Origin of the sequence: Leptotrichia sp. oral taxon 417 (assembly GCF_013394865.1) — a bacterium.
Lineage (GTDB): Bacteria > Fusobacteriota > Fusobacteriia > Fusobacteriales > Leptotrichiaceae > Leptotrichia > Leptotrichia wadei_A.
The window spans coordinates 1,326,445-1,384,115 of record NZ_JABXYV010000001.1 but is presented as its reverse complement, the minus strand read 5'-3'; the positions used below and the strand labels follow the sequence as shown (position 1 = coordinate 1,384,115).

At 30.5% G+C, this 57,671-nt stretch carries 51 protein-coding genes and 2 riboswitches (2 of these 53 only partly in view); of the genes, 46 read left to right on the top strand and 5 right to left on the bottom strand.

The genetic code is table 11. The annotated features are described in order from the left end of the window. The 16 genes from HW276_RS06475 to HW276_RS06400 all read left to right on the top strand — a co-directional run. Nucleotides 1-879, top strand: partial view of a thymidine kinase gene (locus HW276_RS06475; RefSeq protein WP_178937861.1) — the 3' portion only. It extends 201 nt beyond the left edge of the window; 879 of the gene's 1,080 nt are visible here — the last part of the coding sequence; its start codon lies off the left edge, out of view; it ends in the stop codon at nt 877-879. A gap of 170 nt (nt 880-1,049) precedes the next feature. Then, nucleotides 1,050-2,147 carry an RNA-guided endonuclease TnpB family protein gene (locus HW276_RS06470; protein WP_178937860.1) on the top strand — a complete coding sequence of 366 codons (1,098 nt, stop codon included), beginning with the start codon at nt 1,050-1,052 and terminating at the stop codon, nt 2,145-2,147. 161 nt (nt 2,148-2,308) lie between these two features. Further along, nucleotides 2,309-3,109, top strand: a complete 801-nt coding sequence (locus HW276_RS11625; RefSeq protein ID WP_218975055.1) for a hypothetical protein — start codon at nt 2,309-2,311, stop codon at nt 3,107-3,109. A 56-nt stretch (nt 3,110-3,165) separates the two neighbouring features. Next, nucleotides 3,166-5,364, top strand: coding sequence for an ATP-dependent helicase (locus HW276_RS06460; protein WP_178937859.1), 2,199 nt, complete (start codon nt 3,166-3,168; stop codon nt 5,362-5,364). A 170-nt stretch (nt 5,365-5,534) separates the two neighbouring features. After that, entirely contained in the window at nt 5,535-6,965 is a 1,431-nt protein-coding gene (locus tag HW276_RS06455; protein WP_178937858.1) for a nicotinate phosphoribosyltransferase, read from the top strand. 76 nt (nt 6,966-7,041) lie between these two features. Then, nucleotides 7,042-7,683 (top strand): thiol peroxidase, encoded by a 642-nt coding sequence (gene tpx / locus HW276_RS06450; RefSeq protein WP_178937857.1) that lies wholly within the window; start codon nt 7,042-7,044, stop codon nt 7,681-7,683. Between the two features lie 60 nt (nt 7,684-7,743). Beyond that, nucleotides 7,744-8,379, top strand: a complete 636-nt coding sequence (locus tag HW276_RS06445; RefSeq protein WP_178937856.1) for an EexN family lipoprotein — start codon at nt 7,744-7,746, stop codon at nt 8,377-8,379. A gap of 15 nt (nt 8,380-8,394) precedes the next feature. Then, nucleotides 8,395-8,487: riboswitch (TPP riboswitch) on the top strand. Between the two features lie 145 nt (nt 8,488-8,632). Then, a complete protein-coding gene (locus tag HW276_RS06440; protein ID WP_178937855.1) occupies nt 8,633-8,944 on the top strand; it encodes a thiamine-binding protein in 312 nt (103 codons plus the stop codon). Beyond that, nucleotides 8,916-9,671: an ABC transporter permease gene (locus tag HW276_RS06435; RefSeq protein ID WP_178937854.1), complete on the top strand. Its 756-nt coding sequence runs from the start codon at nt 8,916-8,918 to the stop codon at nt 9,669-9,671. The genes HW276_RS06440 and HW276_RS06435 overlap by 29 nt, the downstream gene beginning before the upstream one ends. A 94-nt stretch (nt 9,672-9,765) precedes the next feature. Further along, a complete protein-coding gene (locus HW276_RS06430) occupies nt 9,766-10,740 on the top strand; it encodes an ABC transporter substrate-binding protein (protein ID WP_178937853.1) in 975 nt (324 codons plus the stop codon). A gap of 138 nt (nt 10,741-10,878) precedes the next feature. After that, nucleotides 10,879-11,637 carry an ABC transporter ATP-binding protein gene (locus tag HW276_RS06425; RefSeq protein WP_178937852.1) on the top strand — a complete coding sequence of 253 codons (759 nt, stop codon included), beginning with the start codon at nt 10,879-10,881 and terminating at the stop codon, nt 11,635-11,637. Between the two features lie 70 nt (nt 11,638-11,707). Further along, on the top strand, nt 11,708-11,977 hold the full coding sequence (locus HW276_RS06420; protein ID WP_147003684.1) for a GNAT family N-acetyltransferase: 270 nt from the start codon (nt 11,708-11,710) through the stop codon (nt 11,975-11,977). Between the two features lie 109 nt (nt 11,978-12,086). Then, nucleotides 12,087-13,067: a Gfo/Idh/MocA family protein gene (locus tag HW276_RS06415; protein ID WP_178937851.1), complete on the top strand. Its 981-nt coding sequence runs from the start codon at nt 12,087-12,089 to the stop codon at nt 13,065-13,067. A gap of 24 nt (nt 13,068-13,091) precedes the next feature. Next, entirely contained in the window at nt 13,092-13,841 is a 750-nt protein-coding gene (locus tag HW276_RS06410; protein WP_178937850.1) for a glycosyltransferase family 2 protein, read from the top strand. A 27-nt stretch (nt 13,842-13,868) separates the two neighbouring features. Then, nucleotides 13,869-14,591, top strand: coding sequence for a Fic family protein (locus tag HW276_RS06405; RefSeq protein WP_178937849.1), 723 nt, complete (start codon nt 13,869-13,871; stop codon nt 14,589-14,591). Between the two features lie 208 nt (nt 14,592-14,799). Beyond that, nucleotides 14,800-14,895: riboswitch (glycine riboswitch) on the top strand. 198 nt (nt 14,896-15,093) lie between these two features. Next, nucleotides 15,094-16,437 (top strand): sodium:alanine symporter family protein, encoded by a 1,344-nt coding sequence (locus HW276_RS06400; protein ID WP_178937848.1) that lies wholly within the window; start codon nt 15,094-15,096, stop codon nt 16,435-16,437. Between the two features lie 73 nt (nt 16,438-16,510). Here the strand turns inward: HW276_RS06400 and HW276_RS06395 are convergent, their stop codons facing one another. From HW276_RS06395 to HW276_RS06385, 3 genes are read right to left on the bottom strand one after another with little or no spacing between them, the layout of a single operon-like run. Beyond that, nucleotides 16,511-18,250, bottom strand: coding sequence for an ABC transporter ATP-binding protein (locus HW276_RS06395; protein WP_178937847.1), 1,740 nt, complete (start codon nt 18,248-18,250; stop codon nt 16,511-16,513). 12 nt (nt 18,251-18,262) lie between these two features. Next, a complete protein-coding gene (locus HW276_RS06390; RefSeq protein WP_178937846.1) occupies nt 18,263-19,999 on the bottom strand; it encodes an ABC transporter ATP-binding protein in 1,737 nt (578 codons plus the stop codon). A gap of 49 nt (nt 20,000-20,048) precedes the next feature. Then, on the bottom strand, nt 20,049-20,843 hold the full coding sequence (locus tag HW276_RS06385; protein WP_178937845.1) for a class I SAM-dependent methyltransferase: 795 nt from the start codon (nt 20,841-20,843) through the stop codon (nt 20,049-20,051). Nucleotides 20,844-21,112: 269 nt separating this feature from the next. Between HW276_RS06385 and HW276_RS06380 the strand changes: the two genes are divergently transcribed. The 28 genes from HW276_RS06380 to HW276_RS06245 all read left to right on the top strand — a co-directional run bounded on the left by HW276_RS06380 (nt 21,113) and on the right by HW276_RS06245 (nt 55,341). Further along, complete coding sequence (locus HW276_RS06380; RefSeq protein ID WP_178937844.1) at nt 21,113-22,228, top strand: acyltransferase; 1,116 nt, start codon at nt 21,113-21,115, stop codon at nt 22,226-22,228. 220 nt (nt 22,229-22,448) lie between these two features. Beyond that, on the top strand, nt 22,449-23,732 hold the full coding sequence (locus HW276_RS06375; protein WP_178937843.1) for an exopolysaccharide biosynthesis polyprenyl glycosylphosphotransferase: 1,284 nt from the start codon (nt 22,449-22,451) through the stop codon (nt 23,730-23,732). Nucleotides 23,733-23,760: 28 nt separating this feature from the next. After that, the gene (locus tag HW276_RS06370; RefSeq protein WP_178937842.1) at nt 23,761-24,630 is read left to right on the top strand and encodes a hypothetical protein; all 870 of its coding nucleotides are present in this window, start codon (nt 23,761-23,763) and stop codon (nt 24,628-24,630) included. Then, nucleotides 24,623-25,873: a DUF4280 domain-containing protein gene (locus HW276_RS06365; RefSeq protein ID WP_178937841.1), complete on the top strand. Its 1,251-nt coding sequence runs from the start codon at nt 24,623-24,625 to the stop codon at nt 25,871-25,873. Before HW276_RS06370 ends, HW276_RS06365 begins: the two co-directional genes overlap by 8 nt. Nucleotides 25,874-25,884: 11 nt before the next feature. After that, on the top strand, nt 25,885-26,529 hold the full coding sequence (locus HW276_RS06360) for a hypothetical protein (RefSeq protein ID WP_178937840.1): 645 nt from the start codon (nt 25,885-25,887) through the stop codon (nt 26,527-26,529). Between the two features lie 22 nt (nt 26,530-26,551). Beyond that, the gene (locus HW276_RS06355; protein ID WP_147003672.1) at nt 26,552-27,196 is read left to right on the top strand and encodes a hypothetical protein; all 645 of its coding nucleotides are present in this window, start codon (nt 26,552-26,554) and stop codon (nt 27,194-27,196) included. A gap of 66 nt (nt 27,197-27,262) precedes the next feature. Continuing rightward, on the top strand, nt 27,263-27,496 hold the full coding sequence (locus HW276_RS06350) for a hypothetical protein (RefSeq protein ID WP_147003671.1): 234 nt from the start codon (nt 27,263-27,265) through the stop codon (nt 27,494-27,496). Nucleotides 27,497-27,530: 34 nt separating this feature from the next. After that, the gene (locus HW276_RS06345) at nt 27,531-31,160 is read left to right on the top strand and encodes an AAA family ATPase (RefSeq protein ID WP_178937839.1); all 3,630 of its coding nucleotides are present in this window, start codon (nt 27,531-27,533) and stop codon (nt 31,158-31,160) included. Nucleotides 31,161-31,285: 125 nt separating this feature from the next. Continuing rightward, complete coding sequence (locus HW276_RS06340; protein WP_178937838.1) at nt 31,286-32,587, top strand: alpha/beta hydrolase; 1,302 nt, start codon at nt 31,286-31,288, stop codon at nt 32,585-32,587. Nucleotides 32,588-32,590: 3 nt separating this feature from the next. Next, the gene (locus tag HW276_RS06335) at nt 32,591-33,571 is read left to right on the top strand and encodes a VacJ family lipoprotein (RefSeq protein WP_178937837.1); all 981 of its coding nucleotides are present in this window, start codon (nt 32,591-32,593) and stop codon (nt 33,569-33,571) included. Nucleotides 33,572-33,651: 80 nt separating this feature from the next. After that, nucleotides 33,652-34,896 carry a serine hydroxymethyltransferase gene (gene glyA, locus HW276_RS06330; protein ID WP_178937836.1) on the top strand — a complete coding sequence of 415 codons (1,245 nt, stop codon included), beginning with the start codon at nt 33,652-33,654 and terminating at the stop codon, nt 34,894-34,896. Between the two features lie 156 nt (nt 34,897-35,052). Further along, nucleotides 35,053-35,748 carry a ribonuclease PH gene (rph, locus tag HW276_RS06325; protein ID WP_146964377.1) on the top strand — a complete coding sequence of 232 codons (696 nt, stop codon included), beginning with the start codon at nt 35,053-35,055 and terminating at the stop codon, nt 35,746-35,748. 255 nt (nt 35,749-36,003) lie between these two features. Further along, nucleotides 36,004-37,029 carry a site-specific tyrosine recombinase/integron integrase gene (gene xerA, locus HW276_RS06320; protein WP_178937835.1) on the top strand — a complete coding sequence of 342 codons (1,026 nt, stop codon included), beginning with the start codon at nt 36,004-36,006 and terminating at the stop codon, nt 37,027-37,029. Nucleotides 37,030-37,172: 143 nt separating this feature from the next. Then, on the top strand, nt 37,173-38,294 hold the full coding sequence (yqeH, locus tag HW276_RS06315) for a ribosome biogenesis GTPase YqeH (RefSeq protein ID WP_178937834.1): 1,122 nt from the start codon (nt 37,173-37,175) through the stop codon (nt 38,292-38,294). Nucleotides 38,295-38,444: 150 nt separating this feature from the next. Beyond that, nucleotides 38,445-38,885 (top strand): competence protein ComE, encoded by a 441-nt coding sequence (locus tag HW276_RS06310; protein ID WP_178937833.1) that lies wholly within the window; start codon nt 38,445-38,447, stop codon nt 38,883-38,885. A gap of 78 nt (nt 38,886-38,963) precedes the next feature. Continuing rightward, the gene (locus HW276_RS06305; protein WP_178937832.1) at nt 38,964-39,737 is read left to right on the top strand and encodes an MBL fold metallo-hydrolase; all 774 of its coding nucleotides are present in this window, start codon (nt 38,964-38,966) and stop codon (nt 39,735-39,737) included. A gap of 3 nt (nt 39,738-39,740) precedes the next feature. After that, nucleotides 39,741-40,292: a uracil-DNA glycosylase family protein gene (locus tag HW276_RS06300; RefSeq protein WP_255460373.1), complete on the top strand. Its 552-nt coding sequence runs from the start codon at nt 39,741-39,743 to the stop codon at nt 40,290-40,292. A gap of 111 nt (nt 40,293-40,403) precedes the next feature. After that, a complete protein-coding gene (gene ychF / locus HW276_RS06295) occupies nt 40,404-41,507 on the top strand; it encodes a redox-regulated ATPase YchF (RefSeq protein ID WP_178937831.1) in 1,104 nt (367 codons plus the stop codon). Next, nucleotides 41,500-42,252, top strand: a complete 753-nt coding sequence (locus HW276_RS06290; RefSeq protein ID WP_255460372.1) for a hypothetical protein — start codon at nt 41,500-41,502, stop codon at nt 42,250-42,252. The genes ychF and HW276_RS06290 overlap by 8 nt, the downstream gene beginning before the upstream one ends. A 336-nt stretch (nt 42,253-42,588) precedes the next feature. Beyond that, a complete protein-coding gene (locus tag HW276_RS06285) occupies nt 42,589-43,995 on the top strand; it encodes an SWIM zinc finger domain-containing protein (RefSeq protein ID WP_178938532.1) in 1,407 nt (468 codons plus the stop codon). A 24-nt stretch (nt 43,996-44,019) separates the two neighbouring features. Then, a complete protein-coding gene (locus HW276_RS06280; RefSeq protein WP_178937829.1) occupies nt 44,020-45,936 on the top strand; it encodes a hypothetical protein in 1,917 nt (638 codons plus the stop codon). 3 nt (nt 45,937-45,939) lie between these two features. Next, nucleotides 45,940-47,040: an AAA family ATPase gene (locus HW276_RS06275; protein ID WP_015769594.1), complete on the top strand. Its 1,101-nt coding sequence runs from the start codon at nt 45,940-45,942 to the stop codon at nt 47,038-47,040. Nucleotides 47,041-47,054: 14 nt separating this feature from the next. Continuing rightward, entirely contained in the window at nt 47,055-49,334 is a 2,280-nt protein-coding gene (locus HW276_RS06270; RefSeq protein ID WP_178937828.1) for a DUF5682 family protein, read from the top strand. A 276-nt stretch (nt 49,335-49,610) separates the two neighbouring features. Continuing rightward, nucleotides 49,611-50,792: a VWA domain-containing protein gene (locus HW276_RS06265; RefSeq protein WP_178937827.1), complete on the top strand. Its 1,182-nt coding sequence runs from the start codon at nt 49,611-49,613 to the stop codon at nt 50,790-50,792. Nucleotides 50,793-51,031: 239 nt separating this feature from the next. Next, entirely contained in the window at nt 51,032-51,847 is an 816-nt protein-coding gene (locus HW276_RS06260; RefSeq protein WP_178937826.1) for a ThiF family adenylyltransferase, read from the top strand. A 49-nt stretch (nt 51,848-51,896) separates the two neighbouring features. Further along, nucleotides 51,897-52,853, top strand: a complete 957-nt coding sequence (locus HW276_RS06255; protein ID WP_147003654.1) for a hypothetical protein — start codon at nt 51,897-51,899, stop codon at nt 52,851-52,853. Nucleotides 52,854-53,139: 286 nt separating this feature from the next. Then, a complete protein-coding gene (locus tag HW276_RS06250) occupies nt 53,140-54,237 on the top strand; it encodes an RNA-guided endonuclease TnpB family protein (RefSeq protein WP_178937825.1) in 1,098 nt (365 codons plus the stop codon). Between the two features lie 135 nt (nt 54,238-54,372). Further along, nucleotides 54,373-55,341: a cell division protein FtsZ gene (locus HW276_RS06245; protein WP_255460370.1), complete on the top strand. Its 969-nt coding sequence runs from the start codon at nt 54,373-54,375 to the stop codon at nt 55,339-55,341. A 113-nt stretch (nt 55,342-55,454) separates the two neighbouring features. Here HW276_RS06245 and HW276_RS06240 read toward each other — a convergent pair whose 3' ends face one another. Further along, a complete protein-coding gene (locus tag HW276_RS06240) occupies nt 55,455-55,964 on the bottom strand; it encodes a DUF5362 family protein (RefSeq protein WP_178937824.1) in 510 nt (169 codons plus the stop codon). Nucleotides 55,965-56,080: 116 nt separating this feature from the next. Beyond that, the gene (gene mscL, locus HW276_RS06235) at nt 56,081-56,476 is read right to left on the bottom strand and encodes a large-conductance mechanosensitive channel protein MscL (protein ID WP_147003651.1); all 396 of its coding nucleotides are present in this window, start codon (nt 56,474-56,476) and stop codon (nt 56,081-56,083) included. Nucleotides 56,477-56,678: 202 nt separating this feature from the next. Here mscL and HW276_RS06230 point away from each other — a divergent pair, with 202 nt between their 5' ends. Then, nucleotides 56,679-57,188, top strand: coding sequence for a PH domain-containing protein (locus HW276_RS06230; protein ID WP_178937823.1), 510 nt, complete (start codon nt 56,679-56,681; stop codon nt 57,186-57,188). Nucleotides 57,189-57,320: 132 nt separating this feature from the next. Beyond that, nucleotides 57,321-57,671 carry the 5' portion of a hypothetical protein gene (locus HW276_RS06225; protein ID WP_147003649.1) on the top strand. Its footprint extends 192 nt past the window's final position, so only the first 351 of its 543 coding nucleotides appear in the window; it begins with the start codon at nt 57,321-57,323; its stop codon lies off the right edge, out of view.

Sequence of the window (57,671 nt, the reverse complement as noted above, 5' to 3'; positions counted from 1 at the left end):
GTGAGCGATGTTTCCCAGATGGAAGAAATTATGGAAAAAAATGTTGATGCTGAAGTGATTGGCATTGATGAAGTACAGTTTTTTGGGGAAAAGATTGTTGATTTTTGCAAGAAGTATGTGGAATATGGGAAAAGAGTGATTGTCGCAGGTCTTGATATGAGCTTCAGGGCAGAGCCTTATGAGCCTGTACCGAAACTGATGAGCATTGCCGATCAGGTGGATAAGCTTCATGCAATTTGCATGGTTTGCGGAAAACCTGCTTATGCGAGCCAGCGTCTTATCAATGGAGAGCCTGCATATTATGACGATCCGCTGGTTATGGTTGGGGCAAGTGAAAATTATGAGGCAAGATGTCGCAGACACCATATTGTAAGGTATAGAGATGATAAAAAAGGAAAAATATATTTTATTGTTGGAACGGAAATTAACGTTGGCAAGAAATTTGTTGAAAAAATGTATGAGGAGCAATTTGTTGATGATAAAAAAATAAAAACGATTGTTGTAAATGGGCAAATGAGTGGAAATGAAAAAACTGATTTGAAAAATTTACGTGAAAAAATAAACTTGGCATTAATTGAAAATGACTATATTTTTGTCAGAATTACTGGAGGGCTTTTGTTAAAACTGGAAGGAAGCTACAGTATTCTGGACTTTATGTGTGAATTTAGAAAAAATTCGGAAGTTATTATTGTTTCAAAAAATAAAAAAGGTGTGCTTAATCAGATTTTATTGACAGTTGATTTATTAAAAAAATCAGACTTAAATTTAAAAGAAATTGTCTATAAAAATGGGAATAGTCATGCTGGGGAAGAAAAGGAAGAAAATGGTGTTATTGAGAAAATATCGAAGATAACGGAAGTTAAGTATCGGGAGTTGTAGGATTTTAACAAAAGATAGCAAGAAGTCTCCGACTTCTATAAGTGGGAGATGAATTGCTTTTTTTGTAAAAAAAATTGAAAAAAGGATATGCCTATGATACAATTTTTGTATAAAATATCGAAGAGAAATAATTAAAAATAATATTCAAAATCAAAAGGAGGTGTAATTTCATGAAATATAATTTAGCATTCAAATATAGAATTTATCCAAATAAAGATCAAGAATTGTTGATAAACAAGACTTTTGGATGTGTTCGTTTTGTCTACAATACGATTTTGTATACTGCGAATAAAATTTATGAAGAAACTGGAAAAAATAAAATAATTACACCTGCCAGTTTGAAAAGTGAAAATCAATTTTTAAAAGAAGTAGATAGTCTGGCACTTTCAAATGCTCAATTAAATGTAAGACGATCATTTACGAATTTTTTTCAGAAAAGAGCGAAGTTTCCAAAGTTCAAATCTAAAAAGAATAATGTTAAAAGTTACACGACAAATTGTGTGAACAATTCGATACGAATTGAGGAAAAAAAATATTTAGTTTTGCCAAAATTGAAAAGAATAAAATTGAAATATCATAGAGAAATACCAAAGAATTATAGAATAAAGTCGGTAACATTGACAAACAGTAATGGAAATTACTATGTTTCTGTTTTGACGGAATTTGAAAAAGAAATTCAAAAAATGCCAAGTAATGATAAAGTGATTGGACTTGATTTTTCAATGTCTGAGTTATTTGTCAGTTCTGAAAACCAAAGAGCTGATTATCCAAGATATTTTAGGATGTTGGAGAAAAAATTGAAAAAATTACAGAAATCATTGTCCAGAAAAGTGAAATTTTCTAAAAATTGGTATAAGCAAAAAGGGAAAATATCAAAATTGCATGAGTATATCAAGAATTGTCGAAGAGATTTTCTACATAAATTGTCGAAAAAATTGTCTGAAACATATAATGCTGTGGTTGTTGAGGATTTGAATATGAAAGGGATGAGCCAGTCATTAAATTTTGGTAAAAGTGTAGGAGATAATGGATGGGGAATGTTTTTGAAAATGCTTGAGTATAAGTTGATGTTTTCAGGAAAACAATTTTTGAAGATAGATAAGTGGTTTCCATCGTCGAAAACTTGCAGTAAATGTGGAAACGTTAAAGAGGAACTGAAATTATCAGAAAGAAGTTATAAATGTGAGTGCTGTGGAATTGAGATTGATAGGGATTACAATGCGGCATTGAATATAAAAAACATTGGAAAAGCGATGTTGGAATATTAGGAAAATAAAAAAAGACAGGGTAGGAACTACCCGAAGAGCTTGGTAAACATATTTGGCTAACAAAAGCAGATACTTCCCAAGAAGCTCCCGCTTCTAAAAGCGGGAGTAGTTCACTTTGAGAATGTGAATTAATAGTAAAATTTAAAGGAGAAAATTTGAGGATGAAAAAATTATTGATTGTTATTTTGTTTTGTTTTTGTGTAATTGCTTGTGGGAAGAAAAGCCAGGGAACTGGAAATATAAATAAAAAAAATCGTATTCCCGATGTCCAATTAGAAACTAAAACAACGGAAGATGAAATTAAGGAAATGGTAAATATTTGGAATAAAGCTTCTAGTAATGGGGATTTTGATACTTTAGAAAAAATATTGGCAGATAAAATTGAATATTATCAGACAACAGTATCAAAGGATTATTATATTAGGGATCAAAAGAAATTTTTTGAGAAAAATCCAGTTTATGGACAGGTTTTAAAGGGCAATATTGAAGTGGAAAAAATATCAGATAGACAAGTAAAAGCAGAGTTTGTGAAGGAAGTTACGACAAAGGAAGGAATAAAAGATTATCCATCATATTTAGTATTTGAAAAAATTAATGGTGAATGGAAAATTGTTTTAGAAAGTGATTTAGTTTCTGATGGAAATATAAGAAAACAAAAAAATGCAAAAATTAAGTTAATAGGTAATTCAGCGGAAGCATATCAATTAGTGAAAAAATCAATAATTAAACATAATTTAGCTAATGTTAATTGTATAATGGCTTCAGATGGACAAGATGAAAATTATTATTATTTTGATATTCGCAGTGATAATGAAAAATGTGGTGGAGATCCAAGTGTGGCGCCACGATTATTCAGTTATCAAGTAAATAAGAAAACAGGTGAATTAAAAACAGATTCAATGGATTGGGCTGAAAAAGTTGGTAAAGATCCTGGAGCGATGGAATATAATAGAATTGATTAAAATAAAAGATATATAAAAAAGTTGAACAGAAAGTGATAATGAAAAAAAGGAGAAATATGAGTATTTTAGATGAACTAAATAAGGAGCAGAGAAAAGCTGCAGAAAAAATAGAAGGGCCTGTATTGATACTGGCTGGAGCGGGAAGCGGGAAAACACGGACAGTTACCTATAGAATTGCACATATGGTAAAAGAGATAGGAATTTCGCCACTTAATATTCTGGCACTTACTTTTACGAATAAGGCGGCAAGGGAGATGAAGGAAAGGGCTACGGCTCTTATTGGGCATGAGGCGAATAATCTTGTTGTTTCTACGTTTCACTCGTTTTCGGTGAGATTGCTTAAAACTTATTCTGAGAGAATTGGGTATGGACGGAATTTTAATATTTATGATGTAGATGACCAGAAGTCGATTATTACAAAAATAAAAAAAGAAATGGGAATTAAGGATAGTGATGGCATTCAGCCAGGAAAACTTGCAAATAAGATTAGTAAATTGAAGGAGCAGGGTATAGGGATTAAGGAGCTGGAGCGGGAAATTGATATGAGAATTCCTGCAAATAGGCTTTTTGGCGAGATTTATCAGAAATATAATGAAGTTTTGAAGGCAAATAATGCGATGGATTTTTCAGATTTGCTTTTAAATGCGAGAAAGCTGCTGGATGATGCTTTTGTGCTGGAAAAAATACAGGAAAGATATAGATATATTGTGGTGGATGAGTATCAGGATACTAATGATATCCAGTATGAAATGATAAATTTAATTGCGGCCAAGTATAGAAATATTTGTGTTGTGGGAGATGAAGACCAGAGTATTTATGCATTTCGTGGGGCAAATATCAATAATATACTAAATTTTGAGAGGGATTACAAGGAAGCATTTACAGTAAAACTTGAAAGAAATTATCGTTCTACTAAGAAGATACTGGATACAGCTAATGAACTTATTAAAAATAACAAAAGTTCAAAGGGGAAAACTCTTTGGACAGATGGCTCGGATGGTGAAAAAATTAAGATTTATAATGCAGCGACTGTTTTTGATGAGGCGGATTTTATTATAACGGAAATGAAAAAAAAGAAAAAAGATGGCGCTGAGTATAAGGATATGACGATTTTGTATAGAACGAATGCACAGTCGAGAGTGCTGGAGGAAAAACTTCTGGCTGCAAATATTCCGTATAAAATTTATGGAGGGATGCAATTCTTTCAACGTAAGGAAATAAAGGATATTTTAGCATATTTAAGCCTTTTGAATAATAAAAATGACAACCATAATTTTTATCGTGTAGTTAATGTTCCAAAACGTTCTGTGGGGGAAAAGACGCTGGAAAAAATACAGGAAGTCGCAAATGAAAGAAATATTTCCATGCTGGAAGCGCTTCGCTACATTGATGAAATTCCAGTAAGAACTGCTACAAAATTGGCATTACGAGAATTTTACAATATGATGCAGAATATTTATTCAAATCTTGATGAGATGTCAATTAAGGAAATATTTGATGAAATATTGATTAAAACACATTATATTGATTCAATTGAAGACAATAAGGAAGACAGGGTTAGAAACATTGAAGAATTGTTAAACAGTATTACAGAACTTGAAAAGCAGAAGCCAAATATGACTTTAAATGAGTATCTTGATATGATTTCATTAAGTTCGGCAACTGATGAAATGGAAGAAGATGAAAATTATGTAAAACTTATGACAATTCACAGTTCAAAAGGATTGGAATTTGATTATGTCTTTTTAGCTGGAATGGAGGACGGACTGTTCCCATCAATTTCCTTTGATACACCAGAAGAAGAACTGGAAGAAGAACGTAGACTTTGCTATGTGGCGATAACCCGTGCAAAAAAGGAATTATTTATTTCATATTCATCTTCTAGAAAAATCTGGGGAAAAGATGATAACGCACGCCGGCCATCAAGATTTATCTATGAAATGAAACAGGAAAATCTGGAATATGTTGGAAGAAAATATGGAAGTAAATCGCAAACTTCGAGAAGTTTTACACCTAAAGTAGAGAATTTCAATCCATTTTCTAAAAATAAAATTGGAACATTTGGTAAAAAATCAAGCAGTTCTCAAGCTGCTTTAAGTGCCAATTCTAAATATAAAGTTGGAGATGTGGTTAAGCATAAAAAATTTGGACGTGGGAAAATAAAAAAAGTGGATATGAAAAGTATGATTGTGGAATTTATGGTGGGGGAAAAGAAGATAGCATTAGTGCTGGCAGATAAAATTTTAGAAAAATAAATAATGATTTTATTGCAGTAAAAGCCTTTTTGTTTTATTCAAAGAGGTTTTACTGTATTTTTAGTATATTTTCAAAGGATAAAGGATTATAATTGAATATACAAACAAAAAAAGTATAGGGAAGGAGAGTATGATTTTTACATAATTTGTAATTATCATACAAAATAAAAATGAAAAATTTAATATTATCGACAGATTCATATAAAATTACTCATCCATTTCAATATCCAGAAAATATGACATATATGCACGATTATATCGAGAGTCGTGGTGGCTTATACGGATATGTGAAATTTTTTGGACTGCAATATTACTTAATGGAGTATTTGACAAAAAGAATTACAAATGAAATGATAGATGAAGCCAAGGAAATTTGTGAATTACATGGATTGCCATTTTTTGAAGAAGGATGGAGATATATCGTAGAAAAGTTGGATGGGAAGTTGCCACTTAGAATTAGAGCTGTGCCAGAAGGAAGTATTGTGAAAAATCATAATGTGCTGGTTACAGTTGAATCAACTGACAAAAATGTGCCTTGGATTGTGGGCTGGGCGGAAACATTACTGTTAAAAGTATGGTATCCAATTACAGTTGCTACATTTTCATACAAGGCAAAACAAATTATAAAACACTTTTTGGAAGAAACAGGTGACAATGTGGAAGCAGAATTGAAGTTTAAATTTCATGATTTTGGTTATCGTGGCGTTTCTAGCGAGGAAAGTGCTGGAATTGGCGGAATGGCCCATCTTACAAATTTTTATGGAACAGATACCTTAAATGCACTTGTCTTTGCCCGTAAATATTATAATGAAAAAATAGCCGCTTATAGCGTGCCTGCTTCAGAACATAGCACAATGACTTCATGGACTCAAAAATATGAAAAAGAGGCATACGAAAACATGCTTGATAAATTTCCTAAAGGAATTGTTTCAATTGTGCTTGACAGCTATAACTTTTTTAATGCGGTAGAAAATATTATCGGAAAAGATTTGCGTAAAAAAATACTTGCAAGAGATGGAATGGTTACAATACGTCCAGATAGCGGAGATGCAATTACGAATATTTTATTTGCACTTGAAAGTCTGGAAAAGAATTTTGGCTATACTATAAACTCCAAAGGATATAAAGTGATTAACAAAGTTCGTATTTTACAAGGTGATGGAATTAATGAAGATACAATCTGGGATATTTATAAATCTTTAAAAGATAATAAATATTCTGCTGAAAATGTTACTTTGGGCTGTGGAGGATCACTTTTGCAAGGAAATGAAAAATCTAGCATTAACAGGGATACCCATAAATTTGCTATGAAATGCAGCTGTATAAAAATCGGTGATGAAGTTAGGGATGTTTACAAAAATCCTATTACCGATAAAGGAAAAGTGAGTAAAAAAGGACGGCTTGACTTGATAAAAAATAAAAATGGAGAATTTGAAACAGTAAATATTTCAGATTTACCTGAAAATCAATATCATAAAGATTCTGTGATGGAATGTGTTTTTGAAAATGGGAAAATTTTGAAAACATATACTTTTGAAAAAGTAAGAGGAAATGAAGATTTATTATATAAGCCAACTTTGATAAGAGAAGTATCAAAGTAAAAGTAAATAATAAAAAATAATGATTAATCTGCTATTCAAATGGGAAATAATATAGGATTACGAAAGAAGGAAATAAATGAAAAAAATATTATTATTAGGAGCGGTTGCAATATTGGCAGTCGCTTGTGGAAACAAAGTAAAAACAGAAAATAAAACTGGACAAAATGCAGAATATACGCAATATTTAGACAGCTTGAAAGCTGATAACAATTTAAAAATCACAATGGGAAAAGTTCCAGTAACAATTGTCGGAAAAGAATTAAAAGTTGGAGATAAAATAAAGGAAGTGCCTTTGGTTGTAAATTCAAAACTGGATGAAAAAAATATATTTGAAGATAAAAATATAAAAGTGATTTACACAGCGCCGTCGCTTGATACAAAGGTTTGTTCGTTGCAAACTAAACAGCTGAATGAAGCTGCAAAAAAATATCCAAATGTAAAATTTTACTCGGTAACAGTTGATACTCCGTTTGCTCAGGAAAGATTTTGTACAGCTAATGAAATTAATGGGCTAAAAGCAGTTTCTGATTTTAAATATCATCAATTTGGTATACAAAATGGATTTTTTGTAAAGGAAAAAGGTCTTTTGACAAGAGCGCTCACAATTCTTGATGAAAATAATACTGTAAAATATATTGAATATGTTTCTGAAGAAGGAAAAGAAGCTGATGTTGAGAAAGCATTGAAGTTCTTGGAAAATAATTTGATAAAAAAATAAAATTTTGAAAATCTGAAAAAATAGGGTATAATTAATTATAATAAACTTTCTGGAGGGAAAATGAAAAAAATAAAATTATTACTTCTAATTTCAGTTTCAGCAATGATTTTTACATCTTGTGGAAATAAATACAGCATTGGAAATTTGAAAAAGAATGACAAATTACTAAAAGAAACAGCTATAAAATGTAAACAGAAGAAAGATGAAAAGATTTGCAGAAATGTGGAGCAGGCACAAAATGAACTGGCGCAAGAATGGTGGAAAAAAGTAAAGCCTGAAGTTTCTAAAAAGGTTGACAAAATTTCAAAGGATGCACTGGCTGGAGATGCAAGCTCTAGTATGGAAAGCGCGCCTGAAAAACTTTGGGAATGGGAAGCGAAACATCTTTCTACAACACCGCAAAAGGCTAAGGAAATGACCTTTCAGCTGTTAAAGGATGCTGCGCAAAAAATAAAATTTGAAAAATTTGAATATGATTTGGAAAATGTAAAGACAGGGCAGACAAGCGCTGGAAGAAATTATGCTATTATACCTGCAAAAAGTATAATTTCAGCTCAAGGTCAAAAAATGGAATTAGATCAAAAAACTTTGGTATTTGAAGATAAAAATAAATGGTATTTAGTAAATATCGATGACAAAACAAAAATTATCCTAAAAGAATTGTATTCGGATCTTGCAGATGTAAAAACAGAATAATAAAAAAATAGGGAATAAAAAATACTGGGGAGCAAAATTTTGCTGAGAATTAAACCCATATAACCTGATACAGGTAATGCTGTCGGAGGGAGTATTTTATATAAAATAGAAAATAATTTTAAAGTTATTTTTATTTATCTTTTTAAATTATTTTAGAAAATTTATAGAAATATAGAATCTCCTTACAATAAGGGGATTTTTTGTTTGAAAAAATTTTAATTAAAAATTCAATTAAGGAAAGGAATGGTAAATCATGGGAAAAAAAGAAATTAATGCAAGTGTTGCAATTCAAGTGCTACCTAATGTTGTGGGAAATGAAGAAATTGTAAGAGTTGTCGATGAAGTTATTGCATTTATTAAAAGCAAAGGGTTAAAAATGAATGTTGCTCCATTTGAAACAACGATAGAGGGAGATTTTGACGAACTTATGGAAATTGTGAAGGAATGTCAGATTGTGGCTGTGAAGGCAGGAGCAGAAGGCGTAATGTCTTATGTAAAAATAAATTATAAACCGAAGGGAGATATTTTAAAGATTGATGAAAAAATTTCAAAATATAACAGATAAAATTGCACCAAGTATTATTATTGTAATATTGCTAATAATTTGGCAAACTTTATCAATGGTTAATATTATTCCAAAATTTATGCTGCCATCACCGATTGAAGTTGTAAGAGCGTTTATTTCAGATTTTCCACTGCTTATGGAGCATACAGAAATTACTCTTATTGAGGCATTTTTAGGACTTGGATTGGGAATAATTCTGGGATTTGCTGTGGCGGTTATTATGGATAGGTTTGAATACGCCTATAAAATGATTTATCCTGTTCTGGTTATAACGCAGACGATACCGACAGTTGCGATTGCACCGCTTTTGGTGCTCTGGATGGGATATGGAATATTGCCTAAAATTATGCTTATTTTACTGACTTCATTCTTTCCGATTACGATTGGGCTGCTGGATGGATTTCGTTCGGTTGACAAGGATATGTTGAATTTGCTAAAAACAATGGGGGCGACATCATTTCAGAATTTTATTCACTTGAAGCTGCCGAGTTCGCTTGGATATTTTTTTGCAGGTCTTAGAATCTCGGTTTCATATTCGATAATTGGGGCAGTTGTGGCTGAATGGCTGGGCGGTTATGACGGACTTGGAGTTTATATGACAAGAGTTAGAAAATCATATTCCTTTGACAAGATGTTTGCTGTGATTTTTTTGATTTCCGGGATAAGTTTGCTGCTTATGTATTTTGTAAAAAAAATTCAGAGATGGTGTATGATTTGGGAAAAATAACTATAAAAATAAAAAAAGTATTAATTAAATTTGTAAATTTTATAATAATTTAGAAAAATATAAAAAAGTTATAAAAATTGAAAAGAGGTAAAAAATGAGAAAAGTATCAAAAATCTTAATTTTATGTTTAATCTTAATTCTTATTGTTTCGTGCGGAAAATCTAAAGATAATAAAAAAATAAGAATTGTGCTAGATTGGGTGCCAAATACTAATCATACAGGACTTTATGTGGCAAAAGACCTGGGATATTTTAAAGAGGAAGGAGTGGATGTGGAAATTGTGCAGCCGCCTGAAGGAAGTACGACAGCGCTTATCGGAGCTGGTGGGGCAGAATTTGGGATAAGTTTTCAGGATACGCTGGCAAAATCATTTGCAAAGGAAAATCCTGTGCCAGTAACGGCTGTTGCGGCAATTCTTCAGCATAATACATCTGGAATTATCTCATTGAAGGAAAAAGGGATAGATTCTCCAAAAAAACTGGAAGGTAAAAGATATGCCACTTGGGAAGATGATATTGAGCAGGCTATTTTGAAGAAATTAGTAACTGATAATGGCGGGGATTTTTCCAAAGTAAAATTAATTCCCTATACAGTAACAAACGTTGTTGCCAGTTTAAAGACAGATATTGATGCCATCTGGGTTTATTATGCCTGGGACGGAATTGCAACAGAAAGGGCAGGACTAAAGACAAACTTTTTAAAATTACGTGACTATGGAAAGGAACTTGATTATTATAGCCCAGTAATTATTGCAAATAACGATTACTTAAAAGCGAATCCTGAAATTGCGAAAAAAGTTTTGAGGGCAATAAAAAAGGGGTATGAATATGCGGCCAAAAACCCTGAAGAATCAGCAAAAATCTTGGTAAAAAATTCTCCGGAACTGGATATAAATTTAGTAACAGCTAGTCAGAAATGGATTTCTAAAGAATATCAGGCAGATGCCAAGGAATGGGGAATAATTGATGGAAACCGATGGAATGGATTTTATGAATGGCTTTACAAAAATAAGGCTGTGGAACGTGAAATACCAAAGGATTTTGGGTATAGTAACGAATATCTGAAATAGAAAAATATCAAGGGAATCAAGACCTCTTGTCAGATAGTGGAGAAAAATAATAAAGCTGAAAATTTAAAAATGTTGTGCTTATTGGAATTTTTAGGTTTTTACGAATAACTAAAATATGTTATATTAAGGAGATATTAAGTGAAGAAAGACAAAAAGCTGGAAATAAAAGATATTTCCATTTCTTTTGAAAATAAAAAAGTTTTAGAAAATGTTTCAATTGATTTGTATGAAAATGAGCTGGTTTGTATTTTGGGAGTGAGCGGAGCTGGAAAAACTACATTATTTAATATTGTTGCAGGACTTTTAGAGCCTAATGGCGGAAACGTGGAAATGGATGGAGAGAATATAAATGGAAAATGCGGGAAAGTAAGTTATATGCTGCAAAAGGATTTGCTTCTGCCGCATAAGAGAATTATTGACAATGTAGCGCTTCCGCTTGTTATAAAAGGTGAAAATAAAAAAAAGGCACGAGAAATTGCAAAGCCATATTTTAAGGATTTTGGTCTGGAGGGTACGGAAAATTTGTATCCAAGCAAGCTGTCGGGGGGGATGAGACAAAGGGCGGCTTTACTTAGAACGTATCTGTCTTCCGGAAAAGTTGCTCTTCTTGATGAGCCTTTCAGTGCATTGGATGCAATAACGAAGAATAAAATTCACGGCTGGTATTTAAATATAATGAACAAAATTAAGATGTCAACTTTGTTTATTACCCATGATATTGATGAGGCGATACTGCTTTCCGATAGAATTTATATTTTGGCAGGAAGTCCAGGTAAAATTGTTGCACAAATAAATGTTGACTTGAAAAATAGTCAGAACAAAGGCTATAATAATGAAGAAGTTATAATGTCTGAAAAATTTATTAAATATAAGCGTGAGATATTGAAATATTTGTAAATTTTTTAAATTTGATTTTGAAACGATTTTACTATATAATAGAATAAAATATTGAAAGGAAGTTTGAAAAATGGAAATAAGACATGTAGTAAATGAAGGATTTTTCATCTTTGGAGAAAATGGAGATGAACTTGCAAAATTAACTTACAGAAAAGAAGGAGAAAAATTATTTTTTGAGTCAACTGTAGTTTCACCTGAATTAAGAGGACAAGGAATCGCAGGGAAATTATTTGAAGCAGGTGTAAAATATGCAAGAGAGAATAATTATAAAATTGTGCCAGTTTGCAGTTATATTGTGAAAAAATTTGAAAGCGGGAAGTACGATGATTTAAAGGCATAATTTAGGGATTATGCAGATTTGGAATTGAAAAAAATATTTTAAAATAAATTTATTTATTAGAATAAAAGAATAAGTTTCAAGTAAAATATGAAGAAAGAAGGGATTTTTTATGAAACTGGGAATTGTTGGATCAGGGATGATTGTTCAGGAGTTCTTGCCTAGCCTTGTGAAGCTGGAAGGGCTGGAAATTATGGGTATGCAAGGGACAAAGGCAAGTATTGGCAAAGTTGAGGAAATTTGCATAAAATATGGGATTCCAAACTTTACAGATGATTTTGATGAACTTTGTGAATTTGGAATTGATACTGTTTATATTGCTGTTCCAAATTTCCTGCATTTTGAATTTTGTAAAAAAGCGCTTGAAAAAGGGCTGAATGTTATTGTTGAAAAGCCGATGACAACTAATTATAAGGAAGCTGAAAAATTATCAGGTTTGGCAAAAGAGAAAAAACTGTTTTTATTTGAAGCAATAACGACACTTTATTTTGAAAATTATAAAAAAATAAAAGGCTGGATTGGGAAAATTGGAGATGTGAAACTTGTTCAAAGCCAGTATAGCCAGTATTCCAGCAGATATGACGCTTTTAAGAGAGGAGAAATTCTGCCTGTATTTGATCCGAAAAAAGCTGGTGGAGCATTGATGGATTTAGGACTTTATAATTTACATTATGTTTTAGGACTTTTTGGAAAGCCTGAAAATGTGAAATATTATGCAAATCTTGAGAGAAAGATTGATACAAGCGGAGTTCTTATGATGGAGTATGAAAACTTTAATGCTATGTGTGTATGTGCAAAAGATAGTGAAGGTGAGAGAATAGGCGTAATTCAGGGAAGCAAAGGAAAAATTATAAGTGAAGAAGCTCCAGGACTTGTTGGAAAAGTTACGTTAAAACTGTATGATGGAACGACAGAAAGCTTTGATGACGGATTTTCAAAGGACAGAGCTGTACCTGAATTTAAGGCGTTTATTCGTGCAGTAAATGAAAATGACTTGGAATTTTGCTATAAACAGTTGGAAAAAAGTCTGCTGGTAAGTGAAGTGCAGACAAAGGCTAGAATTGAGGCTGGGATTAAGTTTCCACAGGACTAGAAAATCTTAAAATTAGGAGAGAAAATGGAAAAAGAAAAAGTTTCAATAATTGTGCCAATGTATAATGCAGAAAAATTTATTGGAAAAACAATAGAATCGGTACTTTCACAGACTTATGAAAATTGGGAAATGCTTATTATGAACGATGTTTCAACAGATAACAGTCTTGCAGTTGTAAGTGAATTTGTGAAAAAGGATAAAAGAATAAAAATTGTAAATACTGAAAAAAATGTGGGAGTAGTAAAGGGAAGAAATTTTCTGATTGAATTGGCTAGCGGAAAATATATTGCATTTTTAGATTCTGATGATTATTGGCATAGTGAAAAGTTGGAAAAGCAGATAAAATTTATGAAGGAAAAAAATGCAAGCATCAGTTGTACGGAATATACGAGGGTTAGGGAAAATGGTGAAAAAATAAATGAAGTTATTATAAAACCTGAAATTTCCTATACGGATATGTTAAAGAATAACTATTTGGGATGCCTGACAGTTATGTATGATGTGGAAAAAATTGGGAAGCGGTATTTTAAAGAACTTGAAAAAAATGAAGATTATGTACTTTGGCTGGAAATTGTGAAGGATGTGAAAACAATTTATGGATTAAGGGAAAATTTGGCATATTATCGAGTGCTTGATAATTCACGTTCAAGCAATAAAGTTAAAACAGCGAAAGTGCGTTGGGAAATTTACCGAAAAATTGAAAAATTACCGCTTTTAAAATCAATCTATTATTTTATGCACTATGCAGTTAGAGCGGTATTGAAAAGTAAATAAATTTATAAATGAAAAAAGGGAATATAAATGAAAAATTATATACTGGAAACTTTGCTTGAAGAAAAAAATAATAATTTAAAAGGAATGTTGTATCATAATCTTCAAATTAAATTTGCTTATAATAGTAATCATATTGAAGGAAGTACATTGACAGAAGATCAGACAAGACATATTTTTGAAACAAATAGTTTTTTTGCGGAAAATGAAACAGTGAAAGTTAAAGATGTGATTGAAACTTTAAATCATTTTAAATGTTTTGACTTTATTATTGAACATGCAAATGAAAAACTTTCTGAAAAATATATAAAAAAACTTCATTTTCTGCTTAAAAGTAATACGAGTGATTCACAAATTGAATGGTTTAAGGTTGGCGAGTATAAGCAAAAGCCAAACACGGTTGGTGGAAATAGGACTGCGAATCCAAAACAAGTTGAGGCAAAGATGAAAAAGCTTTTGGAAAATTATAATAGCCAAACTGAAATAACTGTTGAAAAAATTATAGATTTCCACTATAAATTTGAAAAAATTCATCCATTTCAAGATGGAAATGGGAGAGTTGGAAGGCTTATAATGTTTAAGGAATGTCTAAAAAATGATATTGTGCCTTTTATATTGGAAGATAAGTATAAAATGTTTTATTATCGTGGGTTAAAAAATTATGAGAGTGAAAAGGGATGGCTTTATGATACTTGTCTTATGGCACAAGATGAAATGAAAAAAATGCTTGATTATTTTGAAGTGAAATATTAAGATTTGAGTTTATTAACAATATAAAAATTATTAAATAAAAAAACATCAAAAAATATTTTTTGACATACTAAAAAAAATATGATAATATGTAAAAAAGTGAATAAATTGGATGAAGGTATGAGGAGAGATTTTAATTATATTAGAAAAATATTAAAAATGTAATTGAAACACCGAAGAAGTGACTCTTTCAGGTAAAAGGACTCATAGTGGACGAACCTCTGGAGAGACGGTCTTAAATGGCTGCACCGAAGGAGCAAAGGAATATTTTCCCTAAACTCTCAGGTAAAAGAACAGAGACTAATACATATAAAATTATAATTTTATATTTCTTTTTTAGTATGAAAAGAGTTTTTAGAGGTTGTCTTTGCTTTATTTTAAAGTAGAAGATGACTTTTTTATTTAAATAAATTTGAATTATAATGTTATTTGTTTGAAATACACAGCCTAGATTCTGCATTCATTTAAAATTCAAAATATAGAAAATAGAAGGAGAGAAAATTAAATGTTGGAAATTATTAAGGATTTTAATGGATTTTTTTGGGGAGTTATTTTAATTATATTGTTGGTTGGAACGGGAATATTTTATACTTTTAGATTGAAGTTTATTCAAATTAGGGAATTTAAAACTGGACTGAAACAGCTGACAGGTGGATTTGACCTTAGTGGAGAAAAGGCAGATAGTAACGGAATGTCATCATTTCAGGCATTAGCAACAGCGATTGCCGCACAGGTTGGAACAGGAAATCTTGCAGGAGCTGCAACAGCGATTGTATCTGGAGGGCCTGGAGCAATATTCTGGATGTGGCTAAGTGCATTTTTTGGAATGGCTACTATTTATTCAGAAGCAGTATTAAGCCAAATTTTTAAACAGAAAAAAGATGGAGAAATGACAGGAGGCCCTGCCTATTATATTCAAACTTTATTTAACGGTGGAAAAGCAGCTAAATTTTTAGCAGGATTCTTTGCAGTTTCATGTATTTTAGCTTTAGGATTTATGGGAAATGCAGTTCAAGCAAACTCAGTAGGAGACGCTTTTCATAATGCTTTTCATATTCCGACAGTTGTGACAGGATTATTTTTAGCAGTTTTATCTGGGTTTATATTTTTTGGCGGAGTAAAAAGAATTGCTTCAGTTACTGAAAAAATTGTGCCAATTATGGCAATTTTATATGTTGTAACATGTGTTAGCATTATTTTGCTAAACATTGGAAATACAGGTATGGCATTTAAGGCAATTTTTGTTAATGCTTTTTCTACAAAAGCAGTTTTAGGTGGATTTGCAGGAGCTGGAATGAGAAAAGCAATAAGATTTGGAGTGGCAAGAGGATTATTCTCAAATGAAGCTGGAATGGGATCAACACCGCATGCACATGCAATTGCGAAAGTAAAAAATCCTGAAGATCAAGGGCACGTTGCAATCGTTACAGTTTTCATTGATACATTTGTAATTTTAACATTATCAGCATTAGTAATATTAATCGCAGACGGAAGAGCGAGCGGAACTGGAATTTCATTGACACAGCAAGCATTTCAAGCAGTATTGGGGCATTTTGGAGTAATATTTGTTGCAATTGCATTATTCTTTTTTGCATTTTCCACAATAATTGGATGGTATTTCTTTGGGGAAGCTAATGTAAAATATCTGTTTGGTAAAAAAGCGCTTAATATTTACAGAGCCTTGGTAATGGTTTGCATAGTGGCAGGTTCATTACAAAAAGTTGATTTAGTATGGGAACTTGCGGATATGTTTAATGGACTTATGGTAATTCCAAATTTGATAGCGTTGATTGGGCTACATAAATTGGTAGTTGAAGTTACGAAGAAGGATCCATTGTTAAAAGATTAGTAATTAGAGATATAAAAAATAAAAATATACCCAAATTTTTGATCGAAAAATTCAAGATTGGGTATATTTTATATTAAATTAATTCAAATTCTGACTGTGCCTTTTCCATTTCAGTATACATTTTGTAATATCGTCCTTTATTTTCCATAAGCTGCTTATGATTTCCAATTTCTTCGATTATCCCGTCGGACATAACTATGATTTTGTCATAATCTTTTATTGTGTTGAGTTTGTGGGCGATTGTAATTACAGTTTTATTTTTTGTAAGAATATTGAGAGATTTTCTTATTTCGTATTCATTATCAGCATCAAGTGAGGCTGTGGCTTCATCAACTAAAATAATTGGCGTATCCTTTAATAATGCTCTTGCAATTGAAATTCTCTGTTTTTCTCCACCAGACAAAGTAGAGCCGCCTTCTCCGATTATAGTGTCGTATCCATTTTCGCTTTCCATTATAAAATCATGACAATTGGCATTTTTAGCCGCATTTATTACTTCTTCCCTTGCAGCCTTAGGTTTTCCCAGCCTTATATTATTTTCAAAAGTGTCATTTACCAAGTAGACATCTTGAAAAATCATACTTATATTTGTAAGCAGTTCTTCAGGATATATTTTTTGGATATTTATTCCACCAATGGTAATTTCACCAGACTGGCAGTCCCAGAATCTTGCAATAAGGCTGGTAACAGTTGTTTTTCCAGAGCCTGACGATCCGACTAGGGCAGTTTTTGTCCCCTGTTTTGCTTCAAAAGTGATGTTTTTTAGAACAGGAGTATCTTTTTCATAAGAAAAACTTACATTCTGGAATTTTATATTATAATTTGGTAAAGTAACTTTTTCAAGTTCATAGGAAATTTCCTTTTTATTATGCACATTTATCAGTTTATCTGTGGCAAGTTTCAAGTATTGGATAAAAGTATATTGTGTAGAAAAGGCTTTTAGCACGTTTGAAAGTGAAAGTCCAATAATTATGTATGAAAAAAATTCAACTTTATTAATGGAAGAAGCCATAAAAAGCTGTGTAGATACAAGCAGAAGCAAGGCAAAGGAAATATCTGTAATAAGCTGAAAAATCATAACATAGGGGGCAAGAGCAATTTCAGTATTTATACTTTCCCTTTTCAAATCATTAAAGCTGTCCTTTAGTCTTTTAAATTTTTCCCCAGTCAGATTATATGCCTTAAAAAGTTCCATTCCGGCGATATATTCCACCATCCGTGAAACAACATTATCCATAGTATGCTTCTTTTTCAATGCTATTTTTGCACCTTTTTTCGTTCCCAGAATGACAAATATTAATCCAGTCAGCGAGATTATTAGTTGTAGTATGGCAAGCAGGGGAGAAATTGCAAATATAATTAACAGAAGATAAGTTGTCAGTATGGATAACTTTATAATTTCTGATGTGCTGTGAGTTATAACCTGCTCAAAATCCTGTAAATCATTTGTCATAATATTAATAATATTCCCAATATTGTGACTGTTAAAGTATCCCAGATTCAAGTTTCTCAAATGATCCCCCATCCTGATTCTCAAATCCTGAATAATTTTAGCCCCTTCACTTTGAATCCCAGTATATCCGATACGATTTAATATAAATCTGCAAATAATTGCAAAAATCATAATAAAAGTATAGATTATCAACTTTTTCATCGTAAAATTATTATTCATCAAATCAATAATTGTAAAATAAAACATTGCATAGTTCATCATATAAAATATAGCATCTATTGTTAGAAAAAATATTGGCTTTTTAAGATTTTTATATTTATTTCCAGCAAGAGTCTTTATATTTCTAATATCATTAATCATCGTCTGCACCCCCTAGATTTCCTTATTTTTCATCAAATCATTATCGTTATATAAATTCCATAAATGCCAGTATTCAGACTTATTTTGCAGAAGTTCCTTATGAGTACCTTGCTCGGTAATACGTCCTTTATTCATTACAACGATATTATCGGCATTTTTTATTGTGTAAAGCCTGTGAGCAATGATAATGGCAGTTTTTCCTTTTAATAAAGTACGCAAAGCCTCCTGAATTTTGGCTTCGTTTTCAATGTCGGAGTAGGAAGTAACTTCATCCAGCACGATAATTGGAGCATTTTTTAAAATGGCACGAGCTATTGAAATTCTCTGTTTTTCGCCACCGCTTAACTTAATTCCGCCTTCACCAATTACAGTTTCGTATTTTTGAGGCAAAGACATTATAAAGTTATGAATTTGTGCCTTTTTTGCAGCATTTTCCACTTCTTCCAGCGAATAATCCTTTCCCATTCTTATATTCTCAAAAATAGTATCATGAAGCATAAACGTATCCTGAAATACGAATGAAACATTATCAGCCAATCCTGTGTAAGTAAAATCCTTAATATCAGTTCCATCAATAGTTATTTTTCCGCTATTTATATCCCAGAATCTTCCAAGCAGAAGTCCTATCGTTGTTTTTCCTGAGCCAGAAGGCCCTACAAGTGCGGTTGAGGTTCCAGTCTTTATTTCCAAGGAAAAGTCATTTATAACATTTTTATTTTTATATGCAAAATTTACGTTTTCATATTTTATAAAACCTGAAAAATTAGAAGGGAAATTTGTGTTTCCAGATTTTTGCTCCTGTTCCCCATTGATTTCCATAATCTTTCCTAGCCCTTTAGTTAATGCAGAAAGATGGTGTGCCAAGTCAAATAATGCCTTTAATGAGCTTAAAAAAATTGTACTCATTAAAATAAATAAAATATACACAGATACTGAAATTTGATTATAAAACAGCATAAGTCCGCCAACAGGAATAATGAAAAGCAGCCCCGAATCAGTCAGACAGAGAAAAATTGAATAAAATGGTACACTTAGTTCTGTAAGCTCAATCCAGTAATCCGCATATTCCTGGGTAATATCCCGATAATCCTTGAAGGATTTAGCAGTAAGGTTGAATGCTTTCATAACGTTCATTGCATTTATGTATTCCATAATAGTAGCGTTTAAGTTTGCAAGAAGAGTATAATAATGTTCAACACGACTCCCATAACTTTGAAACATTTTTCCCTGCGCCATTATGCTTAGAATAATTGGAATAAATAAAACAAGTGTCAATTTCCAGTTAAAGTAAATCATAATCCCTAAAAATATTATCGGAGTTACAAGTGCTGATGACAAATCTGGAATCTGATGTGCAATAAAGATTTCCAATTTTTCAATATCCTCATTAATAATCTTTTTCAGTTTTCCAATCATATTTTTCTTAAAAAACCCCATATTCAGCTTTGACAAATGCTCAATCAAATCAATTCGAATTTTGTACAAAATCGAAAAAGCTGCAATATGTGAAAATACCCCTGATAAAATTTGCATAATTATTTTTACAATTATAAAAAATATCGCAATAAAAACACAGAATTTTATTCTTGAATAATCAATATTTGCCTTAAAAAGCTCCAGAACAATCTGATACACAAGAAGATAAGGCACAGCAGACAATGTCGTACCAATTATACTGAATATTGCTGAAAAAATCAGCTTTATTCTATGTTTACCAGATAAACTTAGCAAATATTTCAATTCTTTCATAATAATCCCTCCGTTCATTTTAGAAAAGGAAATAAATTAAAAAATAAATTTATTTTTCATAAGTATAAATTCCAAGTCTGTTATTAAAAATGTAAAAGAATGGAATAAACAATTTTTTCCATCCGGGAAGATGATGTTTCATTTCGTCAGTAAAATTAATAAGTCCAGTCTGTTTTAATTTTGGATTCAATTTTACAACTTCACTTCCATCCTTTACTCCCCAACTAAATTTTGCTTCCATATTTTTTAAGGTATCGTGTTTTTTACTCATTTTAACTGTTCCTTTGTAAAGCAAGTCAAATTGAGCTTCAAAAGAATCAAAATTATCAGTCAGTATTTCCAAAAATTGTTTAATTTGCTGTTCTTCAAAGAACATTAATACACCTTCGGAAATAATAAGCAATTTTTTCCCTTCCAGTTTAATATCTTTTGTCCATGCTGAATCAAATGCAGATTTTGCAATATCTGTAACTCGTTCATTAGGTTCAAAAAATAATTTTCTTTCTTCAATTACTTCAGGCAAATCAATGTCATACCATCGTATTTTTCCATTGTCAACTCTTAAAAATCGTGTATCAAGTCCGCTTCCAATAGATACAATTACACAATCTGGATATTTTTGAATAAATTTCTTTGTCTCATTATCCATCACTTTCGCACGTGAAAGAATCCCATAGTACGAAGCCCACGCCTTCTCAAATTTTGAAAAATCATAATCCAGCTGTGAAAGAATCTCGGAAGATTTTTTATCATTTAAAATTGGATTTTTACTTTCAGCATCTTTCGCACGTGCATGCAAAGTAATAAGCATAGTTTCTGAAATATTATTAAGTTTTATTTTCATAGTATATTCCTCCTTATAAAAATTTTGATTATCAAATTATTCAATAGAATTATACCCATATTTATTTAAAATGCAAATTTTTAATATAAAAATTTTTATCACATTATTAAAATTAAATAAATTTATAATTTGAATAGAATAATTAGTGCTTCTAAATTCATTTATATATAAAATGTATAAAGATAAAAACGATTGAAAATTAACTTGAACTGTGGTAAAATTAGTTATATTTTTATTGGAGAAAATTAGTAAATTTGGAGAACTATAAAATGATAAAAAATAAGGACAGATTTTTTAATTTTGATATTTTAAAATGTATTGCGATTATTATGGTTATTTTTATACATATTGTTGCAAGTGAGCTGTATAGTTATGGTGAAATATCTGGAAATAGATGGATGACGGCAAATATTATAGATTCTTTTAGTAGAATGTGCGTACCCATATTTGTTATGGTTAGTGGATTTTTTTTGTTGAGAAAAGATGAAGATGTAAGGATATTTTTTAAAAAGAGATTTATAAAAATTATTCCAAAATTTTTTATATGCTCTGTTATTTTTTTTATATTTACAATAATTTTTAAAGATGTGAAAGATAATGAATTATTCTCAGTTTTTTTTAGAAAATCAACTTATAAGACTATAATTTCAATTTTTTTCCAGAAAGAAAGTTACTATAATTTCTTTTCAAGTTTTTTTCAAGGTAAAGTTTACTATCATTTGTGGTACATTTATATGATATTGTCACTTTATCTGATAACGCCATTTTTACGAAAAGTTATGGTAAAAATTGAGAGAAAAAGTATTAATTATCTAGTTTTTATATGGATAATATTTATGGTTTTAGTACCATTTCTAAATGTGATTTTTAAGAAAAATATAAAAGTATATTCTCCAGTTGGGCAATACTTTGGCTACTTTTTGATTGGCTATCTGCTCACAGAAAAACCTTTGAATATGAAAAAATGGCAAAAATACACGATTTTTTTAATAACAGTTGTATTAACTGTCTTTTTAACGTATATATTTACAAAATTAAGCGGAAAGTTTTTTGACTATTTTTATGATTATCATTCAATTAGTGTATTTATATCCGCAGTTTTGCTTTATGATTTTTTTGTAAATATTTTTGATGGAGAAAAAGTTTTTCTAAAAGTAAAAAGTATTGTAAAATCTATATCAGCGAAAACTTATGATATTTATTTAATTCATCCAATTTTTTTATTTTTTTGTGAAAGAATATTAAAATCCAGAATGAATTATTTTTTATATATAATTACTGCATTTGTAATAGTATTCGCATTGTCTTTTTTTGCAAGCAAAGCATTAAAAGAACTGTCTAACTTTGTAACTGGGATAAATAGGCAATTTTACAAAAAGGTTTAATACTTATGGCAACTAGGAACATGCAGTAAAAAAGTTTAGGGAAATTGAAAATATTGCGTTAATTGAATTTTATAGATTTTTATAATCATTAGGAATCTTGATCTCTTACTAAGAAAAAGGAGAAAAATTATAATTTGGAAATTTTGTTTGTTTAATGGAACAGTTTTATTAGATAAATTTATTATTAAAGAAAAAATAAAAAAAGGAAGTGTAATTTAAGATGGCGGTACGTGGAATGAAAAAAAATTATTCTTATTTATTTGGGATATTGACGATTGTGATGTATTTAATGGGATTGCTGCTTATAAATCGTGGACTTGGATTTACGAATGTAGTTGTAATTGCTTGTTCTATGGTAATTTATTATGTGGCAAATGTTTATAATATGGCAGGAAGATATAAGTTAAGGGATATTGCGATTATAATTGCAATTAATTTTATTCTTGTGATGGTTACAAAATTTTTAAAAATATTTCTTTTGAATGAAGCTATAATTTTGTTTGGGTTAATTACAATGTTTCAAATTATATATCGCTATATTGTAATGATTGGACTGGCTGAAAAGAAAAAAATCGTATTTGTTGGGGAAAATGGATATACAAATGATCTGCTTGAGAGCATAAAAAAAGATAGCCAGTATAAATTATCGGACTTTTTGAAGGGGGAAAAAGATTTAAAAATTTTAACAAAAAAAATATTAGAACTTTGTGAAAATAAAAAAGTTGATATAATTGTGGATTTTACAAGCAATCTTTTATACGATACAAAACTCGTTGATAAGCTGCTGCAATACAAACTTAACGGGATGCAATACTATAACTACCTGGAATTTTATGAAATGTATGAAAATAAATTGCCTGTTTCAAATTTAAGTCCAAAATGGTTTTTGGAAAATACAGGTTTTGAAATTTATTATAACAGTTTCAATTTAAAGGCAAAAAGGATTCTTGACATAATTTTTGCACTTTTAATCGGAGTTTGCGTAATTCCAATCATGATTATCGCTGCGATTATAATAAAACTTGAGTCAAAAGGGCCGGTATTTTTTATTCAGGAAAGAATTGGTGAAGGGAATAAGCCGTTTAAAATAGTGAAGTTTCGTTCGATGACAACTGATGCAGAAAAAGACGGACCAAAATGGGCTACAAAAAATGACAATCGTGTTACAAAATTTGGTAAATTTATGCGGCTTACAAGAATTGATGAATTACCGCAACTGTGGAATGTGCTACGTGGAGAAATGAGCTTTGTGGGACCACGTCCAGAAAGGGAATTTTTTATAAAGCAGCTGGAAAAGGAAATTATGTACTATAATTTAAGACATACTGTAAAGCCAGGACTTACTGGATGGGCGCAAGTAATGTATCCGTATGGGGCAAGTGTTGAGGATGCCTACAGAAAGCTGCAGTATGATTTGTATTATATAAAAAATCATGACATTATTTTTGATATGAAAATATTGCTAAAAACTGTTACGATTGTTATTTTTGGAAAAGGAAGATAATAAATTTTGAATTTTTAGGAGAATAGTCGTGAATAGAGAAGTAATCTTGGAATTTAAACCTATTTTGAATAGAAGATATGAATATGTTGTTAGTATTCAGAATAAGAACATTATAGAAAAAGGTATACGTAACATTGAAACTTCTTATGATTTTTCTATGGAAGCTATAAAAAAAACTGGTGAAAATCATATTATAAAAATCGAAAAGAAGAACATGAAATATGAAGGTTTTAGAAATAAGGAAATTGTTTTTTTGTCTGAATTGGTTGATACAATTATGAATCCTGTCAATTATAAAATTAATAAGGAAATAGAAGTTTCTAGGATTGAAAATTTGGATGAATTAAAAGAAGATTTTGAATTAGTAAAAAAATATGCATGGTATTCAGATCTTGATGAAGATGATATTGAAGAATTTTTAAAAGGAATAAAGAAAATGTTTTCATCTCCAAGGTTAGTTACTGATTATATTGCTGGAAGAGATTTATCAATATTTTTATTTGTTCCTTTTTATGAAAAATATAATTTTAATAATATTGTTAGAAGAAAAGTAAAATTAAGAAATATAGGTGGTATAGATTTACCGTTGCGTTTGGAAAGTAAATTGGTAGAGGCACATGTGGGGAAAGATTTAATAAGTTTGGAGATAACTGGCAAACTAGATGATGTATACTTTGATAAAAATAAATCTATAAAAAAACTGGAAGATATATTTGGAAGAGAATTAAAAAAAATTAAAGAAGAATTTTCTTTTTGTCAAAAAATAGATTTTAGTTTAAAAACAGGAGTAATTAAGAAAAATATTACGGAAGTAGAATTAAAATTTTTAGAAAATGAAATATCAATTTATGAAAATAATTTTAAGGTAAATTTAGAAATGAGGGAATGTGATGAATAAAAAATGCGTACCTGAAGGAAGTTTTATAAAATGCAGTTTTGCTGAGGCCACAAATATAAAAAGATTAAAAGTAACTCATAATAATAATGTACTTATATATGGTAAAAAAATGGCGACAGAAGGAGATAAGGAATTTTTAGAAAATATACCTCAATTTGATAAGTGTAAAAAAGGAGAATGTAAATTCTGTGCTGTAGGAAACTGGGAGCCACTTGGAGAGAAAGCGATGATAGGAAATAATCGCCTTCTTTTAGAAAATTCAAAAATAAAATGTGAAAAAGGTGGAATTTTGAGTTTATATTTGACATTGGAAGAAATGATGGCTTCTGAAAGTTTACTTTCACTATTTAATTCAGATTTTCCAATAGGGCAAGGAATGGAGTTGGCATTATTAACTTCATTAGGAATAGGTGGTTTAGGTGTTTTACCTAGAAATTTATTTTTTAATTTTGGTATGCCAGGATTTGTAGTTTATGGTGGCAAAAATAAAAGAAATTCTCAAGAATTGTATAGAGAAGCGATAGAAGAAGGACTAAAGAATGGAAAAATAAAGAAAGTTGAAAAAAATGGAAATATATACTATGAAACTACAGAAGTGATAAATTATAAAAATTATGGGAGTAGTTGGAGCGGAAATTTTGTATTGACTGAAATTGATGGGGAAATGAAATTATTTATAATAAGAAAAAAAGTAAAAGCAATCTCAGTTCCTTTTGGAAGTTTTGATTTAAATGGTGAATCTCCATTTGATTATATAATAAAAAATAAAAAACTAGAAGATAAGAATATTATATTTGTACATAATCATTTTCAAAGTTCAGGAGAAAGTTCATATATGACAAAATCAGATATGAAAAAAGTAGCGGAATACTATGCTTATAAACCTAATTCACAAAAAATGGGAAAGAAAATTTTAAATTATTTAAGAGAAGGAGATGAACCGTTATATAAAGTTTCAAATAAATGGTCGGGTTCTGGGAATAATAGCTATACTTTTGGATCAGAAATAGAAGCTCATGCTGATTTGTTAGTTAATAAAACCAAATTAGCAAAATTTATAAAGTATGGAAGACAGATACAAAAGAAGCAAGGAGATGAATCATATTTTTATAGCGTTGGAATAGCAGACATGGCACAAGGAGATAGATGGCAGTTTGATAAAGTTCTTATGGATACATTATGGGGAAGAAGTCCGGTAGAAGATACAGACATATTGGAAAAAGAAAACTTTTATATTTATTAGGAGTTATAAAAATGAAAAAATTTATTATAATTACTTTGATTATCCTATTTATTTTATTCGTTCTGGTTTACATAATAATATTCTATGATTATAAAACTTCTGAAAAAACAAAAAAATTTATGGTGTCTCAGTATAGTGATAAAAATAAAACTATAAATACTTTTTGTACAGATTATTATCATCTTGGAAAAGTTTATATTGAAAACGGAATTGAGCATAGTGAAACATTAAATTTACGAAGAGTAGATAAAAACAAATGGATTGGAAAGTATTATAAATCAACTAATGAAATAGGGGTAGAAACAGAAATTGTATATGAAAATGAAAAATATTATGATTCTAAAACAGGAAAAGAAATAAAAGATTTTATACCGTATTTTCAAAGTGACATAATAAAATACGATGAATTGGAGACAACAGAAGAAGTAAGTATGGGAATTATATCCGATTATACCCCAAATGAAGGATATTTTCGTGGAAAATACTTAGATAAGAAATCATTCAAGGAATTTTTTAAAGATTCAGATTGGAATTTAGAAGGAGATATAAAAATAGATGTATATTATCAAAGTATAGAGCCATTATATTATCAAATGCGACTTGAAACAGAAAATGGTGAGTTGGTTTTAGGTGAAAAGTGTAGGTATATAAAATAAAATTTTAAGGAGAAGTATCAGAATGAAAAAATTTATTATAATTACTTCAATTATTTTAACAATTTTATTTATCCTACTTTACATAATAATATTCTATGATTATAAAACTTCTGAAAAAACAAAAAAATTTATAGTATCTCAATATAATGATAAAAATAAAACTATAAATACTTTTTGCAGTGATTATTATGAATTTGCAAAAGCATATAATAGAGGTAGGGATAAATATTATGAATCAATGAATTTGAGAAGAACAGGGGAAAATATATGGACTGGAAAATATTATAAATCAATCAATGAGGTAGGGATAGAAACAGAAGTCGTATATGAAAATGAAAAATATTATGATTCTAAAACAGGAAAAGAAATAAAAGATTTTACACCGTATTTTCAAAGTGACATAATAAAATATGATGAATTGGAGACAACAGAAGAAGTAAGTATGGGAATTATATCCGATTACACTCCAAACAAAGGATATTTTCGTGGAAAATATTTAGATAAGAAATCATTCAAGGAATTTTTTAAAGATTCAGATTGGAATTTAGAAGGCGATTTAAAGATGGATGTGTATTATCAAAGTAAGTGGACTCTTTATTATCAGATGGAGATAAAAACTGAAAATGAAAAATTACATTTATGGGAAAGTTGCAGATATGTAAAATAAAATTTTAAAAGGAAATGATATGAAAAAAATGATAATTTCATTGTTATTATTGATTTTAACGCTTTTTTGGCTTCAAAAGATTCGTTTTATTATAAAGATGGGATAACCGGGAAGTATATTGAACGTAAAAAGGTAAATTTTGATAATAAAGAAACAGAGTATGTTACAAAAGATACTTCAACTATTTATATACGTTATGATGTAAATGAGGGAAAAAGCAGTGTTGTAATTGAAGAAACTGGAGAAAATATTAGGGAAGAGTGTGGCTTGGGAGAGGAAAGTATGATAAAATTACATTAAATAAAAAAGAGTTAAAAAAATTAGGAGAGAAAAGATGTACTTAAAAGCATTGGAGTTGACGGGATTTAAATCGTTTGCAAATAAAACTATTGTGGAGTTTGACAGTGGAATTACTTCCATTGTTGGACCTAACGGGAGCGGAAAGAGTAATATTCTGGATGCGATTTTGTGGGTTTTGGGAGAGCAGAGCTATAAGAATATACGGGCTAAGGAGAGTTCGGATATTATTTTTTCTGGCGGGAAGAATAAAAAGCCAAAGTCTATGGCAGAGGTTAGCCTAATTATTGATAATGGAGACAGATATTTGGATATTGATTTTTCAGAAGTTAAAATTACGAGAAGAATTTTTAAGACTGGGGAAAATGAATATTTGATCAATAATAAAAAATCTAGGCTTAAAGATATTCATACTCTTTTTATGGATACTGGAATTGGAAAGCAGGCTTATTCGATAATTGGACAAGGGCGAGTGGAGAAAATTATTGGGTCTTCGCCAAAGGAATTGAAGGAAATTATAGAAGAGGCGGCTGGAGTAAAAAGAGCTAAGATTGAAAAGGATGAGTCTGAGAAAAAGCTGCAGGATTTGAAAAATGAGATTGAAAAGATTGATTATGTGGAAAAGGATTTGAAGCATCGGGTTGATTATTTGAAGATTGAGCAGGAAAAGGCAAAACTTTTTAGAGAATACAGTAAAAAGATTGATGTTCATAAATTTATGGTTTTAGAATATGGCGTTAATGAGAAAACTTCGCTGAAGTATGAATATGAGGAGAAAAGTCAGGAAGTAAGGGAAGAACTGGAAAGGGGAGAAAAAACTTTTTCTGAAAAGCAGGCTGAACTTGAAAAAACCAATGAAATTAGAGTGGAACTTCAAGAAAATTTGAAAAATAAAAAAAATGAAAGAAATAAAAATTTTGAAAATCTGGAAATGCTGAAGGAAGAATATTCAAAATTGGTAAATCAAAATTCTAATTTAGAAACCGAAGCTAATGAGAAGGCTAGAAGAAAAGGGATTTTAGAAAAGGATATTGAGGAAAAGGAGAAAATTTTAAACGATTCTAAAAGCGAACTTGAACTTATGACAAAAGATTTGGCTGAAAAGGAACGGGAAAAAAATGAATTGGAGGCTAAAGTTAAGGGCGTGAAAAGGAAAAGTGACGAAATAGCGCTTGAATTGAAGGAGCGGACACAGAAAAACTCTAATTTTGAAGTTGATAAAATAAAAGTAGCTGGGGAAAATGAAGATCTGGAGAAAAGAGTTTTTGGGGCTACGAATGAGAATAAAAGGCAAATTGCTGAAAAGATGGACCTGGAAGGTGAATTTGACAGGATAAGTCAGGAAAAGAAGGCTTACGAAGTGCAGAAATCGGAAAAGGAAAAGCAGAAATTTGAGAGGGAACAGAAAATTCAGAAACTTAATGAAAAGGTAGATGAATTGAGAAAAGAATATTCGGAAATTAATAAGAAAAAAAATGAATCTAGTTATAAACTTGAAAACTTTCAGGTTAGGCAAAAGGCTATTGCTAATGCGATTGAAAAAAATGAGACTTTTAACCAGAGCGTGAAGCATATTTTGAATGAAAAAATTGATGGAGTAATTGGGGCTTTTGTTAATCTGATTGATGTTCCAGCAGGATTTGAGGAAGCGGTTCAGACTTTATCTGGCGGAATGTTTCGGGATATTGTTGTAAGGGATAGTGAAATTGGGAAGAAGTGTATTGAGATTCTAAAAAGAAAAAAACTTGGAAGGGCTTCATTTTTACCAGTTAAAGATATTCGGGTTTCAAAGATTAATGAAAATTTGCCTGTTATTGAGAAGATTTTGCAAAAAAGTAATTTTCAAAATAGGATGCCGCAGGAGGAAATTCAGAATATTATTTCAAATACAAAGGGGAAAAATGGAATTATTGACTTTGCAAGAAATATTGTAAAAGCCGATAAAAAATTTGTAAATGAAAATATTGAAAAAGTTATTCAGTTTGTTTATGGAAACTCGATTGTTGTAGAGAATCTGGAAGTTGGGACGCAGCTTTTGAAAAAAGGGTTTAATGACAGGATTGTCACACTTGAAGGGGATATTATTACTTCTCGGGGAAGAATGACTGGTGGACATTCATTTAAGGGGAAAGATGAGATTTTGGAAAGAAAAAAAGAGCTGAAGCATCTGGAAGGTGAGATTGAGGAAAATAAAAAAAATCTTGATAAATTCGAGAAAAAATTATCGGAAATTGTTTTAGAGGCTGAGAAAGTTGGAAAAGAAAAGGAAGAAGAAGAAAAATTATTTGAGAACTTTAAAAATGATTATCAGTCATTTAATGAAAATTATGATGATTTTAGTATTAAATTTAATCGGAAACAGCGGGAAATTAATACTTTGAACTATGAAATTTCTGAAAGCAGAAAGTTTATTTTGGAGAAGGAAACGAAAATAAAGGAAAATCTGGAATTGATTCAAAATATTGAAAAGTGTATTGAAGAGAATAATTTAAAAATGGAAAATTTAAGGGAAGAATTGAAAAAACTTGAAAATATTGATGAATTTATTCAAAGACTGAATGTGGCTGATAAGGAATATGAAGTTTTGAAAGTCAGAACTGATAATAATAAAAATCGGTTTGGGGAAATTGAGGCTGATTATAGGAAACTTTTGAGGGAAAAGGCTGAATTAATTGAATTTGAGAAAAGGAAAGATTTGCTTGGAAGTGAATTAATAGGTAAAATTTCAAAATTAAAGTCTGAAATTGGGGAAAATGAAAAAAATAGGAAGAGTATTTTTGGTGAAATTCAAGAAATAGAAAAGGAAATTCAGAAGGTTGAAGGAAGTGAAAGAAAATTAATTGCAGAAATCAAGGGAATTGAGATGAATATCCTGAAATATAAAAATGAATATGAAAAAATAATTGAGAAAATTACTAGAAATAACAGCGAACTTGAGTTTCAGACTTCGGAGTTTAAGGAACTTGAAAATGATGAAATTTTGAACGATGAAGAATATTTTGAAATTGCCAGCGAAGAAGAGCTTGCGGATATAAAGAGAAAATTAGCTTCAAATGAAAGAAGCCGTATGAATATTGGAGCGGTAAATATGGCTTCGATAGAAGAATATGAGCATGAAAATGAGCGGTATCAGAGTATTGCGGCACAGAAGAAGGATCTGCTTGAAAGCAGGGAATCATTGCTTGGATTTATCAGGGAAATTGAAGAGGAAGTTACAAGTAAGTTTTTTATGGCTTATGAGCAAATAAATAAAAACTTTCAATATATGTGTGAAACAATTTTAAATGGCGCTAAAGGAATACTGAAAATGACAGATCCTGAAAATCTGCTTACAACTGGGCTGGAATTAAGTGTAAAATATAAAAATAAGCCTGAGCAGACGTTACTTTTACTTTCAGGTGGAGAAAAATCAATGCTTGCAGTGTCATTTATAATGGCAATTTTTATGTTTAAACCAAGTCCATTTACATTTTTTGATGAAATTGAAGCGGCGCTTGATGAAAAGAATACGAAGAAGATTGTTGAATTGCTGCATCAGTTTATTAATAAATCGCAGTTTATTCTTATAACTCATAATAAGGAAACGATGAAGGGATCGCATAGGCTGTATGGAGTTACGATGAATAAGGAGATTGGGGAAACTAAGATTGTTTCGGTGGATGTGTAATTTAATAAATATTTTTTTACTGGAAATTTTTTGATATTTTTGATAAAATATAAATAAATAAAAAAGTATAATTTTTGAAAATTGGAAAGGAGAAGTGTGAAAAAGTTTTCACATAGATTGGGAATATGTTAAAAAAAATATTGGGCTTGATAATGATGCTTGCATTTTCAGCTATTGGACTTGCTGAAACGGATGTATCGCAAATTGCGAGTGATTATCCATATAAGGAAAGTGCCATAATGGCGACTGTTCTTGGAACGCCTGCAGAACAGCAGTATAAATTTAAAAATCCAAAGGGGCCAAAAGTAAGGAAATTTACCACAACAAAAAAAATTCCTGAAATACTAAGAGAGTGGAAGGATTATGAATATGGCGTTTGGACTCAGAAAGACAAGAAAGCGCCGCTAATAATTTTAATTTCAGGAACAGGTTCAGTTTATAACAGCGGGATGTCACTTTATTTGGCAAATGTATTTTATGACAGAGGGTATAATGTAATTGACTTCAGTTCACCTACTACAATGCCTTATATCGTAAGTCAAAGTAAAAATGCCTATGCTGGATATATAAAAGATGAAACTGCACAATTGTACGATTTGATACAGAAAGCTATCTTAAGGGAAAAAAGCGATGGAATGAAAATTGACAAGACTTATATTGGAGGTTACAGCCTAGGCGGATTTCAGTCATTGTTAATTCATGAAATGGATGAAAAAAATAATAGAAAAATTGGAATTGAAAAATCTCTTTTATTAAATTCGCCAATCAGTATTTTGACAGCAACGAAAAAACTAGACGGATATTTGATAAAAAATGGAGTTTATGACGCAAGAAGCCTGGAAAAATATTTAGATACAATATTTAGCAAACTTGTTTATGATAAATCAATGCAAATAAAAGATATGGAGTTTTCAAGCTTGACAACTACATTAGGGAAGTTAGGACTTGGAGAAAAGGATTTTGAAATACTTACAGGGTTATTATTTAGATTTTATTCGGCAAATATGACTTTCGCGGGAGAAGTATTTAGAGGGAATAATGCTGTTGGAAGACTTTCAAACAAAAAATCATATAAGAGATTTGATTCTGTGTCTAATGAATTTAGAGAAGGGCTGTCGGTTTCATTTGATGAATATGCAAAGGAAATTCTATATCCTTATTTAAAAAAATTTAAATATCCTGATCTTGATTTTAATAAATTTATAGATGATTTTGACTTGAGAAGCAGTCAGGATTTTATCAATAGAAATAATAAAAACATTGTATTTATTACTTCGACAAATGATATTTTGCTTGAAAAAGAAGATTTGGATTACATAAAAAATACATTTTCAAATAGAGTATTAATACCGTTTGGAGGTCATACAGGAGCTCTTTGGCATAAGGATGTGGCAAATTTGATGGTAGATAAATTGGAGGAAAAATAAATTATGGCAAGAAAAAATAAACTATTAATACTTGGGGCTATGTTTGCCATTACAGCAGTTGGAAAAGCTGAACTGATGGAAATAAAAAATGAAGATACTGTAATGTTCCTGGAGGAAAGCCGCAAAGAGGCAAATGATGATCTTTTTATTAAGTTTGAAGATGGGAAAGTGGCTCAGATACCTGATAAAAATATTGATTTAGTTGAAAGAACGAATGTTAAAATAAAGAAAAATAAATCTGATTTGAATAAGTATATTGCAATTGAGCAGGACGGATATGGAGTATTAGCAGAAAATTTAGAAGAGCTGAATGAGGATTACATTGTATCAAGTCAAGTGTTTCAGCTGACTGGAATAAATGATTCTATGGAGCCTTTTAATAGAAGAATGTATGCTCTTAATACACAGCTTGACAGAAAGATAGCTTATCCGGCTTCACGTATATATGCGGCAGCTGTTCCAAAACCAGTGAGAAAGGGAATTTCAAATTTTTATAATAATTTTAAGGAAATACCGACATTTGTAAATTCAGTTTTACAATTAAAACCTGGAAAAGCTGCAAATGCGCTTGGGAGATTTGTGATAAATTCAACTGCCGGGTTATTGGGAGTAACTGATGTCGCTAAAAATATTGGGCTAAGAAGCGATCCTGAAACAATGGGAGATACTTTAGGGCATTATGGAATAGGAACAGGGTCTTTTTTGGTTTTGCCGGTATTAGGCCCAAGCACTGTTAGGGATGCAGTTGGAAGTGCGGCAGATGCGGCAATGGAAGGTGCAGCAAGAGGTGTTGTGGATAAAAAGCTGTTTTTTGATACAGGAATCTTTGATAAAACTGTATACGGGTTTACAAGACCAGTTGTAACAGGGCTAAATGCACGTTCTATGCTTAGTATAAAATATGGAGATTTAAATTCTCCGTTTGAATATGATTTAGTAAAAGCTCTTTACTATAATTATAGAAAAATACAAGTTATGAAATAATTATAAATTTAAATACATCTGCTTTTGAAATAAAAAAGTATTATTAAAAAATTTAATATAAAAATTAGGAGGAAATTAAGATGAGCTATATAAAAGATGTTGATTTGGAAGTGTATAATGCGATTACGGAAGAAGAAAAAAGACAAGAAGAGGGGATTGAGTTAATTGCATCGGAAAACTTTGTTTCAAAGGCTGTGATGGAAGCGGCTGGGTCTGTGTTTACTAATAAATATGCGGAAGGTTATCCTGGTAAAAGATATTATGGTGGATGTGTAAATGCTGATGTGGTGGAAAGTCTTGCGATTGAAAGATTGAAAAAACTATTTGGGGCAAAATATGCTAATGTTCAGCCACATTCTGGATCTCAAGCGAATATGGGAGTTTATGTTGGATTGCTTAATGCTGGGGATAAGATTTTGGGAATGAGTCTTAGCGCTGGTGGGCATTTGACTCATGGTTATAAAATTAATTTTTCTGGGAAGAACTATATTGGGCTTGAATATGGACTGAATCCTGAAACAGAACTGATTGATTATGAAGCAGTAAGGGAAATTGCATTGAGGGAAAAACCTAAAATGATAGTTGCTGGAGCGAGCGCTTATTCAAGAATAATTGACTTTAAGAAATTTAGAGAAATTGCTGATGAAGTTGGGGCATATTTAATGGTAGATATGGCTCATATTGCTGGACTTGTTGCAGCTGGACTTCATCCAAATCCATTGGAATATGCAGATGTTGTAACTTCTACAACTCATAAAACATTAAGAGGGCCTCGTGGAGGAGTAATCTTGACAAATAATGAAGAAATTGCCAAGAAAATTGACAAGACAATATTTCCTGGAATACAAGGAGGACCATTGGTTCATATAATCGCAGCAAAAGCAGTTGCATTTAAAGAGGCGCTTAGTCCCGAATACAAAGAATATCAGGAACAAGTTGCAAAAAATGCAAAAGTTTTATCTGAAGAACTTACAAAAGGTGGACTTAGAATCGTAAGCGGCGGAACTGACAACCATTTAATGCTTGTAGATTTACGTCCAATGGGAGTTACTGGGAAGTTAGCTGAAGCAAAATTGGAAGAGGCTGGAATAACTTGTAACAAAAATGCTATTCCAAATGATCCTGAAAAACCGTTTATTACAAGTGGAATAAGATTAGGAACGCCTGCAATTACAACTCGTGGATTTAAGGAAGATGAAACAAGACAAGTGGCGCAGTTTATATTGACAGTTTTAGGAAATATAAATGACAGTGAAAAAATTGCCCAAGTGAAAGAACAAGTTTTCAAATTGACAGAAAAATTTCCGCTTTATAAGGGAAAATAACTGGAAATTAAATAGGCATTGTAAAAATTTAAAAATTTAGTAAATATGGCAAGGGGTCTTTACCCCTTGTTAAGAATTGAAAAGCAATAAATGTTGCATTAATAGTAATTTATAGATTTTTGGAAATGGCTAAGAAATTAAAAATTAGGAGAAAATGTGAGAAATAATAATAGAAGAAATGATGAAATGCGTGAAGTGAAAGTGACTAAAAATTATATTATTCATCCAGAAGGTTCAGTTTTAATCGAATTTGGAAATACAAAAGTTATTTGTAATGCTACAATTGAGGAAAAAATTCCAAGATGGCTAAAGGGAACAAATTCAGGCTGGATAACTGCTGAATACAGCATGCTTCCCAGAGCTACGCATACACGTGTCCAAAGGGAGTCAGCAAAGGGAAAGCTTAGCGGAAGAACTATGGAAATTCAGCGTTTAATTGGAAGGGCATTGAGAGCAGCAATAGATTTGGAAAAACTGGGAGAAAGAACAGTAATGATTGACTGCGATGTGATTCAGGCTGATGGCGGAACTAGAACGGCTTCAATAACAGGGGCTTATCTTGCTTTGGAACTGGCAGTTGAAAAGCTGATTGATCAGGGAAAGTTAAAGGAAATTCCGATAAAATCAAAAGTTGCGGCAATAAGTGTTGGAAAAGTGCATAATGAGCTACTTCTTGACTTGGAATATGAAGAGGATTCAAAGGCTGATGTGGATATGAACATTGTAATGAATGACAAGGGAGAATTTATCGAATTACAAGGAACAGGAGAAGAAGCAACATTTACACAGGCTGAACTTTTAAAATTTATAGAACTTTCAAAAAATGCTTTTGATAAATTATTTAGCTTATAATTTTTTATTTTTTTATAGAAAATCTAGTTATTCATTATATCTAATTGACAATTACAGAAAGTAAAAGTTTTAACAGTATTTTCATTTAAATAGTGAATTAGTTATGCAAGGAATCAAGATTTCGTATATAAAATAGGATTTCTGTTTTTAAATGGGAGTATTATAAAATAAAAAATAGTATTAACAGGATTATAGATTTTTGTAAGCAACTGTGGAAATTAGGAACTTTAAGAAATTAAAATTGGAGAAATTTAAATGGAAAATGATATAAATGATAAATTGACAAAGGGAAATAATGAAGATGAACAAGAAATTAGAAGAAATGAAAATCTTGTGATGTATGTGGATAAATTTTTATATTATGAAGAAGTTATTCTTGGTAAGAGTTTCAATACAATTAGAGGTTATCGGCGAGATTTGCTTCAGTTTATGGAGTATCTTGAGGAATATGAAGAAATTCATAATTTTGAGGAAATTGAAATGATGACTTTCAGATCGTTTATTGCCTATTTAAATTCTCCTAAAAGGCTTGAAAAAGATGAAAATGTAAAAAGTTCCAATAAAAAGGCAAAATTAAAGCCTGTTTCTAAAAGAAGCATAAATAGGAAAATTTCAGCGTTAAGGACATTTTTTAAATATCTTCAGGAAATAAAAGTTATTGAAACAAATAAGGCTTCTTATATAAATGTCCCGAAATTTGAAAAGGAATTGCCAAATGTGATTAATCGAGATGATTTGAATAATTTAAGGCATGTTATAAATACAGAGAAAATTACTGGGATTCGTGACAGATTGATTATTGAACTGCTTTATTCCAGCGGTCTTCGTTCAATTGAACTTATCAATTTAAGTGAATTTATGATTGATATTGAAGAGCGGGAAATTCGGGTTGTTGGAAAGGGTGACAAGGAACGGATTACTTTCTTTAGTGAAAATGCTAAAAAGTGGCTTATAAAGTATATTGAAGAAAAAAAGAAGCAGTATGCTAATTATACTAGGGAAGTGCTTATTGTAAACAGTAAAGGGAAAAAATTGACGACACGTTCACTTAGAAGGCTGATTTCAGCACATGCACATGAGGCTGGAATAGAAAAGGAAATAACGCCGCATGTATTTAGACATTCGTTTGCAACGGAACTTTTGAATAATGGCGTGGATATTCGGTATTTGCAGGAGCTTCTGGGGCATAGCAGCATTGCTGCGACACAAGTTTATACACATGTGAGCAAATCTTTGTTGCGGGATATTTATATGAGTACGCATCTGTTATCTAAGGAATAAGTTTATTTTGAAGATTAAAATTGATAAAATAAATATTCTAAAATTGGAAATTGTTATTTTTTTGAAATAAGAAATTATTTTATCGGACGTTGGACGTTTAGATATTATTAAATTAAAAGATTTAGAAGAAAATGGAGGAAATTTTGATTAAAAAGAAATGTAGTGGCTGCGGGATTGAGCTGCAGTTTGAAGATAAAAATAAGGAGGGGTATGTTCCTGAAGAAAAATTTGTGATGCAGGATAATTTGCTTTGTCAAAGATGCTTTAAGATTAAGAATTATGGAGAAAATCTTGTAAATAATTTTAGCAGGGAGGATTATCTGAAGGAAGTAAATGAAAGTGTGAAAAAGTCAGATATAATATTGCCAATTTTTGATATTATTGACTTTGAAGGTTCATTTACTGAGGAAATTCTGGATTATTTGAGGGATTATAGATCAATAATTTTGGTTAATAAAATTGATCTTATGCCTGATTTTATACATCCGGCAGAAATTTCAAACTGGATAAAGGACAGGCTTGCTGAAGAGGATATTGTGCCTGATGACATTGCCTTTATTAGTGCTAAAAGCAAATATGGAATAAATGGGATAATTAGAAAAATTAAAAATATTTTTCCAAATAAAAAAGTTAAGGCGACTGTTCTGGGAGTTTCAAATGCTGGAAAATCTTCAGTTATAAATTTACTTTTGGGAAATAATAGAATAACAACTTCAAAATATTCAGGGACAACTTTAAAGTCAATTAACAATAGAATTCCAAATAGTGAAATTACGATAATTGATACGCCTGGGCTTATTCCAGATGGGAGAATTTCTGATTTGATTAGCGTGGAAAGTGGATTGAAACTTGTGCCGGCGGGGGAAATTTCAAGAAAAACTTTTAAACTGGAAGAAAATCAAGTGTTTATGTTTGATGCTTTCTGCAGATTTAAAGTGCTGGGAAATGAGCTTTTGGAAAGTGGAAGCAAGCCGATTTTTTCTGCTTATGCTTCAAAAAGCGTGAAATTTCATGTGACTCGTGAAGAAAGAGTGGAAGACTTGCTGAATGGGAATTTTTTTGAAATTTTACAAAAGGATGAAAAGGAAAAATATTTTCAAAATGAATTTGTAACTTGTGAAGTTGAAATTGAAGAAAATGAGGAACTGGCAATTGCGGGGCTTGGATGGATTAACGTTAAAAGAGGGCCTTTAAAGATCCAGCTGGAAATTCCAAAGCAGGTAAAAGTGATTGTGAGACCATCAATTTTTAAGAATAAAAAATAATTTTTTAAGAATTAAAATATTGAAAAGTGGATAAAAGTACACAAGATTAAAATAAAAAATTGTGTTAATGAGAGTTTATAGATTTTACAAATGGACTAGAAATAATTTTTAGAAGGGAGAATATGAAATTTTTAAATTTCATTTAGGAAAATGGCTTTCGATAATGATTATTATTATGGGAATAATAGGGCAAAAATAACTAGAAAGATTATTTTTCGAGGAGTAGTCTTTCTTATAGTTTTATTTATTGCAATTTTTAATGTTATTATACTTTTTTCAAGAAAAGTTGATAAACTTATAAATGCAGATATTCAAGTGGAAACTGTGAAATTGCAAAATGCAGTGAAAAAATTTCAGGAAGTGACAGGTGCAAATCCTAAATTAGCAGGGCTTGAAGATAATCTTAGAAGTGTGAAAAGTGCAGATGGAAAATATAATTTTGAAACTTTTTATGGAAGTGAAAAAATTTATGAAATTCCTGAAAGTATAAAGGATGACAGGGAACAAAGCAATAGAATTGTGACAAAAAAGGATAAAAAAGGCGGATGGGTTTACGATGAAGTGAAGGGAACTATTTCGCCAAATATTTAGAATTTGAGAGTTTTAAAAGCGGGGAGTTTAAAGGTTAAGTAAAAATAAAAACTCAGTTAGAAAGAAGATTGAAAAATAATGAAATTTTCAAGTTTGGGAAGTGGAAGCAGCGGAAATTCCAGCTATATTGAGATGGGGAATAAAAAGTTTCTAGTAGATGCAGGATTTAGCGGGAAAAAAATTGCAGAAAAATTGAATAATATTGAAAAGAGAATTGAAGATATAACTGGGATATTTGTGACACATGAACATTCTGACCATATTCAGGGGCTTGGAGTTGTGTCGAGAAAATATGATATTCCAATTTATCTTCATGAAATGACTTATAGCGTTATTAGGGAAAAGATTGGGAAAATTGATAAAAAGAATTTGAATTTTATAAGGGAAGACAAAGTTGTAATCGGAGATTGTGTAATTAATAATTTTGAAGTAATGCACGATGCTAAAAAATGCTTAGGATATACGTTTGAGTATAAAGAGAAGAAATTATCTTATGCTAGCGATGTTGGATGTGTGAACAATATTATTAAGGAAAATCTGAAAAATAGCGATGTAATCGTTCTGGAAAGTAATTATGACTATAATATGCTGATGACAGGACCTTACCATTGGGAACTTAAAAATCGTGTGAAGGGGAGAAATGGGCATTTGTCAAATGCAGAGGCATCAAAATTGATTGCTCAAGTGCTTAATGAAAAATTAAAAAAAGTCTATTTGATGCATATAAGCAAAGATAACAATACGCCTGAATTGGCATACAATTCACTGTATGAAATTTTAGAGCGGGAAAATAAAAGTCATTTGGAAATTGAAGTTATTGATGAAAAAGGAACGGAAATTTATAAAATATAAAAAATGGATAAAGGAAAAGTTATGTGGAATGACTTAAAATTAGAAATCGACATTTGTACTAAATGTATTTTGGAAAGAACTCGAATTAATCCGATTGTTGGAGAAGGGAATGAAAAGGCGCAGGTGTTGTTTGTGCTGGATAGTGTAAGTGAAGAGGAAGACATAAAGCAGCAGCTTCTTGCTGATAAAAATGGAAAGTATTTTAGAAGATTTTTAGAATATTCAAAATTGGACTTGAAAAAGTGTTATTTCACTACACTTACAAAATGCAGTTCTCACGGGAATTTGATTGAACAGGAAAGTATTTTGAAATGCAATGAGTTTTTAATAGCGCAGATTGCCTTAATAAATCCTGAATATATTGTAACGGTTGGAGAAAGGGCGACTAAATCGCTTTTGGAAAATGAGGGAAATGAAGATATAAAGGATTTGGTCGGAAAAGTGTTCGATTTCTATGGGAAAATTAAGATTGTGCCGATTTATGATATTTCTTATCTGTTTAAGGCGACAGATAAGGAAAAGTGGAAATTGATAAAAATTTTGGAAAAATTATAAAAAACAGACTTATTTGAAAACTATATAAATTTAGAAATAAAATAAATATTTGAAACAAAAAATTTTTATAGTTTATAAATTATAAAAAAGAAGAAAGGAAATATAAAAAGAATGATAGGAATAGGAATTGTAGGATTACCAAATGTAGGAAAATCAACATTGTTTAATGCGATAACAAAAACACAGAATGCGGAGGCGGCTAATTATCCGTTTGCAACAATTGAGCCAAATGTAGGGCTTGTAAGTGTACCAGATCCACGGTTAAAAGAATTGGAAAAAATTATTAATCCAGAGAGAACAGTTGGAGCGACAGTTGAATTTGTGGATATTGCAGGGCTTGTAAAAGGTGCTTCTAAAGGGGAAGGGCTTGGTAATCAGTTTTTGTCAAATATTAGAAACACGGCTGCAATTTGCCAAGTTGTGAGATGTTTTGACGATGACAACATTATTCATGTGGAAGGAAGCGTTGATCCAATTAGAGATATTGAAACAATCAATGCGGAACTTATTTTCGCTGATTTAGAAACTGTCGAAAGAGCGATTCAGAAAAATCAGAAACTGGCTCGTGGCGGAAACGCTGAAGGAAAGGAATTACTTGCAGTTCTTGAAAGATGTAAGGCACATTTGGAAGAATTTAAATTGTTAAAAACTTTAGAATTTACTCAAAGAGAAGAAGAATTAATAAAAGTTTATCAATTTTTGACAGTAAAACCAATGATGTTTGCAGCAAATATTTCTGAAGATGACTTGACAAGCGGTACTGAAAACGACTATGTAAAAAAAGTTAGGGAATTTGCAAAACAGTATGACAGCGAAGTTGTGACTTTTTCGGCAAAAGTGGAGGCTGAATTAATTGAAATTGAAGATGAAGAAGAAAGACAAATGTTCATTGATGAACTTGGAATTAAAGAGCCTAGTTTAAATAGATTAATTCGTGCTGGATTTAAATTATTGGGATTAATTACATATTTTACGGCTGGAGTGAAGGAAGTCAGAGCTTGGACAATTAAGCAAGGGACAAATGCGCAAAAATCAGCTAGTGAAATTCATACGGATATTGAAAAAGGATTTATTCGTGCGGAAGTTGTTTCATTTGATAAATTTATTGAATTAAATGGATGGAATGGAGCAAAAGAGAAAGGTGCGATGCGGCTTGAAGGGAAAGAGTATATTGTGCAAGATGGGGATGTTATGTTCTTTAGATTTAATGTTTAGAAAAAAAATAATTTTTCTTTTTCTTCTTTTATTTAGTTCAATAGTTATATTTGGTAATACAAATAACCAGACTTTAGAAGTTTGTAAATATTTTAAAGGTGGAGATAGTAAGAAAAAATTTAATCCCTATACTGGAAAAACAAATATTCCTTTTAAAAATGGCATTTACAAATGTGAAAATACAAATGTTTCGTTTAGAGTATTTATATTGAGATATCTTTATGTTGATGATTTGGATATTTCTGGAACATTAACTTTTGAAATAAAAAATGGAAGAATGGTAAAATTTGAAGTAAGAGATTCAAAAACTGGCAAATTAGAATTTTCTGCACAATATAATCAAAGTGGACCCGTTGGGGAAATGTATGTTGATAAATCTTTTGGATTTGGTAATGAAAATTCTTTAAAATTAAATTATAAAAATGGTAGACCAGTTGGAGAAATGGAAGAATATTATGATAATGGAAAACTTTATAGAAAAGCTACTTTGAGAAAGAAAAATAATTTTCATCCATTTAGTAATCCAGATGACTTTAAAGATTATGTGGAATATTATGAAATATATGATATAAATACAGGAGAAATTGTAAAAAAGGAAAGTTTGGCTAATAAAACGGGAATTATCTGGAGATATAATTCTAAGACTGGAAAATTGGAAATGGAAAGTCATTTGGAAAATGGGAAAATATTTTTGGAAAAAGAGTATGGAGAAGATGGAAAAATAATTCAGGAATATAATTATTAAGATATTTAAAATAATCGTTGTGATAAAAAGCAGCGATTTTTTATTTAGCAAAAATATATTTAAGTTCTTTTAGAATTGATACTATTTTTTATTTAGATAATAATTTCACTATAAATCTTTTTAGTAGATTAAACTTAATACTTATTTTGAAATAATTAAAATAAATATTAAGGAATATTATGAAATATAATTTTAAATAGAGTTTAGTTTATAAAAAAATTATGATATAATAAACCTAAATGATTTAAAAATTTGAATAAAAAATTGAGTGAATTTTGGATAAAAAAGAAGGAGGTTTGTATTGTGAAGAAATTAGAGGAGAGTAGAATTCTTGCTATGGCTCCGAATGCTTCGGCGATTTCAAATGCAAAAAAATTGTGTGATAAGGGGGCATTTTTGAAATTGTGGCGTTCGGTTGACGATACTTTGTATATGGGCGAGTGTAAGGGAAGTGGGAAATCGAATTATACGGTTTCAGTGGATTTTATTGATGAAGAAAATCCTGTTACACGATGTACTTGTCCAAGTAGACAATTTCCTTGTAAGCATGGATTAGCTTTGTTATTTGAGATATTGAGAGGGAAAAAATTTGAGGAGTGTGAAATACCAGAAGATATTTTGGCAAAGAGAGAAAAAAAGGAAAAATTAAAGGCTAAAAGGGCGAATGAGGAAAAGGAAGTTAAGAAAAAAACTTCTTCAAAAGCATCTAAATCAGCTAGAACAAAGAAAATTAAAAAGCAACTTGAAGGGCTAGATTTGATAAAGAAAATAAGTTCGCAATTATTGAAAGTTGGACTTTCTGCAATGGGGAGTGTTTCGATTACAGAGTATCGAGATATTGTAAAACAATTGGGAGATTATTATTTGCCAGGACCACAAGTTTTGTTTCAAAGATTACTTTTGGAAATTCAGGCGTATAAAGAGGATCAGGATAAGGGACATTATCAGACGGCTTTAGAATGTTTGAAAAAGTTAAGGGCGATTGAGAAAAAAGGTAGAGAGTTTTTGAATGAGCAACTTGAAAAAAACGATCCAGAATTGACGGATAATACGTTGTATGAGGATTTAGGAGGCGTGTGGAAGTTAACTCAGTTGAATGATTTGGGGTTAAAAAAGGAAAATGCGAGATTGGTGCAGCTTTCATTTGAAGTGAATTATGATGAGGCTAGTAAGATTTTTACAGATTGTGGATACTGGATTGATTTAGAGAGTGGGGAAGTGTTATATACTGCCAATTATAGACCTCGTTCGGCGATGAAATATATTAAGCAGGAAAATTCTAATTTTTCATTATTGACGGTGCCTACATTAACTTTTTATCCAGGTGGAGTTAATAAGAGAATAAGATGGGATGCTGCTAGTTTTGATAAAATTGAAAGCTCTTGTTACAAAGAGATAAAAAAACATGCTCAAAATATAGATCATGCTGTAAAAATTGCTAAAAATGAATTGAAAAATATTTTGACAAATAATGAAGTGGCTTTGTTACTAGAATTTGAAAAAATTATGTTTGTTGAAGAAGAAGGTAAGAAAAAATATATTTTAATTGATAAAAATCAAAAGATGATAGAGCTTAGAGATAAGAAAAACAAGGAATTTTCAGAAAATTTTTATGAACTTTTGCCAAATGAATGTTTGGAAAATCAAGTGATGTTTGTAAAATTATTTTATGAAGGTAGAAATATTTATGCCCAAGCACAAAGTATCATAACTGATGATAAAATTATTCGTTTTGGATTTTAAAATGAAGTTTAGGAAGGAGAAAAAATGAATTTAGAACCGTTATATGAATTGAAGAATAGGCTTGAAAATGTTTCGATTGTTGGGATAAATTTGGTGAAAGATGATTTTCGTTTACAAAGAGCTGTTGATCAAATGAAGGGGTATGCTTCGGCTGCCAAAGTATTTAAACAAATTTATGAAATGGGGCAAAAATTGATTGAAGACGATGAGAAAGATAAATGTGATTTATTATTAGATTTGTTGGCTTTGCTTGATGCGGTGCTTTGTACCCAAGCGACAACTTATTCAGGTGATAATTTGCAAAAAATAGAAACGACTGCTGGAAAAGAAAATTTTTATCAAGAACTTCATTACAGTGAGTTGAGCGAATTAATTGCTGCATTTAAAGGAACTGGCGGTGGTCGTTTCAGAGTTATTGATTCGACATTACGATGGAATAATCCTGAAATAGTGAATGATTTTAGAGTGAAGAAATTTATGATAAACGGACTTAATGATAGTTATTCTGGAATTATAGATTTAATGATTAAAATGTTAAAGAAACAGGGGAAAGAGATAGTTCCGCTATTGAAAGAAGGATTTAATCCTCAAGGTAAAAAGGAAATGATTGCCCGATTGGAAATTATCGAGGATATTTGTAAAGGTGATGAAAATGAATTTTATAAATATTGTGTTGAAAATGGTGGAAAAGAAGTGAAAGAAGTTGCAATTGGAGCTTTGGTATATGATCAGGATAACGTTGATTATCTTTTAGATTTAATGAAAAAAGAACGTGGGAAATTGAAGAATAAAGTTTTTGAAAGTCTTGCGTATATGGATGATGAGAGAGTCAAAAAAGAGTGGGATAAATTTTTTAGAAAAAAACCGTTTAAAAATATAGAATATATGGCGGGAACAGAGCAGCAATGGGTATCAGATTATATTAATAATTATATTAAAGAATATACAGAAGATTTAAAAAATAAAACATTAAAAACAAAAGAAGAAAGAAGAAAAGTTCAAGAAGAGGTTGCAGAATTGTGTTCAGTTAGTTCAAATAAAAGAACAGAAAAAACTTTATCATTATACAAAGAACTGTATCCTTATAATAAAGCTGCTGTAAAAAGAATTTTAAGCCATTACATAGTAACTGAAATAAATAAAGAAATTACGAATTTAATAAAGAAACTGTCTAAGATATATGAAGGAGAGTTCTTAGAACAAGAATTTTTAATTTCACTTATTAAAGATAAACCTGAAACTACATATAAGAATTTTTCTAAATTTGCAGGAGTAGGAAAAGATGAAAAAGGAATAAAAAAATTATTCCATACATTCTTTGCTAATAATAAACTTTCTAAAAATAAGGAAGAAGCTAAAGTTCAAGAGGATTTTAGTACATTATTTAATGTAATTTTCCATATTCACTATGATGAAGAAAATAAAGAATATATTTTATATTGGCAAAATATAAATGATTATAGTGTTATGAAAATAAAGTTAAATGGTTTTGATAAAAAATGGTATAATATAATCTTTAATATTGAAGATGATTTCTATGGAAATTGGAATTATTACAGTTCATATCATAGAGATTTAAAGAGCTTATATAATCCAGATATAAAGGGAATGAAAGAAAAATACGGAGCATTTTACTATAATATTATTCTTTCTCGTATTCCTTACAATGATGATATAGCATTCTTAAATAAATTGGGATGGACAGATTATAAGGATTTTCTTAAAGGAAAGATAGATATAGAAAAAAATGCACCTAAATTACATAATAGAGTAAGATCAATAGGATACATTTTAAATGAAGTTCCTATATCTGAAAGTGAATTAATAAAGCAAATTGAAGAATTATTTGAAATGGATAAAAAAACAAAAAGAATGTCTATAAATTTATGTGAAAAATGGCTAGAAAAGTTAAATAATGGAATGAGAGTGAAGGAGTTGTAAAAAATGGCTAAAAAAGAAGAATTACAAAGATTAACAGCAGAACAGATGTTTCAAGATGAAATTGATGCGTTAATTAAGGCGGAAAAAAATCCAATACCTACTGGATGGAAAATGTCACCTAAATCAGTGTTGACATATATTTGTGGAGGTAAAGCTGGAAGAAAAGTGATAACGCCTAAATATATTGGGAATAAAAGATTGGTTGAGATTGCAATTTCGACTTTGGTTACGGATAGGGCATTGTTGCTGATTGGGGAGCCAGGGACTGCGAAATCTTGGTTGTCAGAGCATTTGACAGCGGCAATAAATGGAGATTCGACTCGAGTTATTCAAGGGACAGCGGGAACGACTGAAGAGCAGATTAGATATTCTTGGAATTATGCGATGTTGATTGCAGAAGGGCCTACAAAAGATGCGTTGATACCAAGTCCGATTTATAAAGCGATGGAAGATGGGGCGATTGCTAGAGTAGAAGAAATTTCTCGTTGTGCGTCAGAAGTGCAAGATGCGTTGATTTCTTTGTTGTCAGAAAAAAGAATGAGTGTACCTGAATTGAATGTAGAAATTCCAGCTAAAAAAGGGTTCTCTATTATTGCAACTGCGAATACTCGTGATAAGGGAGTTAATGAAATGTCGGCAGCGTTAAAGAGACGTTTTAATATTGTGGTGTTACCAAGTCCGAATACGCTTGAAGCAGAGATAGATATTGTTAGAAGTAGAGTTACGCAACTTGCAGGAAATTTGGATTTAAATGCGAAATTGCCTGAAGAAGAAGTTATTGAAAAAGTTTGTACAGTATTTAGAGAATTGCGTCAAGGTGTTACGTTAGATGGAAGACAAAAGATAAAGCCGACTGCAAATGTGTTATCGACTGCAGAAGCTATTTCACTTTTAGCGAATAGTATGGCGTTGGCTGGAAGTTTTGGGGATGGAGAGATATCAGATTATGACTTGGCGGCAGGATTGCAGGGAGCTGTAGTAAAAGAAGATAGTAAAGATGGGCAAATTTGGGAAGAATATTTGGAAAATATTATGAAAAAACGAGGTTCAGAATGGCTGGATCTTTATAAAGAATGTAAGGCACTTAACAAAGCTACTAAATAAAGGCGGTGGAATAAATGAAAAAACAAAATGAAGGGAAACCGAATATATTCGGAGTTAGGCATTTTTCACCAGCTGGAGCACATTATTTGAAAAATTATTTAGATGAAATACAGCCAAAAATCGTTTTGATAGAAGGGCCTTCTGATTTTAATGAACTTATTAGCGAAATTACTGGAAAAAATATTGTTCCGCCAATTGCCGTAATGGCTTACACTTTAGAAGCGCCTATCGAGACAATAGTATATCCATTTGCAGAGTTTTCTCCAGAATATCAAGCTATTTTATGGGCAAAGGAAAATGGAGTAGAGTGTAGATTTTGTGATTTGCCATCTTCAATTTTTTTAGGTGTAGAAAGTGTAAAGAAAAATTTAGATGAGAATCCAGAGGAAAATTTGAATGCCTACATTTATAGAAAAATTAATGAATATTCGGAAGATTCAGATGATGAAGTCTTTTGGGAAAGAGTAGTGGAACAGGCTTCTGATTATAAGGCATATCGTAGTGGAGCGAAAGATTATGGGAAACATTTGAGGGAGTTGACTTTATCAAATACGGTGTCTGATGCGAAAAATATTATTAGAGAGTCGTACATGTGTAAAGTCGTTTCCGATGTGTGTAAAGAAGGTTACAAAATGGATGAGATTGCTATGGTTGTTGGGGCTTTTCATGTTGAAGGAATAGAAAGTGGCAAATTGATTTTGACTGAAAATGAAATCAAAAAATTACCAAAATTAGAATCTAAAAAAACGTTAATGCCTTATTCTTACTATAAATTGTCGACTTATTCAAATTATGGAGCTGGAAATAAGGCGCCAGGGTATTATGAATTTTTGTGGAATGGTTTAGAGAAAGAAGACCCACTTTTTGCGACATATATGTATTTAAGTAAAATTGCAGAATATCAAAGGGAAAATGGGAATATGGTATCATCGGCTCAAATTATCGAGGCAGTCCATTTAGCAACTTCATTGGCAAATTTGCACGATGGGAAAATACCGACGTTAAAGGATATAAAAGATGCAGCGATTACTTGTATGGCACACGGAAGCTACTCAGAACTAGTTTTAGCAATGGCGAATGTTGAAGTTGGGAAAAAAATAGGAAGTATTCCAAAGGAAGCTATTCAAACGTCAATACAGTCAGATTTTTATAATTTATTGAAGGAATTGAAACTTGAAAAATATCGTTCATTAACAGCGACAGAAATAAAATTAGATTTGAGGGAAAAATTAAGGGTTCAATCAGAAAAATTAGCATTTATGGACTTGGAGCGTTCATTCTTTTTTCATAAATTGAGAGTTTTGAATATTTCGTTTGCAAAACTTATTGGGAATCGCCAAGAAAATACAACTTGGGCAGAAGAATGGATTTTACAATGGAAACCAGAAACAGAAATTGAAATTGTGGAAACAATCTTAAAAGGAGATACAATTGAATTTGCAACAGCTTTTGAATTGATGCAAAGAATAGAAGGTGCAAAAACACTGTCAGAAATGGCAGAAATAGTGAAAGATGCCTTTTATTGCGGAATGCCAAAAGCACTAGAAAAAGCATTTCAAGCGTTACAAAATTTTATAACAGGTGACGTCCCTATTGATGAAATAGCCAAGACAATGTCAACTTTATCACTAATGCTTCGTTATGGCGATATCAGAAAATTAGATACAAAAGTTCTGATTCCTATTCTTGAGCAACTCTTTTTAAGAGTTTGCTTAATATTGCCAAGCGAGTCTTTTTGCGACAATAATGCAGCGGTAGAACTAGCTAAAAGTATAATGATAATGCATACTGTAGTTGAAAATCATGATTTTTTAGATAGAGAAAGATGGTATTCACTTCTTTTAGAAATTTCAAAGAGAGACGATTTAAATACAAAAATCTCAGGACTTGCAATGGCTATATTACTGGAAGCTGGAAAAATTGATAATGAAGTACTTGGAAAAGAAGTCGAAAAAAGATTATCAAAAGGGGTTCCCGCAGATTTAGGGGCAACTTGGTTTGAAGGTCTATCGATGAAAAATCATTACACCTTAATTGCAAGACTTGGACTTTGGGAAAAACTCCAAAACTATATTTCAAACTTAGATGAGGAAGAATTTAAAAGAGCATTATTATTTTTAAGAAGAGCTTTTGCTGACTTTACTTCAAATGAAAAGCACGATATTGCCGAAAATATCGCAGAAATATGGGGCTTGAATAAAAATGATGTAAGTGCTGTAATAAATGATGATTTGGGAGAAAATGAGAAAGAAATAATTGCAGGATTAGAAGAATTTGATTTTGATGATATTTGATTGAAAATAATTTTTTGAAAGAAAAATTGAAAATAAGGTAATTGACAAAAATAATTTTTTATGGTATTCTTACAGTAAGATGAATCGGTCGTTTAGACCATCGGTCTTGTTGTAGTTTTCTATAACAAGACTTTTTTATTTAATAATTTTGCTAAAATTACAAATCTTCCAGAGAATTTTTTAGAGAGAATCAACAGAGTAATAGACAAAAAACAAAAAAATAATTAAATCATTAATATATAAATTTAGTTTTTAAAATATTAAGGAGGTGTAAAAATGGACTATAAAGAAGATATAAAACGTTGGCGATTAATTCTTGGAAAAGATACGGAAGAAGAATTTTCGTCTATGGATTCAGAAGCTATTCCAAGTTTTACAGAGGAAGATTGGTTGATGGATAAGGCGTTGGATGCGATTTATAATCCGACAGGACAATTTATGGGTGGAGATTCTGCTGGGCGAGGTCCGTATAATCCGCAAATTAGTAGATGGCTTGGAGATGTTAGGACTTTGTTTGATAAAGAATTGGTGAAAATTATTCAGACGGATGCGATGGAAAGATGTGGATTGAAACAATTGCTTTTTGAGCCTGAAATATTGGATCAAGTAGAGCCTAACATAAATCTTGCTTCAACAATTATGCTTTTGAAAGAGCAAATCCCACAAAAAAGTAAAGAAAGTGTTAGAAATTTCATAAAAAAAATTGTAGAGGAAATTAATAAATTGTTGGAAAGTGATATTAGAAGAGCAGTTAGAGCAGCACTTAACAAGAAACAACACTCGCCAATTCCATCTGCGTCATCTTTAGATTTTAAAACAACGATACGAAGAGGGATAAAAAATTACAACAGAGAATTAAAAAAAATTGTTCCAGAGCATTATTATTTTTTTGAGAGAGCAAGCGTTAATCCAACGAGTAAATTTACAGTCATTTTGGATATTGACCAAAGTGGATCTATGGGAGAATCTGTAATTTATTCTTCAGTAATGGCATGTATTTTAGCGAGTATAGCTTCACTGAAAACACGTGTGGTAGCTTTTGATACTGAAATTGTGGATTTGACAGAAAAATCAGATGATCCAGTTGATTTATTATACGGATTTCAGCTAGGTGGTGGAACAAATATCAATAAATCAATTAAATATTGTACAAAATATATTGAAAATCCGAAAAAAACAATATTTTTTCTAATTTCTGATTTAATTGAAGGTGGGAATCGTGGTGAAATGTTAAGAAGATTACAAGAAATGAAAGATTCGGGAGTAATAGTAGTTTGCCTTTTAGCAATATCTGGAGATGGAAAACCTTATTATGATTCACAAATGTCTGGAAAAATTGCTTCACTTGGAATTCCATGTTTTGCTTGTAATCCTGAAAATTTGCCACTTTTACTTGAGAGAGTGTTGAAAAATATGGATTTGAGTTCATTTGAGAAAGAGTTTAGCAAGAAAAAATAAATAATAAAATTTTTATATTTTGGCTATTTACATTTTTTAAATTTGTGATATAATAGGGGCGAAATTTTAAAAATTGAAAAGAAAGGTATGTGAGGAATAAAAGCCTGATCTATTTGAAATTCTGATTTTTTAAACAATAAAAAAATAAGAGAAAAATTTAAAGATGCTGTTTTTATTGGGATTTTTATACTTTTGTAAATGATTAAAAATAAGTGTTGAAAAGGAGAAATATTTTAAATATGGATAATAAGAATCAGACATTTGCCAGATTTTCAATGATGGTTGGAGAAGATGGAATTGAAAAGTTGAATAATTCAAGAGTTATAGTTTTTGGAGTTGGAGGAGTTGGGTCTTATACTGTGGAGGCTCTGGCGAGAGCTGGAGTTGGGCATATTACGATGGTTGATTTTGATGAAATTTCAGAGTCAAATATCAATAGGCAGCTTCATTCGCTTAGAAGCACGATTGGAAAGTCTAAAATTGAGGTTATGAAGGATAGAATTTTGGATATTAATCCTGAATGTGAAGTTGAACTTGTGAAAAAGCTGATAGCCGATGATATTGAGGAAGTTTTAGGAAATTTTGAGAAGGTTGAAAATTTGGAAGAATCAAAAGATTTGGATAATAGTAAGAAAAATTGTAAATATGATTTTGTGGTGGATGCTATTGATGTGATTGGGAGTAAAGTTAATTTGATCGAATATTGTGTAAAAAATAAAATAAATATTATTTCTTCGATGGGATTTGGGAATAAGATGCATCCAGAAATGGTAGAAATTGCAAAAATAAAAAATACATCTGTTTGTCCGATGGCAAGAACGATTAGAAGTATTTTAAAAAAGAAAAAAATTATAAATGTACCAGTTGTATATTCAAGGGAAATTCCAGTTAAACCTGATAAATCGGAATTATTTAAGGAAGAATTGCCGACTGAATTTAGGGGAAATAATGAAATTCCGAGAAAAACTACGCCTGGAAGTAATTCGTTTGTGCCTGGAACAGCTGGGCTTGTGCTGGCTTCTTATGTTGTGAGAAAAATTTTAGAATGGGATTGATTTAAATAAAAAAATAATAAAAGAAAAATGAAAAAAGGAGTGAGATTAATTGGCAGAAAAAAATGAGGCTGTTTTGGCAGCGGGAAATGAGAAAAATTTAGAGAAAAATCAGAAAGATAATTCTCCAAAATGGGATTCTGAGAAAAAGAATCTTTTAGTAAAAATATTAATTGTAGTTGGATTAGTTTTATGTATTTTTGGGATAATGGATAAGATTTTTGAACATACGGTTTTTAATTTTTTTAAAAACTTGACAATGCCGTATTTGGAAAAGACTTATGAAGAATCTAAAAAGATGTTTTTAACATTGTCGCTTTTGAAGGGAACTACGGATATTATTGAAGGAAGTACAGTTAATGTAAGTATGATTGTTGGGATGGAAATTGAAATTGGAGATATTATTCAGCCTATTTATGATATGATAAATATCTTGTGGAAAGTTTCGCTTGCGAGTGTTGTCCTATTAAAATTGGAAACAATTTATTATGAAATTTTTAAAGTGAAATTAGCTACAATCTTGACATTTATTTCATTAATTACAGTTTTTCCATATACTATCTATAAAAATAAAGTTACAAAAATTCTCAAAAAAATTTCAAAATATTCATTTTTTGTCTTGCTTTACATTTACATAGTTTTGCCAGGTGCAATATATGTAAATTCAGCAATTTCAAAATATTTCCAAAAAGAGTACCAATATCCCGCAACTGTTGAATTAAATCAAGATTTAAACAGATTAAATAAAGTAAAGGATGAAATGCTGTCACTTGACCAATCAAAGAGCATTTTTAACATTCCAGGACAAATTGACAGTGCAAAAGGTAAAATTGATAACTTTACAAAGGAAATAAATACTATTTCAAATGATTTAGTTGAAGATGCGCCGGTTATTATTGGGATACTTTTGCTGACATCAATAGTGTTGCCGTTGCTGATAGCAATTTTGCTTTATGTGGTTACAAAATCTATTATTTTTGAGAAGTTAAGCGGAACTGGGAAAAAATAATAAAATAAAAAAATAAGAATGAAAATTGCAGTTATTAATTTAGCTGTGATTTTTTTATCCTTGAAATACTACCTTTAATTTGATAAAATATAACTATAAAAAATTTAACAAAAGATAGCAAGAAGTCTCCGACTTCTATAAGTGGGAGATGAATCGCTTTTTTTGTAAAAAAATTGAAAAAAGGATACACCTATGATACAATTTTTGTATAAAATATTGAAGAGAAATCATTAATGATAAAATTTCTAAAGAAATAATATTCAAAATCAAAAGGGGGTGTAATTTTATGAAATATAATTTAGCATTCAAATATAGAATTTATCCAAATAAAAATCAAGAATTGTTGATAAACAAGACTTTTGGATGTGTTCGTTTTGTTTATAATACGATTTTATATATCGCTAATAAAATTTATGAAGAAACTGGAAAAAATAAAATAGTTACACCTGCCAGTTTGAAAAGTGAAAATCAATTTTTAAAAGAAGTAGATAGTCTGGCACTTTCAAATGCTCAATTGAATGTAAAACGATCGTTTACGAATTTTTTTCAGAAGAGAGCGAAGTTTCCAAAGTTCAAATCTAAAAAGAATAATGTTAAAAGTTACACGACAAATTGTGTGAATAATTCAATCCGAATTGAGGAGAATAAATATTTAGTTTTGCCAAAATTGAAAAAAGTAAAATTTAAATATCATAGAGAAATACCAAAAGATTACAGAATAAAGTCGGTAACATTGACAAACAGTAATGGAAATTACTATGTTTCTATTTTGACAGAATTTGAAAAAGAAATTCAAAAAAATCCAAGTAATGATAAAGTAATTGGACTTGATTTTTCAATGCCTGAATTATTTGTCAGTTCTGAAAACCAAAGGGCTGATTATCCAAAATATTTTAGGATGTTGGAAGAAGAATTGAAAAAATTACAGAAATCATTATCGAGAAAAGTGAAATTTTCTAAAAATTGGTATAAGCAAAAAGCGAAAATATCAAGATTGCATGAGTATATCAAAAATTGCCGAAGAGATTTTTTGCATAAATTATCGAAAAAATTGTCTGAAGAATACAATGCTGTGGTTGTTGAGAATTTGAATATGAAAGGGATGAGCCAGTCATTAAATTTTGGGAAAAGTGTAGGAGACAATGGGTGGGGAATGTTTTTGAAGATGCTTGAGTATAAACTGATGTTTTTAGGAAAGCAATTTTTGAAGATAGATAAGTGGTTTCCATCGTCAAAAACTTGCAGTAAATGTGGAAACGTTAAAGAAAAATTGAAATTATCAGAAAGAAGTTATAAATGTGAGTGCTGTGGGATTGAAATTGATAGAGATTACAATGCGGCATTGAATATAAAAAACATTGGAAAATTGATGTTGGAATATTAGGAAAATAAAAGAAGACAGGGTAGGAACTACCCGAAGAGCTTGGTAAATATATTTGGCTAGCAAAAGCAGGTACTTCCCAAGAAGCTCCCACTTCTAAAAGCGGGAGTAGTTCACTTTTGATGTTAAAAATCTTTAATGGAAGGGAGATTTGCATATAATTTGTATTTGCAAGAGCAGGATAACGGTATGAAAGATAAGATGAATATGAAAGTTATTGGAATTGGCGGGATGGGGATAAATTTTGTTAATTTTATGATAGCTTCGGGTGTGAAGAAAGTCGAATATATAACGATTGATACAGATAGTGAAAATTCTGGATTGAGTCATGCGGAGAAGAAGATTTTTTTGGATACTGGCGTTAAGGAATGTAGCAGGGAGCAGGCTGAAAGGGTGGCATTTCAATGTGAAAATCAGTTTCAGGAATTGCTTTTGGGGACAAATATTCTATTTTTAATTTCTGGGCTTGGTGGATCTACTGGAAGTGGAATAATGCCTGTTGTTCTTGAAATTGCAAAGAAATTGAAGATTTTTACAATTAGCATTGTTGCTCGTCCATTTTATTTGGAAGGGTTTGAAACTTTGAAAATTGCAAATACAGGGATAAAGAAAATCGAGAAACTTACAGATAGTTTAATTGTTATTCCAAATGAAAAATTGTATAACTATATTGACAGGAAAGAGCCGCTTGAGTCTGTTTATAATACGGTAAATTTGATTATAAAGGAAGGAATTGAAGGAATTGTAAATATTTTGACTGAAGTCGGATTTATGAATATTGATTTTCTGGATGTAAAGGCTGTTCTTCATAATGCTAAAAATACGATTATCAGGGTTGGAGAAGGCAAGGGAGATAACGCTGTTGAGAAAATAATTGAACAGCTTATGGAAAATAACTTGTTTGAAGGGAAATTGGAAAATGCTAAAAGAGTTTTAATAAATTATACAACTGGACCAAGTGTTTCTCTTGTGGATATTGGAAAAATTACAGAAAGAATTTCAGATATTGTAAAGGATAAAAATGTTAATTTAATATGGGGAGTTGTAATTAATCCAAGCTATGATGAGATTAATAAGATAAAAACAGTTGTAATATCGAGCGTATAATTTTTATAAGATTAAAAAAATGAGAGTGTGGACATTTTGTATATACATTTATACAAAATTTTGAGCGCTCTCAATTTAAATAATAAATCTACTTTAAAGATTGAACTTAAAAGTTATAATGAATCGCTGGCTAAAGCACTTATTGCAAATGCCATAAGAGTTCCATAAAGAAGGATAACTATAATAATGCTGACTATTATAAAGATAATATATAATTTTAAGGCTTTAGACTGTTCGTCGAAGTATATTTTTAATTGTTCCCCATTTTTTGTAATAAGAGTATCTTCCAGAGCATTTGCCGATTTAAAAAATTTAATTGAAATTATAATAGTAAAAATTCCAAGAAATAATATTAATATTTGAAAGACTCCTACAATAATTCCTAAAACTGATAGAACTTTTATTACCGTTGCTATAAATCTCATATTTTTTACAGTCAGATCATCTAAAGTCAAGGTGATTGAGCCATTTGCATTATCTTCAGAACTAAAACAAGAATCATTTGAACTTGAATTGCTGGAATCATTAATTACTTCATTTCTTATTTTATCCAGTTCTTCCATATTGTAATTTGAATGATGCTGTTCATTGCTATCATTATTTTTATTATTTTCAAACTCCATAATAACCTCCATAATATTTAACTTAATATCGTTTTCCATAGCGAAATAGTTATAAATTTTTTTAAAAAAGATTAGACGGAATATTTTTTAATTCCGTCTATAAATTATAACTCTGATTATTTATTTTTTAAAATATCTCTGATTTCAGATAATAATACTTCTTCTTTTGTTGGAGCTGGTTCAGCTGGTTTTTCAACTGGAGCAGGTTTTCTTAATTTATTTACAAATTTTACCATAAGAAAGATAACAAAAGCCATAATAAAGAAATTAACTACATTTTGAATAAATAATCCGTATTTTACTGCAGCTTCTGGAGTTGAACCGCTGGCAGGCGTAATAACTAATTTTAAATTTGAAAAGTCAATTTTTCCTAAAATTATTCCAATAACAGGCATAATTATGTCATCAACTAACGAAGTTACTATTTTCCCGAAAGCGGCTCCAATTATAACCCCAACTGCAAGATCCATTACATTTCCTCTTGATATAAATTCCTTAAATTCCTTAAACATTAAAAATAACTCTCCTTTCAAATATATATCGTTAATTATAATGTATTTTTTCAAAAATTGCAACCTTTTTATTTTATGCCTTTTCAAAGAAAAAATTATAATGGCTTTATTTAAGTTCTGAAAATTATAGAATTGAATAATTTAAAAAAATATAGTACAATTAATTAGACAAATAATGTTATTAAAAAGGAGATTATTAAATATGAGAAATTTAAAGGATATACGACAGATGTTGTCAGATTGCAGGGCTTCTATTGTCGGAACGAAGAAGGAAGTTAAGGAATTGACAAGAATTATTAAAGATAATGAAATTATTACTTATGCTACTTCAGGATGGTATGATGGGCATACTTGGCTTGTTGTTTCTACGACTAAAAGGATTATTCTTTTGGATAAGGGGATGCTGTTTGGGGTAAATCAGATTGAAATTCCGCTTGGGAAGGTAAATGCAGTTAAGTATAAAAAGGGGCTGTTTATGGGAGAAGTGGAGATATGGGATGGGGCTTCGATGTTTAAAGTGAAGAATATTTTGAAAAAAACGCTTATTCCATTTGTGAACGCTGTAAATGAAACAATAGGAGAATTTGAAAAATCGCAAAAGTCTTCTGGATCTTCTGTTGCTGATGAGATTATAAAATTGAAAAAATTGATGGATGAAGGAGTTATAACAAGGAATGAGTTTGAAAAGAAAAAAAATGAACTTTTAAAATAGTATTTTGAATGATTTTAAAGAGTATATAGAAAATAAAAAAATGACAGATTAAAAATATTTCATTAATTTTAAAAATTATGGTATAATTAAACATATTATTAATTTGATTATATTTGGAAGGAAGTAGATAAGATGAAAAAAATAGTATCATCACTTTTGTTTTTATTGGGAATACAGGGATTTAGCAACACTTGCAGCTTTGCAAATAATCCTGACACTTTTTTAGATAGAGTTATTAAAAAAATTCAAGCTGAAAAAAGAACGAATGATATTTTTTGTGATAGTGACAATGTTAAAATGGCTTATTATACAATTGAAGATGAAGATTATAATGCTAATATAGGAGTTACGATAAAAGCAACCCCAACGACTACAAATGATGAGTTTAAAAAGGAATTTTACAAAAAGTTTAACGAATACAAGAATTTTTTTACAAAAATCGACACAAAAAATCTTGGAAAAGATCCGTTGCCTGACAAAGAA

Excerpts from the sequence above, each read along its gene's own strand:
- HW276_RS06345 (WP_178937839.1), top strand. The coding sequence starts at position 27,531 with ATGTACTTAAAAGCATTGGAGTTGACGGGATTTAAATCGTTTGCAAAT.
- HW276_RS06230 (WP_178937823.1), top strand. The coding sequence starts at position 56,679 with ATGAGAAATTTAAAGGATATACGACAGATGTTGTCAGATTGCAGGGCT.
- HW276_RS06250 (WP_178937825.1), top strand. The coding sequence starts at position 53,140 with ATGAAATATAATTTAGCATTCAAATATAGAATTTATCCAAATAAAAAT.
- HW276_RS06410 (WP_178937850.1), top strand. The coding sequence starts at position 13,092 with ATGGAAAAAGAAAAAGTTTCAATAATTGTGCCAATGTATAATGCAGAA.
- HW276_RS06445 (WP_178937856.1), top strand. The coding sequence starts at position 7,744 with ATGAAAAAAATAAAATTATTACTTCTAATTTCAGTTTCAGCAATGATT.
- HW276_RS06245 (WP_255460370.1), top strand. The coding sequence starts at position 54,373 with ATGGAAGGGAGATTTGCATATAATTTGTATTTGCAAGAGCAGGATAAC.
- HW276_RS06440 (WP_178937855.1), top strand. The coding sequence starts at position 8,633 with ATGGGAAAAAAAGAAATTAATGCAAGTGTTGCAATTCAAGTGCTACCT.
- HW276_RS06275 (WP_015769594.1), top strand. The coding sequence starts at position 45,940 with ATGGCTAAAAAAGAAGAATTACAAAGATTAACAGCAGAACAGATGTTT.
- ychF (WP_178937831.1), top strand. The coding sequence starts at position 40,404 with ATGATAGGAATAGGAATTGTAGGATTACCAAATGTAGGAAAATCAACA.
- xerA (WP_178937835.1), top strand. The coding sequence starts at position 36,004 with ATGGAAAATGATATAAATGATAAATTGACAAAGGGAAATAATGAAGAT.
- mscL (WP_147003651.1), bottom strand. The coding sequence starts at position 56,476 with ATGTTTAAGGAATTTAAGGAATTTATATCAAGAGGAAATGTAATGGAT.
- HW276_RS06400 (WP_178937848.1), top strand. The coding sequence starts at position 15,094 with ATGTTGGAAATTATTAAGGATTTTAATGGATTTTTTTGGGGAGTTATT.
- HW276_RS06280 (WP_178937829.1), top strand. The coding sequence starts at position 44,020 with ATGAATTTAGAACCGTTATATGAATTGAAGAATAGGCTTGAAAATGTT.
- HW276_RS06375 (WP_178937843.1), top strand. The coding sequence starts at position 22,449 with ATGGCGGTACGTGGAATGAAAAAAAATTATTCTTATTTATTTGGGATA.
- HW276_RS06455 (WP_178937858.1), top strand. The coding sequence starts at position 5,535 with ATGAAAAATTTAATATTATCGACAGATTCATATAAAATTACTCATCCA.
- HW276_RS06415 (WP_178937851.1), top strand. The coding sequence starts at position 12,087 with ATGAAACTGGGAATTGTTGGATCAGGGATGATTGTTCAGGAGTTCTTG.
- HW276_RS06240 (WP_178937824.1), bottom strand. The coding sequence starts at position 55,964 with ATGGAGTTTGAAAATAATAAAAATAATGATAGCAATGAACAGCATCAT.
- HW276_RS11625 (WP_218975055.1), top strand. The coding sequence starts at position 2,309 with ATGAAAAAATTATTGATTGTTATTTTGTTTTGTTTTTGTGTAATTGCT.
- HW276_RS06405 (WP_178937849.1), top strand. The coding sequence starts at position 13,869 with ATGAAAAATTATATACTGGAAACTTTGCTTGAAGAAAAAAATAATAAT.
- HW276_RS06340 (WP_178937838.1), top strand. The coding sequence starts at position 31,286 with ATGTTAAAAAAAATATTGGGCTTGATAATGATGCTTGCATTTTCAGCT.
- HW276_RS06435 (WP_178937854.1), top strand. The coding sequence starts at position 8,916 with ATGAAAAAATTTCAAAATATAACAGATAAAATTGCACCAAGTATTATT.
- HW276_RS06360 (WP_178937840.1), top strand. The coding sequence starts at position 25,885 with ATGAAAAAATTTATTATAATTACTTTGATTATCCTATTTATTTTATTC.
- tpx (WP_178937857.1), top strand. The coding sequence starts at position 7,042 with ATGAAAAAAATATTATTATTAGGAGCGGTTGCAATATTGGCAGTCGCT.
- HW276_RS06270 (WP_178937828.1), top strand. The coding sequence starts at position 47,055 with ATGAAAAAACAAAATGAAGGGAAACCGAATATATTCGGAGTTAGGCAT.
- HW276_RS06420 (WP_147003684.1), top strand. The coding sequence starts at position 11,708 with ATGGAAATAAGACATGTAGTAAATGAAGGATTTTTCATCTTTGGAGAA.
- HW276_RS06305 (WP_178937832.1), top strand. The coding sequence starts at position 38,964 with ATGAAATTTTCAAGTTTGGGAAGTGGAAGCAGCGGAAATTCCAGCTAT.
- HW276_RS06335 (WP_178937837.1), top strand. The coding sequence starts at position 32,591 with ATGGCAAGAAAAAATAAACTATTAATACTTGGGGCTATGTTTGCCATT.
- HW276_RS06385 (WP_178937845.1), bottom strand. The coding sequence starts at position 20,843 with ATGAAAATAAAACTTAATAATATTTCAGAAACTATGCTTATTACTTTG.
- HW276_RS06355 (WP_147003672.1), top strand. The coding sequence starts at position 26,552 with ATGAAAAAATTTATTATAATTACTTCAATTATTTTAACAATTTTATTT.
- HW276_RS06265 (WP_178937827.1), top strand. The coding sequence starts at position 49,611 with ATGGACTATAAAGAAGATATAAAACGTTGGCGATTAATTCTTGGAAAA.
- HW276_RS06395 (WP_178937847.1), bottom strand. The coding sequence starts at position 18,250 with ATGATTAATGATATTAGAAATATAAAGACTCTTGCTGGAAATAAATAT.
- glyA (WP_178937836.1), top strand. The coding sequence starts at position 33,652 with ATGAGCTATATAAAAGATGTTGATTTGGAAGTGTATAATGCGATTACG.
- HW276_RS06300 (WP_255460373.1), top strand. The coding sequence starts at position 39,741 with ATGGATAAAGGAAAAGTTATGTGGAATGACTTAAAATTAGAAATCGAC.
- HW276_RS06290 (WP_255460372.1), top strand. The coding sequence starts at position 41,500 with ATGTTTAGAAAAAAAATAATTTTTCTTTTTCTTCTTTTATTTAGTTCA.
- HW276_RS06390 (WP_178937846.1), bottom strand. The coding sequence starts at position 19,999 with ATGAAAGAATTGAAATATTTGCTAAGTTTATCTGGTAAACATAGAATA.
- HW276_RS06380 (WP_178937844.1), top strand. The coding sequence starts at position 21,113 with ATGATAAAAAATAAGGACAGATTTTTTAATTTTGATATTTTAAAATGT.
- HW276_RS06285 (WP_178938532.1), top strand. The coding sequence starts at position 42,589 with ATGGCTCCGAATGCTTCGGCGATTTCAAATGCAAAAAAATTGTGTGAT.
- HW276_RS06430 (WP_178937853.1), top strand. The coding sequence starts at position 9,766 with ATGAGAAAAGTATCAAAAATCTTAATTTTATGTTTAATCTTAATTCTT.
- HW276_RS06365 (WP_178937841.1), top strand. The coding sequence starts at position 24,623 with ATGAATAAAAAATGCGTACCTGAAGGAAGTTTTATAAAATGCAGTTTT.
- HW276_RS06460 (WP_178937859.1), top strand. The coding sequence starts at position 3,166 with ATGAGTATTTTAGATGAACTAAATAAGGAGCAGAGAAAAGCTGCAGAA.
- HW276_RS06260 (WP_178937826.1), top strand. The coding sequence starts at position 51,032 with ATGGATAATAAGAATCAGACATTTGCCAGATTTTCAATGATGGTTGGA.
- HW276_RS06470 (WP_178937860.1), top strand. The coding sequence starts at position 1,050 with ATGAAATATAATTTAGCATTCAAATATAGAATTTATCCAAATAAAGAT.
- HW276_RS06310 (WP_178937833.1), top strand. The coding sequence starts at position 38,445 with ATGGCTTTCGATAATGATTATTATTATGGGAATAATAGGGCAAAAATA.